61 protein-coding genes and 1 tRNA gene (2 of these 62 only partly in view) are annotated in these 53392 nt (G+C 65.4%); 29 read left to right on the top strand and 33 right to left on the bottom strand.

Features of this window, described 5'->3' with window-relative positions:
* Positions 1 to 39: the 5' portion of a 3-isopropylmalate dehydratase large subunit gene (gene leuC, locus CA833_RS02825; protein WP_207079181.1), read on the bottom strand. Its footprint begins 1395 nt before the window's first position; only the first 39 of its 1434 coding nucleotides appear in the window; the start codon lies at positions 37 to 39; its stop codon lies beyond the left edge, outside the window.
* Positions 40 to 151: 112 nt separating this feature from the next.
* Positions 152 to 538 (bottom strand): hypothetical protein, encoded by a 387-nt coding sequence (locus tag CA833_RS02820; protein WP_207079180.1) that lies wholly within the window; start codon positions 536 to 538, stop codon positions 152 to 154.
* Between the two features lie 606 nt (positions 539 to 1144).
* Here CA833_RS02820 and CA833_RS02815 point away from each other — a divergent pair.
* From CA833_RS02815 to CA833_RS02805, 3 genes are all read left to right on the top strand, one after another.
* A complete protein-coding gene (locus CA833_RS02815; protein ID WP_142632372.1) occupies positions 1145 to 1711 on the top strand; it encodes a sterol desaturase family protein in 567 nt (188 codons plus the stop codon).
* A 170-nt stretch (positions 1712 to 1881) separates the two neighbouring features.
* Complete coding sequence (locus CA833_RS02810; protein WP_142632373.1) at positions 1882 to 2151, top strand: hypothetical protein; 270 nt, start codon at positions 1882 to 1884, stop codon at positions 2149 to 2151.
* A gap of 53 nt (positions 2152 to 2204) precedes the next feature.
* A complete protein-coding gene (locus CA833_RS02805) occupies positions 2205 to 3641 on the top strand; it encodes a L,D-transpeptidase family protein (protein ID WP_207079179.1) in 1437 nt (478 codons plus the stop codon).
* A 30-nt stretch (positions 3642 to 3671) separates the two neighbouring features.
* On the opposite strand, the gene CA833_RS02800 is transcribed toward CA833_RS02805, so the two are convergent.
* Positions 3672 to 4031: a YbaN family protein gene (locus CA833_RS02800; protein ID WP_207079178.1), complete on the bottom strand. Its 360-nt coding sequence runs from the start codon at positions 4029 to 4031 to the stop codon at positions 3672 to 3674.
* Complete coding sequence (locus CA833_RS02795) at positions 4028 to 4450, bottom strand: SufE family protein (RefSeq protein WP_142632376.1); 423 nt, start codon at positions 4448 to 4450, stop codon at positions 4028 to 4030. Before CA833_RS02795 ends, CA833_RS02800 begins: the two co-directional genes overlap by 4 nt.
* Before the next feature lie 78 nt (positions 4451 to 4528).
* Between CA833_RS02795 and CA833_RS02790 the strand changes: the two genes are divergently transcribed.
* On the top strand, positions 4529 to 6583 hold the full coding sequence (locus CA833_RS02790) for an NAD(+) synthase (RefSeq protein WP_207079177.1): 2055 nt from the start codon (positions 4529 to 4531) through the stop codon (positions 6581 to 6583).
* Positions 6584 to 7015: 432 nt separating this feature from the next.
* Positions 7016 to 7975 carry a phosphatase PAP2 family protein gene (locus CA833_RS02785; RefSeq protein WP_207079176.1) on the top strand — a complete coding sequence of 320 codons (960 nt, stop codon included), beginning with the start codon at positions 7016 to 7018 and terminating at the stop codon, positions 7973 to 7975.
* A 52-nt stretch (positions 7976 to 8027) separates the two neighbouring features.
* On the opposite strand, the gene CA833_RS02780 is transcribed toward CA833_RS02785, so the two are convergent.
* From CA833_RS02780 to CA833_RS02750, 7 genes are all read right to left on the bottom strand, one after another.
* Positions 8028 to 8267 carry a hypothetical protein gene (locus CA833_RS02780; protein WP_142632378.1) on the bottom strand — a complete coding sequence of 80 codons (240 nt, stop codon included), beginning with the start codon at positions 8265 to 8267 and terminating at the stop codon, positions 8028 to 8030.
* Entirely contained in the window at positions 8264 to 8614 is a 351-nt protein-coding gene (locus tag CA833_RS02775) for a hypothetical protein (protein WP_207079175.1), read from the bottom strand. The genes CA833_RS02780 and CA833_RS02775 overlap by 4 nt, the downstream gene beginning before the upstream one ends.
* Before the next feature lie 20 nt (positions 8615 to 8634).
* Positions 8635 to 8925 (bottom strand): hypothetical protein, encoded by a 291-nt coding sequence (locus CA833_RS02770; protein ID WP_207079174.1) that lies wholly within the window; start codon positions 8923 to 8925, stop codon positions 8635 to 8637.
* Positions 8922 to 9221: a hypothetical protein gene (locus CA833_RS02765; protein WP_142632380.1), complete on the bottom strand. Its 300-nt coding sequence runs from the start codon at positions 9219 to 9221 to the stop codon at positions 8922 to 8924. Before CA833_RS02765 ends, CA833_RS02770 begins: the two co-directional genes overlap by 4 nt.
* 33 nt (positions 9222 to 9254) lie before the next feature.
* A complete protein-coding gene (locus CA833_RS02760; protein ID WP_207079173.1) occupies positions 9255 to 9695 on the bottom strand; it encodes a PspC domain-containing protein in 441 nt (146 codons plus the stop codon).
* A 131-nt stretch (positions 9696 to 9826) separates the two neighbouring features.
* The gene (pspA, locus tag CA833_RS02755) at positions 9827 to 10738 is read right to left on the bottom strand and encodes a phage shock protein PspA (protein WP_142632382.1); all 912 of its coding nucleotides are present in this window, start codon (positions 10736 to 10738) and stop codon (positions 9827 to 9829) included.
* Positions 10735 to 10923 (bottom strand): hypothetical protein, encoded by a 189-nt coding sequence (locus tag CA833_RS02750; RefSeq protein WP_142632383.1) that lies wholly within the window; start codon positions 10921 to 10923, stop codon positions 10735 to 10737. The genes pspA and CA833_RS02750 overlap by 4 nt, the downstream gene beginning before the upstream one ends.
* 161 nt (positions 10924 to 11084) lie before the next feature.
* Here CA833_RS02750 and pspF point away from each other — a divergent pair, with 161 nt between their 5' ends.
* The 10 genes from pspF (at position 11085) to CA833_RS02700 (ending at position 21113) form a co-directional block, all read left to right on the top strand.
* Positions 11085 to 12230, top strand: coding sequence for a phage shock protein operon transcriptional activator (gene pspF, locus CA833_RS02745; protein WP_207079172.1), 1146 nt, complete (start codon positions 11085 to 11087; stop codon positions 12228 to 12230).
* 169 nt (positions 12231 to 12399) lie between these two features.
* A complete protein-coding gene (locus CA833_RS02740) occupies positions 12400 to 12924 on the top strand; it encodes a helix-turn-helix transcriptional regulator (protein ID WP_242526236.1) in 525 nt (174 codons plus the stop codon).
* 87 nt (positions 12925 to 13011) lie between these two features.
* Positions 13012 to 13350 (top strand): hypothetical protein, encoded by a 339-nt coding sequence (locus tag CA833_RS02735; protein WP_242526235.1) that lies wholly within the window; start codon positions 13012 to 13014, stop codon positions 13348 to 13350.
* Positions 13351 to 13370: 20 nt separating this feature from the next.
* A complete protein-coding gene (locus CA833_RS02730) occupies positions 13371 to 13874 on the top strand; it encodes a hypothetical protein (protein WP_185928794.1) in 504 nt (167 codons plus the stop codon).
* Positions 13814 to 14218, top strand: a complete 405-nt coding sequence (locus CA833_RS02725; protein WP_242526234.1) for a JAB domain-containing protein — start codon at positions 13814 to 13816, stop codon at positions 14216 to 14218. The genes CA833_RS02730 and CA833_RS02725 overlap by 61 nt, the downstream gene beginning before the upstream one ends.
* 503 nt (positions 14219 to 14721) lie before the next feature.
* Positions 14722 to 15282, top strand: a complete 561-nt coding sequence (gene rimP, locus CA833_RS02720; RefSeq protein ID WP_142632385.1) for a ribosome maturation protein RimP — start codon at positions 14722 to 14724, stop codon at positions 15280 to 15282.
* A gap of 3 nt (positions 15283 to 15285) precedes the next feature.
* Positions 15286 to 16905, top strand: a complete 1620-nt coding sequence (gene nusA / locus CA833_RS02715) for a transcription termination factor NusA (protein ID WP_142632386.1) — start codon at positions 15286 to 15288, stop codon at positions 16903 to 16905.
* Complete coding sequence (locus CA833_RS02710; protein ID WP_142632387.1) at positions 16886 to 17614, top strand: DUF448 domain-containing protein; 729 nt, start codon at positions 16886 to 16888, stop codon at positions 17612 to 17614. Before nusA ends, CA833_RS02710 begins: the two co-directional genes overlap by 20 nt.
* A gap of 23 nt (positions 17615 to 17637) precedes the next feature.
* Entirely contained in the window at positions 17638 to 20427 is a 2790-nt protein-coding gene (gene infB, locus CA833_RS02705; RefSeq protein WP_207079171.1) for a translation initiation factor IF-2, read from the top strand.
* A gap of 152 nt (positions 20428 to 20579) precedes the next feature.
* The gene (locus CA833_RS02700) at positions 20580 to 21113 is read left to right on the top strand and encodes a DUF1697 domain-containing protein (RefSeq protein ID WP_207079170.1); all 534 of its coding nucleotides are present in this window, start codon (positions 20580 to 20582) and stop codon (positions 21111 to 21113) included.
* A 57-nt stretch (positions 21114 to 21170) separates the two neighbouring features.
* Here the strand turns inward: CA833_RS02700 and CA833_RS02695 are convergent, their stop codons facing one another.
* Complete coding sequence (locus CA833_RS02695; protein ID WP_207079169.1) at positions 21171 to 21524, bottom strand: RcnB family protein; 354 nt, start codon at positions 21522 to 21524, stop codon at positions 21171 to 21173.
* A gap of 122 nt (positions 21525 to 21646) precedes the next feature.
* Here CA833_RS02695 and rbfA point away from each other — a divergent pair, with 122 nt between their 5' ends.
* Entirely contained in the window at positions 21647 to 22042 is a 396-nt protein-coding gene (gene rbfA / locus CA833_RS02690) for a 30S ribosome-binding factor RbfA (protein ID WP_142632391.1), read from the top strand.
* Between the two features lie 17 nt (positions 22043 to 22059).
* Here rbfA and CA833_RS02685 read toward each other — a convergent pair whose 3' ends face one another.
* Entirely contained in the window at positions 22060 to 23736 is a 1677-nt protein-coding gene (locus CA833_RS02685) for a DUF1963 domain-containing protein (protein WP_207079168.1), read from the bottom strand.
* A gap of 187 nt (positions 23737 to 23923) precedes the next feature.
* On the opposite strand from CA833_RS02685, the gene CA833_RS02680 reads away from it, so the two are divergent.
* From CA833_RS02680 to CA833_RS02650, 7 genes are all read left to right on the top strand, one after another.
* Complete coding sequence (locus tag CA833_RS02680; RefSeq protein WP_142637409.1) at positions 23924 to 24517, top strand: thymidine kinase; 594 nt, start codon at positions 23924 to 23926, stop codon at positions 24515 to 24517.
* Positions 24518 to 24661: 144 nt separating this feature from the next.
* Entirely contained in the window at positions 24662 to 25582 is a 921-nt protein-coding gene (locus CA833_RS02675) for a hypothetical protein (protein WP_207079167.1), read from the top strand.
* 305 nt (positions 25583 to 25887) lie between these two features.
* The gene (locus tag CA833_RS02670) at positions 25888 to 26574 is read left to right on the top strand and encodes a site-2 protease family protein (RefSeq protein WP_207079166.1); all 687 of its coding nucleotides are present in this window, start codon (positions 25888 to 25890) and stop codon (positions 26572 to 26574) included.
* A 46-nt stretch (positions 26575 to 26620) separates the two neighbouring features.
* The gene (gene truB, locus CA833_RS02665) at positions 26621 to 27544 is read left to right on the top strand and encodes a tRNA pseudouridine(55) synthase TruB (protein WP_207079165.1); all 924 of its coding nucleotides are present in this window, start codon (positions 26621 to 26623) and stop codon (positions 27542 to 27544) included.
* Positions 27545 to 27550: 6 nt separating this feature from the next.
* Entirely contained in the window at positions 27551 to 27820 is a 270-nt protein-coding gene (gene rpsO, locus CA833_RS02660; protein WP_021232261.1) for a 30S ribosomal protein S15, read from the top strand.
* 231 nt (positions 27821 to 28051) lie between these two features.
* Positions 28052 to 30376, top strand: a complete 2325-nt coding sequence (gene pnp / locus CA833_RS02655) for a polyribonucleotide nucleotidyltransferase (protein WP_207079164.1) — start codon at positions 28052 to 28054, stop codon at positions 30374 to 30376.
* A gap of 331 nt (positions 30377 to 30707) precedes the next feature.
* Entirely contained in the window at positions 30708 to 32297 is a 1590-nt protein-coding gene (locus tag CA833_RS02650; RefSeq protein WP_207079163.1) for a hypothetical protein, read from the top strand.
* A gap of 18 nt (positions 32298 to 32315) precedes the next feature.
* On the opposite strand, the gene CA833_RS02645 is transcribed toward CA833_RS02650, so the two are convergent.
* The 4 genes from CA833_RS02645 to CA833_RS02630 all read right to left on the bottom strand — a co-directional run bounded on the left by CA833_RS02645 (position 32316) and on the right by CA833_RS02630 (position 36443).
* A complete protein-coding gene (locus CA833_RS02645; protein WP_207079162.1) occupies positions 32316 to 33590 on the bottom strand; it encodes a GGDEF domain-containing protein in 1275 nt (424 codons plus the stop codon).
* A 143-nt stretch (positions 33591 to 33733) separates the two neighbouring features.
* On the bottom strand, positions 33734 to 34927 hold the full coding sequence (locus CA833_RS02640; protein ID WP_207079161.1) for a diguanylate cyclase: 1194 nt from the start codon (positions 34925 to 34927) through the stop codon (positions 33734 to 33736).
* Positions 34928 to 35005: 78 nt separating this feature from the next.
* Positions 35006 to 35731, bottom strand: a complete 726-nt coding sequence (locus tag CA833_RS02635; protein ID WP_242526233.1) for a peptidylprolyl isomerase — start codon at positions 35729 to 35731, stop codon at positions 35006 to 35008.
* Positions 35732 to 35735: 4 nt separating this feature from the next.
* A complete protein-coding gene (locus CA833_RS02630; RefSeq protein WP_142632400.1) occupies positions 35736 to 36443 on the bottom strand; it encodes a GcrA family cell cycle regulator in 708 nt (235 codons plus the stop codon).
* A 100-nt stretch (positions 36444 to 36543) separates the two neighbouring features.
* Between CA833_RS02630 and CA833_RS02625 the strand changes: the two genes are divergently transcribed.
* Positions 36544 to 37422: an ABC transporter permease gene (locus tag CA833_RS02625; RefSeq protein WP_142632401.1), complete on the top strand. Its 879-nt coding sequence runs from the start codon at positions 36544 to 36546 to the stop codon at positions 37420 to 37422.
* An 82-nt stretch (positions 37423 to 37504) separates the two neighbouring features.
* Here the strand turns inward: CA833_RS02625 and hspQ are convergent, their stop codons facing one another.
* Positions 37505 to 37885 carry a heat shock protein HspQ gene (hspQ, locus tag CA833_RS02620; RefSeq protein ID WP_207079160.1) on the bottom strand — a complete coding sequence of 127 codons (381 nt, stop codon included), beginning with the start codon at positions 37883 to 37885 and terminating at the stop codon, positions 37505 to 37507.
* Positions 37886 to 38040: 155 nt separating this feature from the next.
* Between hspQ and CA833_RS02615 the strand changes: the two genes are divergently transcribed.
* The 3 genes from CA833_RS02615 (at position 38041) to CA833_RS02605 (ending at position 40405) form a co-directional block, all read left to right on the top strand.
* Positions 38041 to 38130, top strand: a tRNA-Ser gene (locus CA833_RS02615).
* A 159-nt stretch (positions 38131 to 38289) separates the two neighbouring features.
* Complete coding sequence (locus CA833_RS02610; protein ID WP_207079159.1) at positions 38290 to 39561, top strand: integrase arm-type DNA-binding domain-containing protein; 1272 nt, start codon at positions 38290 to 38292, stop codon at positions 39559 to 39561.
* A 16-nt stretch (positions 39562 to 39577) separates the two neighbouring features.
* Positions 39578 to 40405 (top strand): hypothetical protein, encoded by an 828-nt coding sequence (locus CA833_RS02605; protein WP_207079158.1) that lies wholly within the window; start codon positions 39578 to 39580, stop codon positions 40403 to 40405.
* 214 nt (positions 40406 to 40619) lie between these two features.
* Here CA833_RS02605 and CA833_RS02600 read toward each other — a convergent pair whose 3' ends face one another.
* A complete protein-coding gene (locus CA833_RS02600; RefSeq protein ID WP_207079914.1) occupies positions 40620 to 41432 on the bottom strand; it encodes a DNA adenine methylase in 813 nt (270 codons plus the stop codon).
* A 214-nt stretch (positions 41433 to 41646) separates the two neighbouring features.
* A complete protein-coding gene (locus CA833_RS02595; protein ID WP_207079157.1) occupies positions 41647 to 42846 on the bottom strand; it encodes an integrase arm-type DNA-binding domain-containing protein in 1200 nt (399 codons plus the stop codon).
* Between the two features lie 123 nt (positions 42847 to 42969).
* Between CA833_RS02595 and CA833_RS27265 the strand changes: the two genes are divergently transcribed.
* Positions 42970 to 43266, top strand: coding sequence for a type II toxin-antitoxin system RelE/ParE family toxin (locus CA833_RS27265; RefSeq protein ID WP_207079156.1), 297 nt, complete (start codon positions 42970 to 42972; stop codon positions 43264 to 43266).
* Between the two features lie 66 nt (positions 43267 to 43332).
* Positions 43333 to 43683 (top strand): HigA family addiction module antitoxin, encoded by a 351-nt coding sequence (locus CA833_RS02585; RefSeq protein ID WP_207079155.1) that lies wholly within the window; start codon positions 43333 to 43335, stop codon positions 43681 to 43683.
* A 274-nt stretch (positions 43684 to 43957) separates the two neighbouring features.
* Here CA833_RS02585 and CA833_RS02580 read toward each other — a convergent pair whose 3' ends face one another.
* The 13 genes in view from CA833_RS02580 to CA833_RS02520 are tightly spaced (at most 54 nt apart) and all read right to left on the bottom strand, a layout consistent with a single transcriptional unit that may run on beyond the window.
* Entirely contained in the window at positions 43958 to 44356 is a 399-nt protein-coding gene (locus CA833_RS02580) for a hypothetical protein (RefSeq protein ID WP_207079154.1), read from the bottom strand.
* Positions 44353 to 44709, bottom strand: coding sequence for a DUF6527 family protein (locus tag CA833_RS02575; protein WP_207079153.1), 357 nt, complete (start codon positions 44707 to 44709; stop codon positions 44353 to 44355). Before CA833_RS02575 ends, CA833_RS02580 begins: the two co-directional genes overlap by 4 nt.
* Positions 44706 to 45320 (bottom strand): glycoside hydrolase family 108 protein, encoded by a 615-nt coding sequence (locus CA833_RS02570; protein WP_207079152.1) that lies wholly within the window; start codon positions 45318 to 45320, stop codon positions 44706 to 44708. The genes CA833_RS02575 and CA833_RS02570 overlap by 4 nt, the downstream gene beginning before the upstream one ends.
* Positions 45313 to 45561 (bottom strand): hypothetical protein, encoded by a 249-nt coding sequence (locus CA833_RS02565; RefSeq protein WP_207079151.1) that lies wholly within the window; start codon positions 45559 to 45561, stop codon positions 45313 to 45315. The genes CA833_RS02570 and CA833_RS02565 overlap by 8 nt, the downstream gene beginning before the upstream one ends.
* Before the next feature lie 46 nt (positions 45562 to 45607).
* Positions 45608 to 45811: a hypothetical protein gene (locus CA833_RS02560; RefSeq protein ID WP_207079150.1), complete on the bottom strand. Its 204-nt coding sequence runs from the start codon at positions 45809 to 45811 to the stop codon at positions 45608 to 45610.
* A 46-nt stretch (positions 45812 to 45857) separates the two neighbouring features.
* Positions 45858 to 48746 carry an SGNH/GDSL hydrolase family protein gene (locus tag CA833_RS02555; protein WP_207079149.1) on the bottom strand — a complete coding sequence of 963 codons (2889 nt, stop codon included), beginning with the start codon at positions 48744 to 48746 and terminating at the stop codon, positions 45858 to 45860.
* Between the two features lie 54 nt (positions 48747 to 48800).
* The gene (locus CA833_RS02550) at positions 48801 to 49253 is read right to left on the bottom strand and encodes a hypothetical protein (RefSeq protein WP_207079148.1); all 453 of its coding nucleotides are present in this window, start codon (positions 49251 to 49253) and stop codon (positions 48801 to 48803) included.
* A gap of 2 nt (positions 49254 to 49255) precedes the next feature.
* Positions 49256 to 49816, bottom strand: a complete 561-nt coding sequence (locus CA833_RS02545) for a hypothetical protein (protein ID WP_207079147.1) — start codon at positions 49814 to 49816, stop codon at positions 49256 to 49258.
* A 12-nt stretch (positions 49817 to 49828) separates the two neighbouring features.
* Complete coding sequence (locus CA833_RS02540) at positions 49829 to 50365, bottom strand: YmfQ family protein (protein ID WP_207079146.1); 537 nt, start codon at positions 50363 to 50365, stop codon at positions 49829 to 49831.
* On the bottom strand, positions 50365 to 51501 hold the full coding sequence (locus tag CA833_RS02535) for a baseplate J/gp47 family protein (RefSeq protein WP_207079145.1): 1137 nt from the start codon (positions 51499 to 51501) through the stop codon (positions 50365 to 50367). Before CA833_RS02535 ends, CA833_RS02540 begins: the two co-directional genes overlap by 1 nt.
* A complete protein-coding gene (locus tag CA833_RS02530) occupies positions 51501 to 52010 on the bottom strand; it encodes a phage GP46 family protein (protein ID WP_207079144.1) in 510 nt (169 codons plus the stop codon). Before CA833_RS02530 ends, CA833_RS02535 begins: the two co-directional genes overlap by 1 nt.
* Complete coding sequence (locus CA833_RS02525) at positions 52007 to 52612, bottom strand: phage baseplate assembly protein V (RefSeq protein WP_207079143.1); 606 nt, start codon at positions 52610 to 52612, stop codon at positions 52007 to 52009. Before CA833_RS02525 ends, CA833_RS02530 begins: the two co-directional genes overlap by 4 nt.
* On the bottom strand, positions 52609 to 53392 hold the 3' portion of the coding sequence (locus tag CA833_RS02520) for a phage baseplate assembly protein (RefSeq protein ID WP_207079142.1). It continues 326 nt past the right edge of the window; 784 of the gene's 1110 nt are visible here — the last part of the coding sequence; its start codon lies beyond the right edge, outside the window; its stop codon occupies positions 52609 to 52611. The genes CA833_RS02525 and CA833_RS02520 overlap by 4 nt, the downstream gene beginning before the upstream one ends.

Genomic DNA, 53392 nt, shown 5'->3' with positions numbered 1-53392 from the left:
CCAGATCTTCTGGTAGAGGGTGCGCGGCTGTTTGGTCATGATGGATGCGCGATTAGGCGCGCCTGTCCCGCAATTCAAGGGGGATCGGCGCGCCTTTTCGCGCAACTTTATTTGCAGGGTGGTCAAAGGGAGCCCTTATCGGCGGGCCCCATTACCCCCTGTGGCCGTTGCGATCGCCGCGTTCGCCGCGCAGGGCGACGTGGACCTTGTCGATCCGGCGCTCGAGCGTCTGCATCTCGCGGGCATTGAGGCCGCCGCGGGCATAGGCGGTGTGGAGACGCTGGATGTCGGCGGCTTCACGGCGCAGGCTTGCGGCCTCGCGCTGGCTGATGGTGCGGCGGGTGGCGGCGCGGTCGATCCGCACCCTGAGGCCCGAGATGTCGGCGCGGATCGCCGCTTCGCGCTTGGGGGTGACATGGGCGGCCTGCTGGCGCGGCGCGTCATAGCGCGGGGCGGCCTCGGCAATGCCCGGCGCGACGGCCGAGAAGGCCAGGGTGGCGACCAGGGCGGGGGCGATCAGGCGGGCAATCTTGCGCATCGAATTTTCCTTCCATCTTCGTGTCTTGGTTCGTGAGTTCAGTTTTAGGAGTGCGAAGATGAACGGGAGGCGACCAATCGGTCACAGTCCTGTCGGCATTTGTAACTTAGTGTCGCAAGGGCGCTGCGTTATGAAACACTTGCGACCCGAGGGAGAGGGTGCCTGAAAACAGAAGGAATGCAGGCGCGGACGTGTTTCGCCACCGAGCCGACACGGCCGCCTCTGCATTCCTGATTCTCCCGACTTTCCGCCAATTCGAGAGCGCTTGCCGGGCTTGGTTGCTGTTCGTGCAACTTGAGGTGCGCAAGACGCAACCATTGCCGACCCGGAAGGGGAGTTGCATGCGCTGCGCGCAATCTTGTTGCGTTCCGTGCAACTGGCGGTTCCACCTAGTCATTTGCGGTTCGGCGCGGTCTGACGCAAAAAGAACTCGCCTTTCAGGCATCCTCTCCCAAAGACTTTCAAGGGCTGGTCCTCACGGACCGGCCTTTTTTTTTGTCCTGCGACCTGCCTTGTCCTGCGACCGGCAGGGGCTGGCCGGGCAAAGTCGCGGCGAAAGGGCAATCGGTTCCTGACAAACCGGGGGGGCGGCGCTAGGCTGGCCGCATGTCCTCCATTCCCGCCTTGCTGCTTCCGGTTCTTGTTGTCCTGGCCACGGTGGCCGCGATGGAAGGGATCGCCTGGGCCAGCCACAAGTATGTGATGCACGGCTTCGGCTGGGCCTGGCACCGCGACCATCATGAGCCGCACACGGGCGTGCTGGAGAAGAACGACCTCTATGCCCTGTTCGGTGCGGGGATCAGCATCGCCCTGTTCGTGCTGGGTTCGCCGATGATCCTGGGCGCGCGGGCCTGGGCGCCGGGGACGTGGATGGGCATCGGCGTGCTGATCTACGGCGTCATCTATAGCCTGATCCACGACGGACTGGTGCACCAGCGCTATTTCAAATGGGTGCCGCGCCGCGGCTATGCGCGGCGACTCGTGCAGGCGCACCGCTTGCACCATGCGACGCTTGGCAAGGAGGGCGGGGTGAGCTTCGGTTTCCTGGTCGCGCGCGATCCGGCGGCCTTGCGGCGGGACTTGCGCCGGCAGCGGCTGTCCGGCATCGCGGTGCTGCGCGAGGCGGTGGACAGCGACGCCGGCCGCGGATTCGAGGAGGCCGGAGAGCCCTGATCGGGCGTTTCCGTTCGTCGCTCCTAATGCACGCTTTGCCGCACATGCTTCAACCGTCCATATAGGCCACTTTGCATCGGGAGTACGTATTTTTCCGTGCCACCGGAACGCTTAGGCGTGTGATCCCCAGCCGTTCCTTTCCCGGCACGTGTCTTTGGGAGTGTTGCCCCATGAGAAAGGACATCCTGAAAGTGCTGGTGGCCGGCGGCCTGATGGCGGGAAGCCTGGCAATGGGCGGCTGCTCGTCGAGTGGGGACGCGATTCCCGCGCCTGCTCCGCCGCCGCCGGCAAGGCCGCCGCTGCCGCCGGGGGCGATCCCCGGAACGATGGCGGCCGATCGGGACGGCGACGGCATGGTCGACGGCTACTACACGTCCGACGGTGTCTACCACCCGACTTGCGTGCCGCCGCCGTCCGGCAGTCGGGGCGAGCGCGGCTGAGGGACGCCCTCGCGGGTGTTCGCCCACTGCGACGACCTTGCGACGACCTTGCGATGACCTGCCGTCCGCTTCTCCTTGGCGCCGGCGCGGCTGCGCTGGTTTTCGCCGCAACGCCGCTGCCCAGTGTATCGGCGCTGGCATCGGCGGGCGCGGCGGCGCCCGGCACGCCTGCCGGCAAGCTCTCCGGTGCGCCTCCGGACGCCGCTTCCGGCGCGCCGGGGGCCGCAGGGGAGCTTGCCCTCCAGGCGGCGATCCGGGCCGAGGCGGGCGGAAAGCTCGGCCGGTTCTACGCGGCGCGCGGGTATCGTCCGCTCTGGCTGGAGAACGGGCAGAGCGGCAGGCCTGCCGCGCTCCTGCTGGAGGAGCTTGGCGAGGCCGATCTCGATGGGCTCAGGCCCGGCCGTTACGATCCCGAGGCCCTGCGCGGCGCCTTGGCTGCCGCGCAGGGCGGCGATCCGCGCGCGCAGGCCCGCGCCGAACTGGCGCTGTCGCGCGTCTTTGTGCGTTATGTCCACGAGATGCGCGAGACGCGCGATGTCGGCATGACGTTTGTGGGGCCGGGGCTCGAACCGCCCAGGCTGGACGACGAGGCGGTGCTGCGCGCGGCGACGGCGCAGGACCTTGCCGCCCATCTGCAGACCATGGCCTGGATGAGCCCCCATTACCTGCGCCTGCGCGATCTGCTGCGCACCGCGCTGGCGCGGGGCGAGAGCGAGGAGGTGGTCGCGGTCATCCGCCTCAACATCGAGCGGGCGCGGGTGCTGCCGCCCTCCTCGGTGCGCCATATCGTCGTCGACGCGGCCAGCGCGCGCCTCTGGTACTATCAGGACGGCAGGCTGGCCGGATCGATGAAAGTGGTGGTGGGCGCGGGCCGGACGCAGACGCCGATGCTGGCGGGCTACGTCGGCTGGGCGGTGTTTAATCCCTACTGGAACGTGCCCGATTACCTCACCCGCGACAGCATCGCCCGCAAGGTGCTGGCCGGGCGCACGCTGGCCTCGATGCGCATGGAGGCCTTGTCGGACTGGGGCGACAATCCCCGGCGCATCGATCCCGCCACGATCGACTGGCGCGCGGTGGCGGCGGGCAAGCGGGACTTGCGCGTGCGCGAATTGCCGGGCCCGGCCAATGCGATGGGCAAGGTCAAGTTCGTGTTCCCGAACGGGGAGGGCATCTACCTCCACGATACCCCCAACCGCGACTTGCTGCTGAAGGAAAACCGCCACTTCTCCAACGGCTGCGTCCGGCTCGGCAATGCCGACGAACTGGGACGGTGGCTGATGGGGGCGGCCTACCGGCTTCCCGCCCCCGGCAGCGCGCCGGAGCAGCAGGTGGCCTTGCCGGTGCCGGTGCCGGTCTATCTCACCTACCTGACGGCCGGGGCCTCGGTGGAGGGTGCCAGAAAAAACGGGGCCTCCAGGGACGGGGTAGTGCTGCTGGACGATGTCTATGGCCGCGACGCCCGGCCCCGGCAGGTGGCGGCGCGCTGACTTTCGGCCCCGGCCCCGGCCTGCAACCCGCTACTCCGCCCGCGTCCAGATCCACGGGCCGACCACGGCCAATACGCCCGCCGGGATCAGTACCCATGGCCAGCCCAGAGTGAACCATGTGAACGGGAGCGAGGCGCTCATGGCCAGCAGCGCCGAGACCTTGCCCTTGCGGCTGATGGCGCGCCGGTCGCGCCATGCGCGCAAGTGATGGCCGTGGGTGGGATGACTGTAGAGCCGTTCCGCCCATTCCGGGTGGCTCTTGCCGAAGCACCAGGCGGCCAGCAGGTAGAACACCACCGTCGGCATGACCGGCAGGAAGATGCCGATCGTGCCCAGCGCCACGAAGAACAGCCCCGCCGCCATCCATGCGTGGCGGCTGACGTGCCTCATGCGGTGCCTGCACCTTGCGCATAGCGCGCCGCGGTCTCGCGGATCAGCGCGATCATGTTGGGCACGCCCTGGGTGCGGTTGGAGGAGAGCTGGTTCCTGAGGTCGAACGGTTCGAGCGCGGCGGCGATGTCGGTCGCGGCCACTTCGGCGGCGGGACGGTCCTGCACGGCGGAGATCACCAGCGAGACGATGCCCTTGGTGATCGCGGCGTTGCTGTCCGCCAGGAAGTGCAGCGTGCCGTCGTCCTGCGCCATCGGATAGACCCAGACGCTGGCCGAGCAGCCGCGCACTTTGGTGGCGTCGGTCTTCAGGGCGTCGGGCATGGGATCGAGTTCGGAACCGAGGCCGATCAGGAGGCGATAGCGTTCATCGCCTTCGGAAAACTCGTATTCTTCGCGGATGTCGTCGAGGCTGCGCATGACCTGCCATTTAAGCGCGGCGCGGGGGAGGGCAAGGGGAAGTTGCCTCTGGCTTCCGTTCCTGTCAGGGAATTGCCCATGAGTGCACATCCCTTTTTCTCCATGCACGAACACGGCTTCGTGCGCGTCGCCACTTCCACGCCCAAGGTCCGCACCGCCGATGTCGCCTTCAACCGCGACGCCGTGCTGGCAGAGGCGCAGCGCGCGCATGAGGCGCATGTGGACCTCTTGGTCTTCCCCGAACTGTGCCTCTCGTCCTACGCGATCGACGACCTGCACTTGCAGGCGGCGATGATCGAGGCGGTGGAAGCGGCCGTGGCGGAAATCGTCCACGCCAGCGCCGATCTCTCGCCCGTGCTGCTGGTCGGCGCGGCGCTGCCGCACAAGGGGAGGCTCTACAACTGCGCGCTCGCCATCGCGCATGGGCGGCTGCTGGGCGTGGTGCCCAAGTCCTACCTGCCCAACTACCGCGAGTTCTACGAGAAGCGCTGGTTTGCCAGCGGCAAGACGCTGAAGGGCCAGACCATCCGCGTGAACGGGCAGGAGGTGCCCTTCGGCGTCGATCTGGTCTTCGCCTCCGACGTGCTGCCCAACTTCCGCTTCTTCATCGAGATCTGCGAGGATATCTGGGCGGCCACCCCGCCCAGCTCGCACGGCGCGCTCGCCGGGGCGACGATCCTGTGCAACCTCTCGGCCTCCAACATCGTCATCGGCAAGTCGGACGAACGACACTTGCTCTGCCGCTCGCAGTCCGCCCGCGCCACGGCGGCCTACATCTATTCCGCCGCCGGACACGGCGAGAGCACGACCGACCTTGCCTGGGACGGGCAGGGCATCGTCTACGAACTGGGCGACCTGCTGGCGGAGAGCGAGCGCTTCTCGCTGGAGGCGGAACTGTGCATCGCCGACGTCGATGTGGACCGCATCGTCATGGACCGGATGCGCGTGCCCACGTTCAACGACGCGGCCGAAGTGGCGGGCAATCCCGACGAGACGTTCCGCACCGTGCGCTTCCGCCATGCCCCGGCGGGCGGCGACATCGGGTTGATCCGTCCGGTCTCGCGCTTCCCCTTCGTGCCCTCGCGCGCCGACAAGCTCGATGCCGACTGCTACGAGGCGTTCAACATCCAGGTGGACGGCCTGATGCGCCGGATCGAGGCCACGGGCGCGAAGTCGATGGTGATCGGCATCTCGGGCGGGCTCGATTCGACCCACGCGCTGATCGTCGCCGCCCGCGCCTGCGACCGGCTGGGCCTGCCGCGCAGCTTCATTCGCGGCTACACGATGCCCGGTTTCGCCACCAGCGACGGCACCAAGTCCAACGCCTGGACGCTGATGAACGCTGTCGGCATCACCGCCGAGGAGATCGACATCCGCCCTGCGGCGACGACGATGCTGCAGGACATCGGCCATGCCTTCTCGAACGGAGAGCCCGTCTATGACGTGACCTTCGAGAACGTGCAGGCGGGCCTGCGCACCGATTACCTGTTCCGCCTGGCCAACCAGCACGACGGCTTCGTGATCGGCACCGGCGACTTGTCCGAGCTGGCGCTTGGCTGGTGCACATACGGCGTCGGCGACCAGATGAGCCACTACACGGTCAATGCGGGCGTGCCCAAGACGCTGATCCAGTACCTGATCCGCTGGTGCGCGACGACCGGCCAGTTCGGCGCGGAAACCGAAGAAGTGCTGCTCGCCATCCTCGGCACCGAGATCTCGCCCGAACTCGTGCCGGCTGGCGCCGACGGCGCGATCCAGAGCACCGAGGCGAAGATCGGGCCTTACGAACTCAACGACTTCTTCCTCCACCACGTCATGCGCTTCGGGCAGAAGCCGTCGAAAGTGGCGTTCCTGGCGCTCCATGCCTGGCACGATACCGCCTTGGGTACCTGGCCGGCGGGTTTCCCGGAAGATCGCAAGAACGAGTATGACCTCGCCGCGATCCGTTCCTGGCTGGAGAAGTTCCTTCGGCGCTTCTTCGCCTTCAGCCAGTTCAAGCGCTCGGCGGTGCCCAACGGGCCGAAGGTGTCCTCCGGCGGCGCGCTGAGCCCGCGCGGTGACTGGCGCGCACCCTCCGACGCCAGCGCGGCGGTGTGGCTGGCCGAACTGGAAACGCGGGTGCCGCTGCGCTGAGCGGGCGCCGTTCCAGGCTTTGGGTTTGTCGTATTTTCCGATTCATCGGGTGATCCCGCCTGGCCGGAAAATGGTCTAGGAGACTGTTTGGAATTTCGCGGCGCCAGCCCGACCCCATCCGGCCGCCCATCGGCAGTATCCTGTGGGTGGTCGCGCGGGGAAGCGGGTCGGTGCCGCCCTCAAAATGCCCTTTCGGGCGTTTTTCAAACTGACTTTCAGGCGTCGGTGGACAGGCACACCTCGCAAAATTCTGCGCGATGGCGGGCTGGCGCTATTCAGTTCACCCGCGCTTAAGCCTATCGGGCGGATCGCCGGGAGCCCGGCAGCACGCCCTCATACCCTCCTGGATTCGATTCGATGATCCCGACGCCGCCGTCCTGGCGCCTGCAAGATAGTCCCGTGGCCGCTGCGCACGATGCACAGGCAGCCGCAATGGCCACTGCCCTGGCGGCATTGCGCAAGAGCGGGCCGCGTCTGCGGCGGCATTTGCTGGTCGCGCTGCTGGTCAGTCTCTGCGTGCTGTCGCTGCTGATGCGCCGCGCGGCGTTGCACATCGATCCGTGGCGCGGTGACAACCTGCCGTTCTACGCGGCGGGCCTGGCCCTCATGGCGCTGCGGTTCGGCTTGCCGCGCAGCGACTGGCGCCACGCCGTGCCGGTCGCGCGCTTCAGCGAGTATGCGGCGCTTTTCGCGCTGATCTCGCTGATGGGGGCGACGGCAAGCTATCCGGTGGCGGCGCTCACGCATGGCTATGCCGATGCGGCCTTGCAGCGCATCGACCTGGCGCTCGGGTTCGACTGGCTGGAGTGCTACCGGCGCGTCGCCGCGCATCCCGTGCTGCAACTGCTGGGCACTGCCGCCTATCGCAGCATCTATTTCACCCCGGCAGTGCTGCTGGCCCATGCGGCCTGGACCGGACGGCAGGGCCGGGCCTACGAGTTTCTCGCCGCCTTCTGGCTGGCGGCGGTGATCACGCTGGGCGTGTTCAGCCTGATGCCGGCGGTCGGCCCGTTCTCCTACCTGTGGCACGGGGAGATCCCCTATATGCCCGAGAGCGAACTGTGGCAGCAGGGGCTGATCCCGGGCTTGCGGGCGCACAGCGTGACGCAGGTCGACATCGCCCACTTGCGCGGGATCGTCTCGGCGCCGAGTTTCCACACCGCGGCGGCGGTGCTCTATATCGCGGCGGGCTGGCGGATCGCCGGGCTGCGCTGGCCGATCGTCACGCTCAACGCGGGCATGCTGCTGTCGACCCCGGTGGAGGGCACGCATTACCTGATCGACATGATCATCGGCGCGGCGGTGGCGGGGGTCTCGCTCTCGCTGGTTACCGCCTACCGGGCCATGCTGCGGCGGAGCGGCGCGCGAGAAGCGGGGCTTCTCGCGGCCTGAGAGGCGTTTGGAAATGCGCTTGCGGGCGGACTTTCCTCAATCCCGGAGCGCCTCAATCCCGGAGCGCCTCGATCTGGCGGGCGAGGTCGGAGCCGCGCTTGTCATCGGTGGCGATGCGTTCGAGCACGGCGATGCGCTTGCGCAGGTTTTCGACTTCGGCTTCGAGTTCGTGTTCGCGCTGGCCATGGTCTTCGCCGCCGAAGCCCGGCTTCTCGCCGCGCAGCTTCTGGGCCCGCAGCCAGACGCCGCTGGCGATGGCGAACATGACGACAACGGCAGTCCAGAAGCTCATTGCTTGGTAACCTCTTGACGGGCCTCAAGTCGGGCTTCCCGCAGGCCTTCGATCTGGCGGGCTACATCATAACCCTGGTCGGTGACAATCCGCTCGACGCTGGCGAGGCGGTCCTTGATCGAACCCACTTCGGCGCGCAGCTGGGCATTCTCCTGGGTGAGCAGTTGCACGCGGGCCTGGGCCTCGTTGTTGTCCCTGGGATAGACCGACTTGCCCCAGGAATTTTCCAGCGGATAGCCATTGCGCATGCGCAGCCAGTTGTTGACCACCCAGCCCAGCGTCGCCACCGCGGTCGCCGAGATGATGACGGGCGCGAGCGCTTCGATCACGACAAAATCGAGTGCCATGTTTGAAAATTCCCCTGTGGTCAGTTCGCGCGCGGTTCGTGGTCGCGCAGCGTTTCGATCTGGCGCGCGGTGTCCCAGGCGCCATCGGTGACGATGGTTTCGAGGGCGCGCAGGCGGCTCTCGATTTCGGCATTGTGGGTGGCGTATTGCGCGGCCTTTTCGGCAGCGTTCCGGGCGGTGATGCCGGCGGTCAGTTCCAGCTTGCGCTCCAGGAAGGCGAGGCGGCGCTTGTAGACCCCGGCAAGGATCGCGGCGATGGCGATCATCGCGCCCATGACGGCGGCCAGGCCCATGAAGTCCCCGAAGCTCACTGGCGGGTTTCCTTTTCCGTCGTGCCGGTATCCGCGGCGCGCTGATCGCCCATCCGTGTGTCGCGAAGGGCCTCGATCTGGAGCGCGGTGTTGTAGCCGCCATCGGTGACGATGCGTTCGAGCACGCGCACGCGCTCTTCCAGTTCGCGGGCGTTCGAGGCGTATTGCGCGGCCTTTTCGGCGGTCGCCTCGACCTGCAGTTCCGCCATCTTGCGCTGGTGGCGGGTCCAGATCGCGAAACCGCCGATGATGAACGGCGCCAGCGGAATGAGCAGCGCGATCGTGTGGTTGTCCATGGTCCTGTATCTCTCTTGCCGTCAGGGGGCGGATCAGCGCAGGCTGTCGATTTCGGCGGCGAGGCGCGAGGTGCTGCTGGTCTTGTAGTGTTCCTCCATCTCGGCGACGCGGCGGTCGATGTCCGAGATGTCCGAGCGCAGGCGGCCAGAGCGGGCGCTTTCGCGGGTCATGGCGAAACCGCCAAGGCCGAGGCCCCGATCAAGGCCGCGGCTGCGGCGCACCCGGCGCTGTTCCATGCGGCGCAGCAGGCGGTCCTCCTCCTCTTCGGAATAGAGGTACATCGGCTTGTCGTCCGCCAGCCAGGCGATCATGATGTAGGCAAAGATGGTGAAGCCCGCGAGGCCGAAACACGTCAGCAGGACTGCCGCAAGGCGCACCCACAAGGCGTCGATCCCGGTATAGTCGGCGATCCCCGCGCAGACGCCCTTGATCTTGCCGTTCGACTTGTCGAGATAGAATTGTCCGCGTGACACTGCTGGTTTCCTTCCCCTGAAACGCTGGGAGGCAAAGGGCCTCGGCTCCCGGTTACTGGCCCGGTCACACCCCTGCTTGAGGGGGCCGGGCGGCGCGCGCATGCCGGGAGGCCAGGCGCGCGCCGGCAGGATCAGAACGGATCGCCGTCCGGCTTGGCAGGAGCGCTGGCGGCAGGCGTGCCCATCGCGCGCTTCATCTCGGCCAGTTCGGCGTCGATCGTGTCGCCATCGGCGAGTGCGGCGATCTCTTCGGCGAGCGTCGGCTGGCGCTTGTCGGCCAGGCTCATCGCCTCGGCACGGCCTTCCGCATAGTCGACACGGCGTTCGAGCTGTTCGAAACGCACCAGCGCCTCGTCCACGCGCTCGCTCGACAGCAAGGTGCGCAGTTTGACGCGATTCTCGGCGCTCTGCAAGCGCGCGGCGATCGAGGACTGGCGGCTGCGGGCTTCGCGCAGGCGGCTCTGCAGCTTCTCGATGTCGGCCTCGTAGGCGCGCAGGGCATCGTCGAGCACGAGGATCTCGGCATTGAGCTGCTCGGCCATGTCGGCGGCCTTCTTGCGTTCGAGCAGGGCGGCGCGGGCAAGATCCTCGCGGTCCTTGCTGAGCGCGAGCTGGGCCTTGTCGCCCCAGTCGGCCTGGAGCCGGTCGAGCTTGCCGACGTGGCGGCGCAGTTCCTTCTGGTCGGCGATGGTCCGCGCGCTGCTGGTGCGCACCTCGACCAGCGTCTCTTCCATCTCGAGGATGATCAGGCGGATCATCTTGGCCGGGTCTTCGGCCTTGTCGAGCATGTCGTTGAAGTTGGCGGCGATGATGTCGCGGGTGCGGGAGAAGATACCCATCGTGGTTGTTCCTTTGGTGCCGAAGCCCGAATTATGGATGCCCGAAGCCTTGAAGTCCGTGGTTCCGTGGTTGCCGCGTGTCCGCGTCCGGCTCTCGAAACCGAGCTGGCTCGGATCGAAAGGGCGGGCGCGGCCGTCCCGGGCGCTGCCGGCGGCTTGCCCCGAAGTCTGGAGAATTTCGATCTCCGCGTCGAGCCTGCTCATTGCAGGTGGCTCCCCATGCACACCGGGGCCGCCGCATGGGCCTTGGTGGCGAACTGGTCGCTCATGGCCACGAGGTTGAGCGAACCCATGGCCAGGATGCTGATGAGGATCGCCCAGTCGAGCTTGCTGCGCGCCGGGGCGCGGGCGGCGTCACGGCTGGCTGCGGGAGCTTCATGGAACGGCATGGCATCGGTCCTTCGATTGGGATCAGGTGAGATTGTCCCATGCTTCGCAAGGGGTGTGCCAAATTGCGGAAATGGCGGAATTGCGTGATTTCAGTGTCTTGTCTTGGCGAGGGCGGAAATATGAATTGCCAATGAATGGGAAATTTTGCTAACATTTGGGAATGGAGCGCGAAGTCCAGTTCATTGGCCAGTCCTCTGCCTTCCTCGACGCGGTCGAGCGGGCGAGCCGTGCCGCGGCCGTGCGCCGTCCGGTGCTGGTGATCGGCGAGCGGGGGACCGGCAAGGAACTGATCGCCCAGCGCCTCCACCACCTCTCGCCGCGCTGGGGGGAGCCGCTGGTCACGCTCAACTGCGCGGCGCTGCCCGAGACGCTGATCGAGGCGGAACTGTTCGGGCACGAGGCGGGGGCCTTCACCGGCGCGGTGCGGGCGCGGGCAGGGCGCTTCGAGGAGGCCGATCGCGGCACCCTGTTCCTCGACGAACTCGGCACCCTGTCGATGGCGGCGCAGGAGCGACTGCTGCGCGCCATCGAATATGGCGAGGTCGCGCGGATCGGCGCCTCGCGGCCGGTGCAGGTCGATGTGCGCATCGTCGGTGCCACCAATGCCGACCTGCCGCGCATGGTGGAGGAAGGCACCTTCCGCGCCGACCTGCTCGACCGGCTCAGCTTCGAGGTCATCAACCTGCCGCCGCTGCGCGCGCGCGAGGGGGACGTGTTCGAACTGGCCGACTACTATGGCCGCCGCATGGCCAGCGAGCTGGAGTGGGATCGCTGGCCGGGCTTCGCGGCCGAGGCGATGGCGGCGCTGGAGGCGCATCGCTGGCCCGGCAACGTGCGTGAACTGCGCAATGTGGTGGAGCGGGCGGTCTACCGCTGGGGGCTGGAGGAGGAGCCGATCGCGCGAATCGTCTTCGACCCGTTCGATTACCCCTGGCGGGCCGAGCCGGTGCCAGTGCCGGTGCCGGGGCCGGTGCCAGGGCAGGGGGCTGTTCCAGTTCCAGTGCGCGTATCGCCGCTCGCCGATGTGTCTGTTTCGCCTGCGGCGGCATCTGCGCCGGTTTCGGCAGGTCCGCCCCGTGCCGGGCGCGACTTGCGCGGGGCGGTCGAGGCTTACGAGCGGGCGCTGCTGGTCGAGGCGCTGGAGGGGCATCGCTGGAACCAGCGGCGGGCGGCGGCGGCGCTGGGATTGAGTTACGACCAGTTGCGCCATGCGATCAAGCGGCATCGCCTTTCCGCCGATACGATTGTGGCGCCGTCTTCGGCCGCGGGACGGCGGGATTCGCTTTCGGACCCCGAATCGGTTTAAGGGGCCCGGTGAACCCGTATGGGGTTTTTCAGGGTGGACTTGGGAAAGCCGGGCATCCGGCGACTGATTTCCTGAAGATATTTTCTTTAAGGGACTGCCCGTATAGGGTGGTGTTCTGGTATAGTACCCCGGCAGGCATGGACCCTGGGATGCACCGATTGAGGGCAGTGTGGACGACGTGACCGACATTGCGGAAGGCAAGGCCATGCTGGGCAGCCTCACCGACAAGCAGGTCGAGGTGCTGGACCTGCTGGTCATGCACCGCACCACCAAGGAAATCGCCCGTGAACTGGCGATCGCGCCCAACACCGTGGATCAGCGGATCGGCGCCGTGCGCGACAAGTGGGGGACGGTCAACCGCAAGGATACCGCGCGCCTCTATGCCCAGCTGGTCGAGCTATGTGGCAAACCCCTATGTGATTTTTCCCGTGTCGACGCCGGCCCCGCGCTGCCGGATGAAGCGGATCAGGACTTGCCGGTCGATCCGGTCTTCGTTCTCTCCGATGCCCGCCCGATGGAGCGGCATCCGGACTGGTACGGAGCCCCGACGATCGAACTGGCGGGTCTGGAGGCTTTCGATGCGAAGTTCGGCCGGGCCGGGCGCATCGTCGCGGTAATCGTGCTGGCCCTGATGATGGCGGTGACGCTGGCGGCAACGCTGTCGATCGCCGATGTCCTGGGGCGGCTGATCTAGCGGCGTCTGCCCTTACCCTCGTGCCTGGCCGCCGCCGATGCCTCCGTCACGGGAACCGGCGCCACGGCGCAGATAGGGGTTAGAGGCATGACACCGGAAATCGCAGGCATGCGCATCGCACGCACCATTCGCTCGGTCGAGAACGACATGGACGAACTGCTCGCCAAGTCGAGCGAGCTTTTTGCCGAGATCGCCCGGGCGCGTATCGTCACCGAGGAGGCGGCCCGGCTTGGTCAGCAGCCGATGGCGCGCGTTGCCCGGCTGCAGCAGAGCCTGATGGATGCCCGTCTCGAACTGGTGCGCGCGCACCGCGACCTCTCGAAGATCGCGGAAACCATGGACATTCCGATCCGCTGCCCCGATGAAGCGCGTCTCGCGGAGATGACTGCGGAAGAGATCGGCGCGGTGGTGGCAACCGCCGCCTGATCGATGGCGAAGGGGCTGGTGTGATCAATTCGGAACAATTGGTTTTTTTCCTGCTCCTGGTCGTTTCGCTGGCATTGGCGCTGTGGAAGGGTGGGGCTCCCGAACGCTGGGGCGCCGTGGTCATCCTTGCGATGGTCGGGTTCGAGGCTACCGCCGAGATCTTCCTTCCCAGCGGCTTCCGGACCGTGGACCCCCTGTCGCTCCTGACGGACCTGGTGGGGACCATCGGTTTCGGCATGCTGGCGCTTCACGCGATGAGGATCTGGCCGTTATGGGCAACTTCGCTGCAATTGCTGAGCCTCAGCGCGCATTTCGCACGGTGGGCGGACATCGGCATCCCGCCGGTGGTCTATGCCGTGATGCGCAGTACGCCGACGGGGCTGGCGCTTGCGGTGCTGCTGGCGGGGACGCTGATGCATATGCGCCGGATGCGGCGGGATGGCAGCGATCGTTCCTGGCAGACTTGGTCCCGGGATACTGCCGGATCCGTCCGCTCTCGAGCCGGTTACTCGAAACGCTGGTAGTCCGGCTTGGCCGGCTTGGCCGGGAAGTGCTGGTGGAGTTGCCGTTCGACCACGCCGGGCGGCTGATCGGCGAGGCGGTGTGCGTCGCCGGCGGCGTCGCCTCGATCGGCAGCAGCTACCGGATGCTGGTCCAGCGGGCGCTGGCCTGTGACGCGGCGGGCATCGTGCTGGCGCACAACCATCCCTCCGGCAGTCATCGGCCGAGCCGGGCCGATGTCGTCGCCACGCGCCAGATCGCCGCGGTATGCCGGGCGGTGGACCTTGATCTGTTCGACCATCTCGTGATCGGCGGGCGCAGCGTTGCCAGCATGCGCCAGGCAGGTCTGTTGGCAGGCGCGGGGTAGCGCCTGCGGGGCGCGGGGCAATCATGCCCGCGCCGGCAAGAAGAATGACGTGGTTCGGCGACACCTCCCTCCGTCGCCGGACGCAGGCCGGGTGGGCCCCACCCCCACACACGATCCCGCCCGGCCTGCATTGTCCTGTGAGGTGCGCTCGCCACCCTGGTGGCGGGTTGGCGGCACCGATCCGTCGCTCTCCTGGCGAGCCCGAACGCGACCCTCGGGTCTTTTCGCCAAGGTGGAGGAACCGGCTGACTTCCCGGCGTGTGTCCTGACGGGAGGTCGCCAAGGCGGCGGGTCGGTGCCGTTTACGGCGGTTCGTGTGCCCTTGTGCCCGCATCGCCGCGGCTGCGACTCTCGCTCTTGCGTTTTTCCGGTAATGCGCTTATCTGCGCCTCATCCCGACATTGGTGAAACAAGGTTCGGGCTGGCGCCGGAAGGGGCCGGCGCGAAACTGCGTTGCCCCGGTGGCCGGTTTCACAGCAACGAATCGATTCGGAGAATACGGCTTGGCCGACATCGCACGCCTTATTGAAGTCATCGAACCGGAGGTTACCGCCCTCGGCTTCGATCTCGTGCGCGTGCGTGTGTTCGGCAAGAGCGAAGTGGGCGACGACGAGATCGCGCTGCAGATCATGGCGGAGAACCCGGCAACGGGCCAGCTGGTGATCGAGGATTGCGTGAAGCTCTCGCACCGCATTTCCGATCGCATGGACGCGCTTGAAGAAGCCGGCGACGTGCTGATCGAGGAAGCCTACCGTCTCGAAGTCAGCTCGCCGGGCATCGACCGTCCGCTGACCCGCCCGAAGGACTATGCCAACTGGGCCGGTCACGAGGTCAAGGTGAACCTGACCGCGCCGGTCGACGGCAACCGCAAGGGACTGACCGGCGAACTCGTCGGCATCGACGGCGACCAGGTCACGGTCGACGACAAGAAGTCCGGCCGGGTCACGTTCGGGCTGGACATCATTCATTCCGCAAGGCTCGTCCTCACCGACAAGCTGATCGCCGCAACCCGCCCGCTGGACGTCAGCGGGGCCGACGAGATCGTCGAGGAACAGGAAGACTAAGCCATGGCCAGTGCGATTTCCGCCAACCGCGCCGAGCTGCTTGCAATCGCGAACTCGGTCGCGTCGGAGAAGATGATCGACAAGTCGATCGTCATCGAGGCGATGGAAGAAGCGATCCAGAAGTCGGCCCGTAACCGTTACGGCGCCGAGAACGACATTCGCGCAAAGCTCGATCCGCGCACCGGCGACTTGCGCCTGTGGCGCGTCGTCGAAGTGGTCGAGCATGTCGAGGACTACTTCAAGCAGGTTGACCTCAAGCAGGCCGAAAAGCTCCAGAAGGGCGCGCAGCTCGGCGACTTCATCGTCGATCCGCTGCCCCCGGTGGACCTCGGCCGCATCGACGCGCAGTCGGCCAAGCAGGTGATCTTCCAGAAGGTCCGCGATGCCGAGCGTGACCGCCAGTACGAGGAATTCAAGGACCGCGTCGGCGAAGTGATCACCGGCGTGATCAAGTCGGTCGAATTCGGCCACGTGATCGTCAACCTCGGCCGCGCCGAGGGCGTGATCCGCCGCGACCAGCAGATCCCCCGCGAAGCCGCCCGCGTCGGCGAGCGTGTCCGTGCGCTGGTCCTGCGTGTCGAGCGCCAGAACCGCGGTCCGCAGATCTTCCTGTCGCGCGCTCACCCGGACTTCATGAAGAAGCTTTTCGCGCAGGAAGTGCCCGAAATCTACGACGGCATCATCGAGATCAAGGCCGCGGCCCGCGATCCGGGCTCGCGCGCCAAGATCGGCGTGATCAGCAACGACCATTCGATCGACCCGGTCGGCGCCTGCGTCGGCATGAAGGGCAGCCGCGTCCAGGCCGTCGTGCAGGAACTGCAGGGCGAAAAGATCGACATCATCCCCTGGAGCGAGGACACCGCGACGTTCGTGGTCAACGGCCTCCAGCCGGCCACGGTCAGCCGCGTCGTCATCGACGAGGAAGAGAGCCGCATCGAAGTCGTCGTGCCCGATGACCAGCTGTCGCTGGCGATCGGCCGCCGCGGCCAGAACGTGCGTCTTGCCTCGCAGCTGACCGGTTCGCAGATCGACATCATGACCGAGGCGGAAGCCTCGGAGAAGCGCCAGAAGGAATTCACCGAGCGCTCGAAGATGTTCGAGGAAGAGCTGGACGTCGACGAGACGCTCTCGCAGCTGCTGGTCGCCGAAGGCTTCAGCGAGCTGGAAGAAGTCGCCTATATCGAAGTCGGCGAACTCGCCAACATCGAGGGCTTCGACGAGGAACTGGCCGAGGAACTCCAGAGCCGCGCCCACGAAGCGCTCGAGCGCCGCGAAGAGGCAAGCCGCCAGGAACGCCGTGCACTCGGCGTCGAGGACGGCCTCGCCGAACTGCCGCACCTCACCGAAGCGATGCTGGTCACGCTCGGCAAGGCCGGCATCAAGACGCTCGACGATCTGGCCGACCTCGCCACCGACGAGCTGATCGCCAAGAAGCGCACCGAGCAGCGTCGCCGCGACGGCACGGTGAACAAGCGTGCGCGTGACGAGGACAAGGGCGGCGCGCTTGGCGAGTACGGCCTGACCGAAGAACAGGGCAACGAGATCATCATGGCTGCCCGTGCCCACTGGTTCGAAGACGAACCGGCAACCGAGGAGGCCGCCGATGCGGAATCCTCGCAATGAGCGCGTAAGCTCCGACATCGATGGCACCGGTCCGGAGAGGAAATGCATTCTCTCCGGCGAGACCGGTGCGCGTGAAGACCTGATCCGTCTGGCGATTTCGCCGGACGGTCTGGTCCTCCCCGACGTCCACGCGCGTGCCCCCGGGCGCGGCGCGTGGATCGGCGTTTCACGCGAGACCCTTGAAATTGCCCTTGCGAAGGGCAAACTAAAGGGGGCGATGGCGCGCGCCTATAAGGGTGCACAACTCACCATTCCCGAAGACCTGGCGGACAGGATCGAACAGGCGCTGATTCGCGCGCTGACCGATCGGCTGGGGCTCGAACTGAAGTCGGGCAAGTTGCTCATGGGCTCGGACCGCATTGCGCAGAACGCGCGTGAGGGCCGGGTCACGTGGCTTGCCCATGCCGCCGATGCGAGCGAAGACGGCTCGCGAAAGCTCGACCAGGCCTGGAGAGTCGGGAGCGAGGCGGAAGGAAGCGGTCTCAAGGGCACACGCTTGCCACTGGACCGGGAGACGCTGTCTGTGGCATTGGGCCGCGACAACGTCGTTCACCTGGCGCTCAACGATCGCGGCTCGGCTTCCCGAGTCGCGGCGCAATTGCAGCGCCTACTGCATTTCCAGGGGCAACCCCGCGCCGATGCGGCCGGGGGCGATATGGCTAGTGGCACGGATCCGGCACAGGCTGCCGCATCCGCGACGACGAATTGAGACCGAAGGGCAAGACGAGAGATATGAGCGAGACCGACAACAAACCGACCCTGGGCCGCAAGCCGCTTGGGCTTAAGCGCTCAGTGGAAGCGGGTGAGGTCAAGCAGACCTTCAGCCACGGCCGTACCAACAAGGTGGTGGTCGAGGTGAAGAAGAAGCGCGTGATCGGCAAGCCCGGCGAGGGCGGTGCCGAGGCTGCCCCGGCTCCGCAGGCTGCACCTGCACCCGCACCGCAGGCGGCTCCCGCGCCGCAGGCCGCTGCGCCCGCGCGCCCGGCTCCGCAGCCTGCGCCCCGCAAGCCGACCTTCATCCCCGGTGAAACCCCGCAGGAACGTGTCGCCCGCCTGCAGCGCGAGGCCGAAGAAGCCCGCCTTGCCGTGCTGGAGGAAACCACCCGCCGCGAGCAGGAACAGAAGCTGCGCGCGATCGAGGAAGAGAAGCAGCGCGCCGAAGCCAATCGCCGCGCCGAGGAAGAAGCCGTCAAGGCCCGCGAAGCGGCCGAAGCCGCAGCCAGCGCCGAAGCGGCTGCTCCGGCCGAACAGCCGGTGGCCGCGCCCGAGGCTCCGGCCGCTCCGGCTGAGACGCCCGCTGCCGCGGCGCCTGCCGCCCCGGTGGCCGCGCCCGCTCCGGTCGCCAAGGCACCCGTGCAGGCCGCCGCTCCGGCTCCTGCGCCGCGCCGCTTCACCCCGGTGCAGCGCCCCGAGCCGGTGCGCCGTCCGGAAGCGCCTGCCGCCAGTGCCGGTAACAATGCGGGTGGCAACACCGGCGGCACTGCGGCTGGCAACGCCGGCGGCAATGCCACCGGTTCGAGCAGCTCCGGCAGCGCGCCCAAGGGCCCGGCCGGCGTCAAGAAGACCAGTGCTCCGCCGCCGCGCAGCACGCCCGAGCGTGACCGCAAGGGTGGCGATCGCCGCCAGTCCGGCAAGCTTACGGTCAACCGCGCGCTCAACGATGACGAGGGCGCCCGCGCCCGTTCGCTGGCGGCGCTCAAGCGCGCCCGCGAGAAGGAACGCCGTGCCCACTTCGGCGGCCAGTCGCAGCAGCGCGAGAAGCAGGTCCGCGACGTGATCGTCCCCGAGGCGATCACCGTCCAGGAACTGGCGAACCGCATGGCCGAGAAGGGCGCCGACCTCGTGAAGGCGATGTTCAAGATGGGCATGATGGTCACCGTCAACCAGACGATCGACCAGGATACCGCCGAACTGCTCGTCACCGAATTCGGCCACAACATCCAGCGCGTTTCGGACAGCGACGTCGACATCGACACCTCGGTGGACGTCGATGCACCCGAAACCCTGAAGTCGCGTCCGCCCGTCGTTGCCATCATGGGCCACGTCGACCACGGCAAGACCTCGCTGCTCGATGCCCTGCGCGGCACCGACGTGGTGAAGGGCGAAGCCGGCGGCATCACGCAGCACATGGGTGCCTACCAGATCAAGACCAAGGGCGGCGATCTCGTCACCTTCCTTGATACCCCGGGCCACGCCGCCTTCACGCAGATGCGTATGCGCGGCGCCAACGTGACCGACATCGTGATCCTGGTGGTCGCGGCCGACGACGGCATCATGCCGCAGACGATCGAGGCCATCAATCACACCAAGGCCGCCGGCGTGCCGATGATCGTGGCGATCAACAAGATCGACAAGCACGAAGCCAACGCCCAGCGCGTCCGCGAGCGTCTGCTCGAGCACGAGGTCGTCGTCGAGGCGATGTCGGGCGAGGTCCAGGACGTCGAAGTCTCGGCCAAGACCGGTGCCGGTCTCGACGAGCTGATCGAGAAGATCCTGCTCCAGGCCGAACTCATGGAGCTCAAGGCCAACCCCGACCGCGAGGCCGAGGCGACCGTGATCGAAGCCAAGCTCGACAAGGGCAAGGGCCCGCTGGCGACCGTGCTGGTCAACCGTGGTACCCTCAAGGTCGGCGACATCCTCGTCGTCGGGACCGAGAGCGGCCGCGTGCGCGCCATGCTCGACGACAAGGGCCGCCAGGTGAAGGCCGCACCGCCTTCGATGCCGGTGGAAGTGCTGGGTATCGGCGGCGTGCCGATGGCCGGTGACAAGCTGACCGTCGTCGAGAGCGAGCAGCGTGCCCGCGAGGTTTCGTCCTACCGTCAGGAACAGGCGACCGCCAAGCGCACGGCAACCGCACCCGCCAACATCGACACGATGTTCTCGGCGCTGGCCGCCAAGCAGAATGTCATCGAGTATCCGGTGGTGATCAAGGGCGACGTCCAGGGTTCGGTCGAGGCGATCAGCGCCGCGCTCAACAACCTGTCGAACGACGAGATCAAGGTTCGCATCCTGCAGTCGGGCGTCGGTGCAATCACCGAAACCGACGTGGCTCTGGCTTCGGCCTCGGGTGCACCGATCGTCGGCTTCAATGTCCGTCCGAACGCCAAGGCGCGCGAACTGATCGCGAAGACCAAGACGCCGATGATGTACTACGACATCATCTACGAACTGACCGCCGAAGTCGCCAAGCAGATGGCCGGCATCTGGGGCCCCGAGCGGATCGAAACCGTCGTCGGCCGCGCCGAGGTCAAGCAGGTCTTCCCGGCCGGCAAGCGCGACAAGGCCGCCGGTCTGCTGGTGGTCGAGGGCTACATCCGCAAGGGTCTCAGCGCGCGTCTTACCCGCAACGACGTCATCGTTTCGGCCACGACCATCTCCTCGCTGCGCCGGTTCAAGGACGACGTGGACGAAGTGCGCGCCGGGCTCGAATGCGGTGTCGTGCTGGCCGACACGAACGACATCAAGGCGGGCGACCACCTCGAAGTCTTCGAAGTCAGCCACCGCGAGCGTACCGTCGGCTGATAGACGGTGCCCGTTTCGCGCGGGCGCCGGTCGAAAGGACAGCAGCGGCCATCGTCGGGCGACAAGCCCGGCGGTGGCCGCCTTCGTTTGCCGCGCCTTCGCGGCTGTCTCGGGGCGGCGATGCTGCTGCCAATAGGACTGATGATACTGCGATGACCCGCTACTGCGCCTTTTTCGAGAGCCTGACCGTTCGCGGCGACCGCCTGTCGATGGCGGACCTCAGGTATGCCTTCGAGCGTGAGGAACTGGAGAATGCCGAGACGGTGATCTCCAGCGGCAATGTCCTGTTCGAGTACGAGGAGCGGCCGAGCGAAGGGCTGGAGGACCTGCTGGCCTATCTGATGCGCGACCGGTTCGACCTCAAGGCGTTTGTCGCGGTGCGGACCCGCGCGGAAATTCGCGCGGCAGTGGAAGAGAATCCGTTCGCCGGGGAGAGCGGTGACAGCTTCGTGCACACCGTGCTGCTGTCGGGGCAACCGACGCAAGCGCAGTTCGAGCGGTTGCAGGCCGATCATGGCACGCTGGGCGGCGAGCGTCTGGCGCTCGGCACGCGCTGCCTGTTCATCGATTATGCCTGTCCGCCGGCGGAAAGCCTGCTGACGATGGAATTTGTCGGCAATCGCCTCGGCTGCCGGGCCACCGCGCGCAATGTCCGCTCGCTGGCGCGGATCGACGCCAAGATGTGAAAAAGGGCGGCGCCTTTGCAGGTGCCGCCCTTTTCGGTTTTCAGGTCCGCTGAAGGATCAGTGGAACATGTTCATGGTCACGGCGGCAACCAGGCCGCTGGTGATGCCCACGAGCAGCAGGTCATTGCCCGAACGCACGTAGTGGTAACCCTTCGGCGGCGCCTTCACGTTGCGATACTTGCGGTAGTCGACCGTCTGGTAGTGCGATGCGCGGCTGCGGTCGAACTTCTCGCCCTTCTTGAAGCGGTGCGGGGTCTGGCTCGGCTTCTTGGCCGGGGTCGCGTGACCCTGATTCGAATGACCCTGATTCGAATGAGCTTGGTTGGGCTTGCCGGGCTGCGCCATCGCCGGGGCTGCCAGGCTGGGCACGACGATCGCGGCGGCGAGCAGGGCTGCGGTGAATTTACGCATGGGTTCGGCTCCTTGAACGGGTGGGGGGAATGTGTCTCTTGCAGGCCTTAACCACAGGAACGGCGAATGGAGCCGTAATCATTTGTTGCAAATTGTCGCATTACGCCCACATGGAGGTCGTCATGTCCCGCCAGCAGATCACGCCCGAGCAGCAGTCCGTCCGCCTTCTCAAGGTTGGCGAGCAGGTGCGCCACGTCATTTCGGAAATCCTCACCCGCCAGCAGGTCCACGACGCCACGCTGAGCGGGCATTCGGTCTCGGTCACCGAAGTGCGGATGAGCCCGGATCTCAGGATCGCGACGGTCTATGTGAAGCCGCTGCTGGGTGAGGACGAGGAAGCGGTGCTCAAGGCCCTGCGCACCAACACCGCGTTTTTCCAGCGCGAGGTTGCCCAGCGTCTCAAGCTGCGGTTCGCCGCCAAGATCCGTTTCCGGGCCGACGAGACGTTCGACGAGGCCAGCCGCATCGACGCGCTGCTGAGCGATCCGCGCGTGAAGCGCGACCTCGACGAAGAGTAATCCTCCGCGCGGAGCCGTTATTCCGGCAGGAAGGTCAGCGTCACCCGGTCCCAGCGCCGCTGGGCGATGTCCCCGGCGGAAAGGCGGAACTGGAACAGGCCCTGGTGGGCCCAGTTCCATTCCATCATGTCGTCGCATCCGAGCTGGAGCAGCAGCACCTCGCCGCCCGGCGCCTGTGCGTGCCGCGGACGCGGCGCCCCGATGCCGAAAAGCTGGTGCTGACGGCCGATGGCAAGGCGGTGCTGCTTGTTGATCCGCGCCAGCTCGGCCTCGGGCACCTGCGCGAAGGCCTGCGCATCGCCGGTCATCATCGCGCGCAGCGACAAGCTGGTGAGTTCTCCCAGCGTTTCGGGCACGTAGAAGCGGACGAGGGCGGGGCAGTCGCGCTGTACATGGGCAAGCAGTTCGCCCAGCACCGCGACTTCCTCGGCACTGAGCGCCGTCCACGGATCGCGGTCGGCGACAAAACCGTCCATCGCCGTCACCACCTGTGCCAGACTGGCCTGTTCGGCCTGGATCGCGGGCAATTGCCGTTCGCAGGCGGCAAGGGCCTCGCCAGCCTCGTCGAGGTCCTCGATGCTGGTGGTCGGATCCTGTTCGAGCCGGGCCAGCCGCGCGCCTGCGAGGGTTCCCCGCTCCCGCTCGGTGGCGACGACATGGGCTGCGCCGTGGTAGGCCATGTGCAGACAATCGGCCAGGTGCACGGCGCCGTGCCACCAGAGGTGCTCTGCGGGCTCCGTTGCGGTGAAGCCTTCGCTGCGTGGGGCCTCGTGCTCGGGCCGGTCCGCAAGGAGCGGTTCCACCGGCCAGAACGGGAAAAATGCGCGCGATAGCGGACCGGCATGGGCGGGCAGGGGGTGTCCGCCCTCGTCGAAGGCGGGGGGCAGGCCGGGAGGCGGCTCGGTGAAGAGTTCCGGCGCGCCGGGCACTTCGACGACGGCGCCGGAGCCGAGGAAAAAGGCGAGCGAACCGGACCGGGGCAAAGGGCTGTCGGGGCAGGCGGCGGCGATCGCGGCGAGGTCCAGCTGGGCCGCGAAGGGCAGCGGGCCGCGTTCGTCCGCGGGCCAGGCGGCCGTGCCGAGACGGGGCAGGCCGCCGAGCCAGCTGGTCTCGTCGAACCAGGCCTGCTCGCTGGTGGTGCGCTCGCGCGGTTTGCGGGCCAGCACGATTGCGCCGGGGATCGGCGGCAGGGAGTCGTCCGGGCCAGCATTCGGGCCAGGTTCGTCGTCAAGCTCGGGCATCAGCGGCGGTGCCGCCGGGGCGCGAGCGGCGGCGACCGGGGCGCCGGTGCCGTTCCCGGCTTCCCCATCGCTGGCGGCGCGGCGCTCAAGGCCGGGGACATGGTCCATCTCCGCCTCGACGGGTTCCGGTTCGGGGCGCCAGACGGCATCGGGGTCGGGGCGATTGCCCTTGCGGCCTCCCGGCATGCGCCGCCGTCCGCCCCTGGCAGCGGCCAGGCCGGCGCGGCGGGCGCTGGCGGCGAGCAGCAGGGCGAGGATGATCCCCAGCGCCAGCGGCGTGAGCACTGCCAGCTCGCGCCCCGAACGGACGACGAGGTTGGCGGCGGTATCGTCAAGCCTGGACAGCAGCGGGGCAAGCGCGCCGCCTTGCGGTGCAAGCGGGAACAGGGCGATATAGGCCGCAACCAGCACGGCCAGTGCCAAGACCGCAAAGACGGCGATCCATCGTCTCATGACCACCTCCACTCCCGGCCACGCGCCCGGGTCCCCAGCCGGCGATGCACGCGCGGGGGCTGCCGGTTTCCCGGCACCCGCGTGCCGCCCGGACCCATTAGATAACCTTGGTCCCGTCCATTCAAGCGGGGACAATCGCGGATCGTGCCCGTGCGCGGGGCAAACCGGCATGTTATCCCCAGCTGCGATGGCCAAGCTCTATTTCTATTATGCCAGCATGAATGCCGGGAAGTCGGCGACCTTGCTCCAGGCGAATTTCAACTACCACGAACGCGGCATGCGCACGATGCTGTGGACTGCCGCGCACGACGACCGGGGCAGCGGCGAGGGGGGCGACGATCACGCGATCGAGAGCCGTATCGGCCTGCATACGGCGGCGCATCGCTTTTCGCCCGATACCGATCTGGCGGCGCGCGTCGGGGCGGTCCACGCGGTGGAACCGCTTGCCTGCGTGCTGATCGACGAGGCGCAGTTCCTCACGCCCGAGCAGGTCTGGCAATGCGCGCGTCTGGCCGACCGGACCAACATTCCGGTGCTGTGCTACGGACTGCGCACCGATTTTCGCGGGCAGCTGTTCCCGGGATCGGCGGTCCTGCTGGGCATTGCCGACGCGCTGATCGAACTGAAGGCGGTGTGCCACTGCGGCCGCAAGGCGACGATGAACCTGCGTGTCGATGCCTCGGGCGCGGCGGTGCGGGAAGGCCAGCAGACCGAGATCGGCGGCAACGACCGCTACGTGGCGCTGTGCCGCCGGCACTTCGGGGAATCGCTGGGGTTCTGACGGCGGGCATGCCAGCCCCGCATCCCGGCCCCCATCCCGGCGGCGCGCGGGGCTGTCATTTCGCCGCAAACTATGCGAAATTCGCAGGCAACTTTTACACCGTCCCCTCGTTGGCAGTGCGACAACGGGTGCAGACGGGCCGAAATGCAGAGTGCGATAGTTCATCTGGGGTATCACAAGACAGCCACGACCTGGCTGCAGAAACAGCTGTTCCCGAACGCTGTAAGCCATGACTATGTGCCCCGGCAGACCGTTCAGGATGCCTTCCTCAAGCCTTGCGGCATGCATTTCTGCCCCGAACAGGCAAGCGAGGTGCTCTCGTTGCATGGCCGCAACCGCCCGGTTCTGCTGAGCGAGGAGAACCTCTCGGGCTATCTCCACAATGGCGGGCTGCACGGTTTCCTCGCCCCGGAAGTGGCGCGGCGGATCAAGGCGGTGCTGCCTGACGCGCATATCGTCATCTTCATCCGCAACCAGTTCGACATCTGCCGGGCGAGCTATGCGCAGTACGTCTCGGGCGGCGGCACCTGGGGCTCGCACCGTTATTTCGAGACCGCGCGCAAGGTGCGCGGCGCGCTGACCCGTCCGTGGAAGGCGCCGGCCTTCGAATTCGAGCATTTCGAATATGACCGGCTGATCGCCCATTACGATGCCCTGTTCGGGCGCGATCACGTCCACGTCTATCCCTATGAATGGCTGCGCGAGCGCGATGTGCTGATCGAGCGGATGCAGCGGGACCTCGGCCTCGCGATCGAGAGCCTGCCGCCGGAGGGCTCGCGCGCGAACCGATCGCTGGGGGCGGTGGGGCTGGCTATGGTGCGCGGGGTCAACCTGTTCTCGCGCCAGTCGGTGGTGAACAAGCACTATGTCATCGACCTGCCGGGCAGCCAGGCCTTGCGCCACGGTGCCAAGTGGCTGGCCGGCCGGGTGCCGGTGATCAACAATCGCCCCGCGCGGCTTTCGCCGCGCATGCAGGCCCGCATCGCCGCGCACTATCCCGAGAGCAACCGCCGCCTGATGGACCTGCGCGACCTGCCACTGGAAGAACTGGGCTATCCGCTTTAGGTCGTAAACCCATAAACGGCACCATCGAGGTTTGAGGCAAAATGGCTCAGCGGCAGGAGGGAAGGCGCTGGAATATGTCGATATTTCAAGACTTCCCGGCGCGGCGCTGGGCCATTTTGGGCAAACCCCGAAGGGGCGCCCAAATGGCTTCCATCTCGAACCGAAGCGGCCTTGGACGGGCATCCAGCCCGCCCGGCGGCAACTTCGGCCCGAGCTGTTCGCCATTTGGGCGCCTCGATGGTGCCGTTTATGAGTTTACGACCTAGGTCATTGCGATAGCGCGGTACGCTTCCTAGATCGACGGCATGGAAAACACCCTGCTGCAAGCCGCGGCGCTCATTGTTCCCCTCATCATCGCAATCGTCTTTCACGAGGTCGCGCATGGCTGGACCGCGCTGGCGCTGGGCGACCCGACCGCGCGGGAGCAGCGGCGGCTGTCGCTCAACCCGCTGCGTCATGTCGATCCGTTCGGTACGCTCATCCTACCGGGCTTCCTGGCGCTGACGGGCGCGCCGGTGCTGGGCTGGGCAAAGCCGGTGCCGGTCAACGCCTGGCGTCTGCGCAATCCGCGCCGGGGCATGATGGTGGTGGCCGCCGCCGGGCCGCTCAGCAATCTCGTGCTCGCTGCGGTGGGTTCGATCCTGCTCGGCCTGCTGATGCGCTTGTTCGGCGACGCGACCGGGCCGGTGCTGTCGTTCACGGTGATGAGCCTCGGCTTCTTTGTCATGATCAACGTGTTCCTGGCATTCTTCAACCTGCTGCCGATCCCGCCCTTCGACGGTTCGCACATCGTCGAGGGACTGCTGCCCGATGGTCTTGCGCGCCGCTATGCCCGGCTGCGTCCTTACGGGTTTGCGATCATCGTGCTGCTGATCGTTGTGGTGCCCTGGCTGGCGCCCGACCTCGGGCTGGTGCAGCGGGTGGTGCTGCCACCGGTGCTGTGGATGCTCGATCATTACGAGGCGCTGGCGCGCGCGGTTGCCGGGGTTTGAACCGTCGGGCGTTGACATCGCCGCCAGCCTCGCCTTGGGGAAGGGCATGAGCGAAACCCCGAAGACGCCGCATGGCTGGATCATTCTCGACAAGCCGCTGGGCCTCGGCTCGACGCAGGCGGTTGCCGCCGTGAAGCGCAACTTGCGCGAGGCGGGCTATGGCAAGAAGGTCAAGGTCGGCCATGGCGGCACGCTCGATCCGCTGGCGACCGGTATCCTGCCCGTCGCGCTGGGCGAGGCGACCAAGCTGACCGGGCGCATGCTCGATGCCAGCAAGATCTACGCGTTCACCGTGCGCTTCGGCGAGGAGACGGATACGCTGGACCTTGAGGGCAAGGTCATCGCCACCAGCGACGTGCGGCCAGCGCAGGCGGACGTGGAAGCCGTGCTGCCGCGCTTCACCGGCCCGATCGCGCAGGTGCCGCCGATCTATTCCGCGCTCAAGGTCGATGGCGAGCGCGCCTACGATCTGGCGCGCGCCGGGCAGGAAGTGGAACTGAAGTCGCGCAGCGTGACGATCTTCGAATTGAACCTCGAGCGATTCGATGCGGAGGACGGGGCGACCCTGCACGCCCATGTCTCCAAGGGCACGTACATCCGGTCCCTTGCACGCGACATCGCACAGGCCCTTGGAACTTGCGGAACAGTCTCCATGCTACGCCGCGTAAAGGCGGGCCCGTTCGACCTGTCTCACGCGATTTCGCTGGACAAATTGAACGAAATCGGCAAGGGGGCACCGCTTGAACAGATACTCTTGCCACTGGAGGTGGGGCTGGACGACATCCCGGCCATCGACCTTGGTTCGGAGCAGGCAAGAGCGGTCCGACAGGGCCGCGTTCTGACCGGACTGTCTCAGGAAGACGGGCTGCATTGGGCGCGAGAAGGGATCGTTCCCGTCGCGCTGATGGAGCTTTCGGGCGGAGAAGCCCGCGTCGTCAGGGGATTCAATCTATCGGATGTCGCGGAGTAAAGTACTATGTCGGTTACCGCTGAAAAGAAGCAGGACATCATTTCGGACAACGCACGCGTCGCTGGCGACACGGGCAGCCCGGAAGTTCAGGTCGCGATCCTCACCGAGCGCATCCGCAACCTGACCGAGCACTTCAAGGCTCACCACAAGGACAACCACTCGCGTCGCGGTCTGCTGGCCATGGTCAACAAGCGCCGCTCGCTGCTCGACTACCTGAAGAAGAAGGACGTCGCGCGGTACAACGCCCTGATCCAGAAGCTGGGTCTGCGTAAGTAAGACTTAACGGGAAGCGGCCCCTAGCGGGCCGCTTCTTGCATTAGGAGCGTTTTCCAATCGGGTGAGATCTCCCGATGACTCGGAAAACGCGGCAAGACAAAAAGTAAGGGTCCGTCCGCAATCCGGCGGAGGGCCCGGGGGCTCCAAAGCGGCCCCATACCGGACCGGGACGGCATACCCGGCAGTAAACCCCGCCGCGCAATAGGGCCGGTGGGCTGAGGAAAACCTCTTATGTTCGACGTCAAAACCGTAAGCATGGAGTGGGGCGGCAAGACGCTCACTCTCGAAACCGGCCGCGTGGCCCGTCAGGCCGACGGCGCCGTCCTTGCCACCTATGGCGAAACGGTCGTGCTCTGCGCGGTTACCGCCGCCAAGTCGGTGAAGGAAGGCCAGGACTTCTTCCCGCTGACCGTGCACTACCAGGAAAAGTTTTCGGCCGCCGGCCGCATTCCGGGTGGCTTCTTCAAGCGTGAACGCGGCGCCACCGAAAAGGAAACGCTGACCAGCCGCCTGATCGACCGTCCGGTCCGTCCGCTGTTCCCCGAAGGTTTCTACAACGAAATCAACGTCATTGCCCAGGTTCTGAGCTTTGACGGCGAGACCGAGGCCGACATCGTCGCGATGATCGCCGCTTCGGCCGCGCTCACCATCTCGGGTGTGCCCTTTATGGGCCCGATCGGCGCCTGCCGCGTCGGCTTCGTTGACGGCGAATACACGCTGAACCCGAAGCAGACCGCCGCGCTGGCCGACGGCCGCCTCGATCTCGTCGTCGCCGCCACCGGCGATGCCGTGATGATGGTGGAATCGGAAGCCAAGGAGCTGACCGAGGAAGAGATGCTGGGCGCCGTCATGTTCGCGCATGACGAATGCCGCAAGGTCGTGAACCTCGTGATCGACCTCGCCGAGCAGGCTGCCAAGGACCCCTGGGAAATCGACCTGTCGGACAACACCGCCGACATCAAGGCGAAGCTCAAGAAGGCCGTCGGCAAGGACGTCACCGCTGCCTACAAGCTGACCGACAAGTCGGCCCGCGCCAACGCCCTCAACGCCGCGCGCGCCAAGGCGAAGGAAGCGTTCTCGGACGAAACCCCGCAGACGCAGATGGTCGCCATCAAGACCATGAAGAAGCTGGAAGCGGAAATCGTTCGCACCGCCATCCTCAAGGACGGCAAGCGCATCGACGGCCGCAAGCTCGATCAGGTCCGTCCGATCGAATCGATGGTCGGCTTCCTGCCGCGCACCCACGGTTCGGCGCTGTTCACCCGCGGTGAAACGCAGGCGATCTGCACCACCACGCTGGGCACCAAGGACGCCGAGCAGATGATCGACGGCCTCGAAGGCCTGTCGTACTCGTCGTTCATGCTGCACTACAACTTCCCGCCCTACTCGGTGGGCGAAGTGGGCCGCTTCGGCGCCCCGGGCCGCCGCGAGATCGGCCACGGCAAGCTGGCATGGCGCGCGCTGCACCCGGTGCTGCCCGCCAAGGAAGACTTCCCCTACACCATCCGCATCCTCTCGGACATCACCGAGTCGAACGGCTCGTCCTCGATGGCGACGATCTGCGGCGGCTGCCTTTCGATGATGGACGCGGGCGTTCCGCTGGCCCGTCCGGTTTCTGGCATCGCCATGGGCCTGATCCTGGAAGGTGACGAGTTCGCTGTCCTTTCGGACATCCTGGGCGATGAGGATCACCTCGGCGACATGGACTTCAAGGTGGCCGGCACCGAGAACGGCATCACCACGATGCAGATGGACATCAAGATCGCCGGTATCACCAAGGAAATCATGGGCAAGGCGCTGGAGCAGGCGAAGGCCGGCCGCGCGCACATCCTGGGTGAGATGAACAAGGCCCTCGGTTCGGCCCGTACCGAACTGTCGGCCCACGCACCGCGCATCGAGACGATCCAGATCGACAAGTCGAAGATCCGTGACGTCATCGGCACCGGCGGCAAGGTGATCCGCGAGATCGTCGCCGAAACCGGCGCCAAGGTCGACATCGACGACGAAGGCGTGATCAAGATCTCGTCCTCGGACGTGAACCAGATCGAAGCCGCCAAGAAGTGGATCCTCGGCATCGTCGAGGAAGCGGAAGTCGGCAAGATCTACACCGGCAAGGTCGTCAACATCGTCGACTTCGGTGCCTTCGTGAACTTCATGGGTGGCAAGGACGGCCTCGTCCACGTTTCCGAAATGAAGAACGAGCGTGTCGAAAAGCCGACCGACGTCGTCAAGGAAGGCCAGGAAGTCAAGGTCAAGGTCCTCGAGATCGACCCGCGCGGCAAGGTTCGCCTGTCGATGCGCGTCGTCGACCAGGAAACCGGCGCCGAGCTGGAAGACACCCGTCCGGCCCGCGAACCGCGTGAACCGCGCGGCGATCGCGAAGGTGGACGTGGTGGCGACCGCGGCGGTGACCGTCGTGGGCCCCGCCGTGATGGTGGCCGTGGCGGCAACGACCGTGGTCCGCGCGGTGAAGGACGCGGTCCCCGCGGTCCGCGCGGCGGCGACAATGGTGGCGGCGACCCCGACCACATGCCGGCGTTCCTTAAGGAAGACTGATCGCAAGGCGATCAGTGGCCTTTGATGGGCACTGACGGCGAAGCGGTCGGTGCTCCGAGGTCGCTCGGACCATGAAGCGCGCCCGGACTCTTGGAGTTCGGGCGCGTTTTCATGTGCATGCACGGTGCGCTGCCGCTTGTGTGCGGGGGGCGTGACGATATGAACGACGCCTCTGTCCTTCGGGGGAAGGACGATTGGGGTGTGACGGATGAAATTGCGATTTGCGGTAGCCAGCCTGGCGGCGGCTGCCCTGTTCTGTCCTGCGAGCGTGCAAGCAGGGGGGCAAGCAGGGGGGCAAGCAGGGGGGCAAGCAGGGGGGCAGGCCGGGGTATTGACGGGCGCCGCCGCGCCTTTGCCCGGCGATGCGTTCCGGGTCTGTGACGGATACGATCCGCCCAAGGGCAAGGGCGACGGTATCACCACGGGAACGATGCTGTTCGGCCTTGCCGCGAAAGAGCGCGATATCCGCCGAGGGGTGGTGAACGCCGATTCCCGCAAGGCCATCGAGGCGTGCGACGCGGCGCTTGCCGATCCGCTGTTGCTGCCGGCGTTCACGCTCCGGCGCGCGCACCTGATGCAGGCGCGGGCGTTCCATCAGATCGGCGCGGGCGCTTTCGACGAGGCTCTGCGCGCGATCGACGCGGTCGATGCGCTGAAGGGCGAATTCGACCCGATCTACTTCGAGCGGGGGCTGGGCTTGGGCAATCGCCTGCTGCGCGCCTATGTGCTTATCGAAACCGGCCGCACGGGCGAGGCGGGCGCGCTGCTGGACGCCATCGACGCCGAGCGGGCCTATGCGGCCAGCGTGCGGCGCACGACCGAGGTTCTGCGCCACCGGATCGATCCGGATCTCGGGCATCAGCTCGCGCGGATGCGGGCGATGGCGCCGGTCGTTCCCTCGATGGCCCTGATGGCGTTCAAGTATGCGATGCTGGACGGGCGGATCGAACAGGCGGTCGAACTCGGCGCCGGGGTCAGTTTCGCAAAGCCGCAGATGCGCGGCAACTGGACGGCCCAGAATTCCGACGATTCCGCCGATCGGGAGATGCAGCTGGAGGCGATGTACGCCGGATTTTATGCCTATGCGCTGGCGGCATCCGGCAAGACCCGGGAAGCGCGCGCGCATCTTGCTGCCGTCAGGGCAGGGCTGGACGCGGCAATGGCGCCGCCACCGCCCAGCCCTGACGGTCGTCCGCTCTCGAAGTCGGCCCGCAACGCGTTCGAAATGCGGGCGGTGCTTGCCAAAAGCGGCCTTGAGCAGATGGAGGGCTGGGAGAAGATCATCGCCCTTCGCGAGGAAGCGCCGGGCTTGGACCTGCAGGGCCTGCTCGATCGGCTGAAAGCTGCGGGCCCCGAGGCGGGCGTTGTCCTGATCGATCTGGTGGGCCAGCTCGGCCAGGCAAGCCAGGCGGACAAGCGTGCGATCATCGAAGAGATCCGCGCCAGGCACAAGCGCGAGCGCGATCGGGAGTTCGCGACCGACCTTGCGCACCTCGCGCCGATGATGCCGCGCGCCGAGACCGAGGCCACGCAGGTGCGGCTCGGCGACAGCTATTTCCTGACGGGCGAAGGATTTACACTGCGCGGCGACAAGGACGATCCGGGCGACCGGACGGTGCGTTTCACGCACGGGCTCGCCACGTTGCCGACACTGGAAGAGCACGCCATGCTGGCAGCAGCCACGGCGACCAAGGCCAAGGGCTATGACGCGATGCTGGTGCAGAGCCAGCGGGGGCTGGAGCGGACCTTGCACGTCACCGGCTGGGGCAGCAGGCAGGACGTCAATTCGGGGCGCGAGGCGCAGATGCGGGTGCGCATGGTTCACAAGGCGGCGCTGCCTGCGGACATCGCCGGCGCGCAGTGGCGCTTGCTGGATGCCGACACGGTGATCGCCGATCTGGCGACGCTGCCGCGCCGCTGAACCCGGCGCTTGTCGGGATCAGCCGGTGCCGGTCAGGCGCGGCGCCGGGACTTCGTCCCGCTTGCCGCGCCGTTCGGCGACAACCACACGGTTCTTGCCGCCTTGCTTGGCGGCGTAAAGCGCGCAGTCGGCACCGGGGACGACATCCGCGGCTTTGGTCGCGGTCTCCGGCACCGAGGCGATGCCGAATGAGGCGCTGATCGCCACCCCGTGCGCCTCCGAAAGGCTCTCGATCCGTTTGCGCAGGACTTCCGCCTTGCTGGCAGCGTTCTCGAGACTGCACTTGGGAAGGATCAGGACGAGTTCCTCGCCGCCGTAGCGGGCAACGACATCGGACGGACGCAGGGCTCCGACGAGCTGTGCGGCGACGTCGCGCAGAACGGCATCGCCCTTGGCATGGCCGTACTCGTCGTTGACGCGCTTGAAGTTGTCGAGATCGACCATGACCACCGAGGTGGCGGTGCCGGTGCGCTCGGCAAGGCTGATGTAGCGTTCGAGCGCGTCTTCCATGTAGCGGCGGTTGTAGAGCCCGGTCAGCGGATCGCGCAGCGACTGGGTGCGCAGTTTCTCGCGCAGGGCGATGTTGGAAAGCGCGAGCGACATCGAATCGGCCAGGGCGCGGGCGATGCGGTGGATGTCGGTGTTGCCTTCCACGGCATCCGGCGCCGCGCTTGCCAGCATCAGCAGGCCGACCACCTGGCCGCGCGCCATCATCGGTTTTTCGATCGTGGTCCCCGAGCCGACCGCATGCATGCAGTTCAGGGTGCCGTGGGCGGGCGCATTGACGTGGGCCTTGCCGCGCTTGAGCGCCCAGCAGTTGCCGGGCAGCAGGCTGGCGGCGGGCTGGAACGAATCGGAGTGTCCCCAGGACTTGGCAAGGTCCAGGCGGTCGCGCGAATTGTTGAAGACGTAGAGGGCGCCGCCGAATTCCGGCAGCAGGCGCAAGGCCGTGGCCATCAGCACGGCACCGGCGTCGTCGTAGTCCTCGGCGGCCTGGAGCATGTCGGTCATCGCGAACAGCTCCTCGACCTGGCTGTGGGCGTTGCGCGCCTCGTCGACCAGCCGGATGTGGTCATCCAGTTCGGCGACCGCGCGGCGCTCCCTGAGCACCCCCACAAACAGCGTGAAGAGCGAACAGGCGGCGGCGACGGTGGCAAGGGCGCGGGCGGTTTCGCCCTGTGCGAACATGGCGGTGAGGGCGCAGGCGGTGCAGACGGCCTGCGCCAGGTGCAGCGTGAAACGCCGGGCCGAGGGGGGCCTTTCCGTTGGTGACAGGATACTTTCGTGCCGCACGATCGTTCACCCAGGTTCGTTTCAAGGGAGCCTAGGTAGGAGTCGCTAATAAACAGTAACTGTCGAAACGGGATTTTTGGATTACATTTTCGACACTTGCGTATGATGAAGAGTGTCTTGCAAAATACTGATGTTAACCATGTTCAAGTTGCAATGCCTTCGCCCGGATCGTCGAGGCTGGCAATGAACACGCGGTTGCGCCCGGCATCCTTGGCCCGGATCAGCGCTTCGTCGGCGGCGCGCAGGGCGGCGCGCGGGCTGTCGTAGGCGTGGACATCGGCGAGACCCGCGGAGAAGCTGACGCGGCCGAACGGCGTGTCGGTCCAGCGATTGACCAGTTTGCGGGCGGCCATGTCCTCGCGCAGGGCGTCGAGCGTGGCGAACGCTTCGTCCAGGCGTTTGCCGCGCAGCAAGGCGACGAATTCCTCGCCGCCGTGGCGGGCGACATGGCACGTGTCGCTGGAAATCCTGGCGAGTGTCTGGGCGACCGTGCGAAGCACCCGGTCACCGGCATCGTGGCCATGCATGTCGTTGATCCGCTTGAAGTGGTCGATGTCGCAGAAGGCGACGCAAAGCGGCTCGCCGGTGGCATGGCACTCGGCGTGCTGCTCCTTCAGCACGGCTTCGAAGGCGCGGCGGTTGGGCAGGCCGGTGAGGTGATCGATCTCGGCCTCGCGGCGCGCGTCGATCAGGTTCTTCTGCAAGACCTGGGTTTCGCGTTCCGAGCGAGCCAGGGCGCGTTCGATGTCGCGGGTGCGGGTGATCATGTCCTTGGCAAGCGCGGTAAGTTCGAGGATCGTGCGCTGGGCCTCCTCGTCACTGCGCGCCGCGCCGCGCCGGGCCGAGGCGCCGTGGAGGCCGACGTGATCGGCATGGGCCTCGAGCGCGGAGTTGTAGTCGCTGGTGGCGCTGCGTGCGGCGCTGGCGGTGGCGGCGAATTCGCACAGCGTGGCTTCCAGCCGGTGGATCAGAACGTGGATCTGCTCGATGCCGTCGCGGCGGCCGAGTTCGCTGATACGGTCCTCCAGCCAGTAGAGCGTCACCGGTTCGCGCTGGCCGACCCGCTCCGCCACGTCCTTGCCCAGGCAGGGGTCGGCTCCGGTGATGATGTCGTGGGCAGCCTCCAGCGTGAAGGGCGTGATCGGCAGGCGGTGGGTGAGCAGGAAGCGGGCGATGTCTTCCAGCGTCTGGCGCCGCCGCTTGTCGCGCGAGGTTTCGTGGAAGAGCGGCGCCGGGGGCTGGTCCTCGGGCGCATCGACCGGGCGAGAGCCCGCGCCGCCCAGTCCGAACCAGCGGCGCAGGCCGCTGCGGGCCATGGAGGGATCGTAGGCGGTCATCCCATGCGTCAACGGCCGTGAACGCGTAAAATTAAGTCCGGAAAATCCCGGATTCCGCTGGTCGGGACGGGAAGGGGGCTATTGTCCGGGGGCAGGAGCGCGGCGGGCGCTGAGGATCTTCACCGGCGGCTCCAGCATCTGGCCGCGCATCACGCCTTCGCCCTTGGTGGCCGAGCGCGGCGCGTCCCAGATCTTGCGGACGACATCCATGCCCGAGACGACATGGCCGAATGCGGCAAAGCCGGGGCGCAGGTCGGGATTTTCGGACGCAGGGCTGGCGTCGAGCGACAGCACGTCGCCGATCATGATCGTGAAGTCGGCGGTGGCGGTGCCGGGGGCATAACGCGCCATCGAGATCGTGCCCGAGGTGTGGTGCAGGCCGGTCACGTTGGTCGGCTCGTGCGCGACGGGGGCAAGTACCTTGATGCCCTGGAGGCCGCCCTGCAGCAGGCCCGAGGGCTCATCGCCCCAGTCAAGATGCATGGCGCGGTAGAAGGTGGTTCCGTCAAGCTTCTTCGCGTCGACGTACTTCAGGAAATTGGCGGTGGTGAGCGGCGCGTGAGTCTTGTCGAGCGCCAGCAGGATCGTGCCCTGGCTGGTGACCATCGCGACATAGACGTATTCGATCGGCGTTGCCGCCGGGGCAGGGGGCGTGGCCCCTGTGGTCTTGGTCGTGGTCGCTGTTGCGGCCGGTTGCGCCATGGCCGGAGCCACCGCGGCAAGTGTCATGGCCAGCGCGGCGGCCATGACGGGCACGGCAAGACGCCGGTGGAAGCGGGCGCCAGGCCGTGCCGTCGTGGTCATCGGATTAGCGTACCCGCGGTCCGCCGAACGGCAGCGGCGGAGGGGGACGGCGCGCACCGCGCGGCAGCTGGGCCTGATAGGCGCGGCCGCAATGTTCGACGCAATAGGGGAAACCGGGGTTCACCTTCTCGCCGCAGAAGTGGAAGTCCGGTTCGCCCGGGTGGCCCATCGGCCAGCGGCAGACGCGGTCGCTAAGGTCGAGCAGGCTGGTCTTGTCGGCGATTTCCGGGCTCGGCTTGGCCGGAACCAGGCGGCGCGGCGGGGCCGGCGGGATCGGCTGCTGCTGATCACCCGGGCCCTGGCGCAGGAAGCCGCCGGGGCCGACCGAAACGACGCGCGGGCCGGTGGGCGCCGGCGGCGGCGCATCGGCGGCCTGCGGAGCCGAGGGAGCCGGTTCAGGCGCACGCGGCGCCGGGGTCGGTGCGGGGGCTGCCGGGGCTGCGGGTGCGGCGCGCACGACGGGCGGCGCGGCCTGCGGAGCCGGAGCGGGCGCTCGCTCTTCAGCGGGCTTCACCTTTTTCGGTGCGGCAGGGCGCGCCGGCTTCTCGTTCGCCTTTACCGGCGAAGGGCGGGCCTTGAGGCCGAGGCGATGGGCCTTGCCGATCACCGCGTTGCGGCTGACGCCGCCAAGCTCGTCCGCGATCTGGCTGGCGGTGGCACCGCCTTCCCACATCTTGGTCAGCTTATCGATCCGCTCGTCCGTCCAGCTCATTCCTGTTCCATCTCGTTCGTCAGAGGCGATACGCGAGAATCGCCCCGAAATTCCTAGCCACGACTTGCGTTGGGAAGTCGCAGCCGATACTCGCCGCTCCATGGTCGATCAAACGAATTCGTCCGATCTGCAGACCCCAGAGGGCATCGTGCAGCCACGCCACTTCCCGGCAAAGGGAGAACCCCTGATACACCAGGTGAACTGGGAGGGGCTCAAGACCCTTTATATGAAGGAGGTGCGACGCTTCTTCAAGGTCCAGACCCAGACGATCTGGGCACCGGCGATCACCACGCTGCTGTTTCTGGTGATCTTCACGGTGGCGCTGGGCCGCGGCGGGCGTGAAGTGCTGGGCGTCAACTTCGCCACTTTCGTGGCGCCGGGCCTCATCGTCATGGGGATGATGCAGAACGCTTTTGCAAATTCCAGCTTCTCGTTCCTGGCAGGCAAGATCCAGGGCACCATTATCGACTACCTGATGCCGCCGCTGAGCGAAGGCGAACTGATGCTGGCGCTGGTCGGTGCGTCCGTCACTCGCGCGGTGCTGGTCGGCCTTGCGCTTTGTGCCGCCATGCTGCTGTGGCCGGGGGTCGACCTGACCGTGCATCACCCCTGGGCGGTGGTGTGGTTCGGCCTGTGCGGTTCGGTGTTCCTGGCGCTGCTGGGCCTGCTCTCGTCGATCTGGGCTGAGAAGTTCGACCACAACGCCGCCGTCACCAACTTTGTCATCGCCCCGCTCTCGCTGCTGTCGGGTACGTTCTACGTGATCGACAACCTGTCGCCCGCGTTCCAGGCGGTGAGCCGCTTCAACCCGTTCTTCTATGTGATCTCGGGCTTCCGGTTCGGTTTCCTGGGGCAGAGCGACATCGGCAATTCCAACGAGGCCGTGCTGCACAGCGCGATCGGCCTCGGTGTGGTCAATGCCCTGTTCGCCTTTGCGGTCTACCGCGTGCTGCGTTCGGGCTGGAAGCTGAAGGGCTGATTGTCCCGCCCCGAACGGGCAACAAAAAACCCCGGACGCAGGCAGCGTCCGGGGTTTTTTGTTGCCCGTTCGGGATTAGGCCCTAGTGCGCGAGGCCGTGGCGCAGGCGGTAGCGCCCGTTCTTGAAGGCCTCGAACAATTGCGGGAGCGTCGGATGGTCCACCGGGCCGCCCTCGGCATCGCCGGTCAGGTTCTGCTGGCTGACATAGGCGACGTAGCTCGATTCCTCGTTCTCGGCGAGCAGGTGGTAATAAGGCTGGTCACGCTCGGGACGAATGTCTGCGGGGATCGATTCGTACCATTCCTCGCTATTGGCGAAGACCGGATCGATGTCGAAGATGACGCCGCGAAAGTCGTGACTGCGGTGGCGGACGACGTCGCCGATCGCAAAACGCGCCTTTGTCTGGCGCGGTGCGTCGATGATTTTGCCTGCCTGTGGTGAGAAAAACGACGCCCTGTTCATGGACACAATATAGAGGTGGGGGTGGGGGCTCACAAGTTTGCCTGTGGATTGTTCCCCATTTTTTGAAAAAAGAGGGCTTGGCAAGAGCGATTGCGCCAGCTAGAGGCGCGCTTCCCGACCCGATGGAGACCTTCCATCGCTATCGCATCTCTAGCGGAGAGGTGGCAGAGTGGTCGAATGCGCTGCACTCGAAATGCAGTGTACGGGCAACCGTACCGTGGGTTCGAATCCCACCCTCTCCGCCAAGAGCCTTTCCCACAAGTTCCCAGAAGTTCCCCAACCCCTTTACAAAGCGCTGATTTCAGCGGATTTTGCGGGTGGAGTTGTTCCCAGTAATACCCAGGAGTGCGACAGCAATCCGGGGGCATTGTTGGGGCACCGGAACCGGCGAGTGGGGGCATCGGGTGCTAACCGATCAGCAGTGCAAGAATGCGAAGGCGGATGGCAAGGACCTGAAGCTTGCCGACGCACAGGGCTTGCATCTGTACGTGACGAAGTCCGGCTACAAAAGCTGGCGCCTCAAATATCGGTTCGGTGGCAAGGAACGGCGGATCGTCTTTGGGGCTTACCCGGAAATCTCGCTGAAGCTGGCTCGCGAGCTCAAGGACGATGCGCGCCGGGATCTGCGCGAGGGACGCGATCCGGGGGACGAGTACAAGCGCAGATCTGCACGTCGAACGACGGCCCCGGACGAATCGACGGCGTTCAAGGTGATGGCGCTGCGCTGGCACGAGCTCCAGAAGCCTTTGTGGAAGCCGGTGCACTTCAACGACGTGCTGCTCAGTTTGGAGCGGGAAGTGTTCCCTGTGATCGGGCACATACCGATCGGCGATATTCGTGCGCCGCAGATTCGCGAATTGCTCCAGGCCGTCCAGGCCAAGGGTGCAATCGAATCGGCGCATCGCCTTCGGCAGCGGATTTCGGCGATCTTCAGGTATGCAATCGCGCACGACCTGGCCGAGAGCGATCCGGCGTCAGCGATCAGCGATGCGCTTCAGCCCGTGGTCAAGGGAAAGCAACCGGCGCTGCTGAAGCTGAAAGCCTGCAAGGGCTTCATTCGGGCGTTCGAGCAGGAACCCGGCCATCCTCAGACGAAGCTGGCCTCGCGGCTCTTGGCACTGACGGCCGCCCGGCCGGGGACAGTGCATATGGCCGAACTGGACGAGTTCGAGGACCTGGACGGCGAATCGCCGATCTGGCGGATACCGGCGCAGAAGATGAAGCTCTCGCGGGCGAAGTCCGAGCGCGAGGAATTCGAGTTCATCATTCCGCTGTCTCGGCAGGCAGTGGAGACGGTCAAAGTCTCGGCCGAGTTCGCCGGCAATCGGAAGTTCTTGTTTCCGTCTGCCAGACATTCGCATCGGCCGCTGACCGAGAACACGTTGAATGTCGCGTACCGGCGCTTGCCGCTGTTCGCCGGCCGGCATGTTCCGCACGGGTGGCGGTCCAGCTTTTCCACGATCATGAACGAGCGTGCCGTCGATCTCGATCGGCCGGCAGACCGGGCGATCATCGATCTGATGCTCGCGCATCAGCGCGAAGGGGTAGAGGCTACCTACAACCGAGCGGCCTACATGGTTCGCCGGCGCGAGCTCGCGCAGGAGTGGGCGGATTTGCTCATGGACGGAATGCAGCCAGCCGCGGTGCTGATCGATATCAAGCGCCGCGTGCGCTGACGCAGGGCGGCCGCGCATGACGGCCGCCACCACTCCCCGGCACGACGCGTCGCCGTTTGGCCTGGTCGCCGCCCGCGTAGCCAAGACAACGCTTTGTAGGAAGGCGCGCGCCCTGCTCGAGCGGGGCGACAGTCCACGTTCCGGCGAAAGGGTCTGGCGCAACTCGTACACCGAAGGAACGATCGAGGATCGGGTTTGGAAGCCGATTCACGACGGGTCGAAGCGCGGAGGCAAGCGCTGGACCAAAGCGCTGCTCAAGGCGGCGAAGGATTTCGAGAACCGCACGCGCCGTGAGCGCCGTGAAAAGGAGCCCGGCGTGCGCAACGGCGCGCTGGGCGAAGTCGGCGTTGCCGTGCTCGAGTATCTCTATGACCTGGTCGACTACGCCACCGGGCGGCTTGAGCCTTCGATCCAACGCATCGCCGATGACATCGGCCGCTCCTACTCGGCCGTCCACGAAGGGCTATGCCGTTTGCGCAAGGAAGGCTTCATCCATTGGATGCGGCGCTCGCGTCCGGTCGACAATCCGGAGCCCGGTGGTCAGCAGGTAGAACAGATACAGAACGCCTATGCGCTGCTGATCCCGCACGGCATGAAGTCGTGGTTGGCGTCGTTGCTCAGGAAGGCGCCTACGCCGGCCTGTGAAGAGGATCGCCGTAAAAGCGACAAGGAAGCCTACGAGGCGATGCTCGCGTGCCTGACGACGGAGGAGCGCCACGTGACGACCTGGAACGGCGACAGGCTTCTGGGTGAGACGCTGCGGAGCCTCGCGGCCTCCCTCGACGCGCGTGATTTCCGCAGGGGCGAATCTTCCACCAACGGAGAGACCGTGGGATCATACTGATCCAATGACGAATTAGGGCGCATCGGCGCCCTAATGCTCCGGCTTCGCCTCGGTTTGTTCCGTCCCCCGAGGCCTCTAGGTCATATCCGTATCTACACCTAGCGCCGGCCGCACCGGCGCGTGAGGGCGGCTGCGCCGCCCAGGGGTGTCCAGGGGGCCGGGAGCGAAAGCCGTGCCATTCTGCGACCTGGCCCCGGCACCTACTGGCGCTCTGTCAAACGGGCGCGAAATTGCTGATGATCAACTCGTTCACGCGCTTTGCGCCGCCGGTCGAGGCGGTCGACAGGGACCACGTCGTCTCGATGTCCTTGATGTCGAAGGCCGAGAAGATCTCCCGCACTTCAGGCGTATCGTTGATCGAGAGAAGGAACTTGCCGCGCGCGGCGCCGAGGATCGCGGCCAGGCGTTCGAAGTCGGCACGATCGAATGCGCCGGCGCCGTAGTCGGTCTCGCAGCCAAAGTAGGGCGGATCGAGATAGAATAGGGTGCCCGGCCGATCGTAGCGCGGAATGAACTTCTCATAAGGCAACTGCTCGATCACAACGCCGGCGAGCCGCTCATGGATTTCGGCGAGGAGCGGCTCGAGCTTGTTAAGGTTGAAGCGCGCGCCATTGGCCGCGTCCACGCCGAAGGTCCGGCCCACGATTTTGCCGCCGAATGCCAAGCGTTGAAGGTACAGGAACCGCGCAGCGCGTTGGAGATCCGTCATGCGATCGGGGTCCATCCCACGCAGCCGCTCGAATTCGGCGCGGCTTGAAACACGCCACTTCAGCATGTCGATGAAATACGGGTAGTGCTCCTGCAGCACACGGAAGAAACTCGCGACATCGCCCGAGATGTCATTGATGACCTCGGCCTTCGGCCGCCTGGACCGGCGCAGGAAGATCCCGCCCATTCCGACGAACGGCTCGGCGTAGGTTTCGTGCGCAGTGCGATCGATCTGGGCGCAGATTCGGCGGGCGAGATTGCGCTTGCCACCTTGATAACCAGCTGCCGGGGAAACTGGTTTAACACTCTGTATTGACATGATTTTTGTATTGGTATCCAAGACCCCGCCCGCGAGCGGGTGCGGGGCGGCCGGTAGGCCAGCTGTGTCGTGGCGAGCCAATACTCGTCGGTGACCGGGGTGCATCCCGGAAACCCCCGCCCTCCGCCGGAGTGGCGAAAACCGGACGAGGGTGATGGAGAAGGGCGCAGAGCGCAGAGCGCAGAGCGCAGAGCGCAGAGCGCAGAGCGCTTGATTATGCGGTCAGGAGATCGCCCCACGTATCGAACAGCGCTCGGCGGCGGCCGAGCAGTTGCGCGCGGTTGTATGCGGCTTCGACCTTGTCCTTGGGTGTGTGGGCGAGCGCCCGGTCGATATCACTCGCGGCGTCCGGGCCCAGCGTTTCGTTGAGGATCGTCGAAAAGCTCGATCGCCAGCCGTGGGGCACATGCCGGCCAGAAAAGCCGGCGCGATCGTACAGGGCGCCGATCGCGCTTTCGCCGATCGGCTTGCCCCGATCGCGACCAGGGAAAACGAGCTCATCGGGACAGGAGGAAAGGGCATCATACCCGAACTCGTGCGCGGCCAGACGTAGTACAGCGATTGCCGCGCGTGAGAGGGGCACCGCATGGGCGAAACGATCATCGCCTTTTTTCGAGCGCTTGAGCTTCATACGTGCTGCCGGCACGCGCCACAGCGGCTCGGCGCCGTCCAACTGCTCCACTTCGCTCCAGCGCATGCCGCGCACCGCCTCGAGGCGAACGGCGGTGAGTGCGAGGAAACGTGAGGCGAGGCGCGTGCTGGCCCGTCCGGCCTGCCGATCGGCTGCGTTGAGCAGGTCTCGGCACTCTGTGGCTGTGGTGAGCGCCGGCTGCGGCCGGACCGGGCGCGCGGCAGTCATGGCGCGGCCGACGTGAAGCGCAGGATCTTTGTCGGTCAGGCCATTGGCGATGCCATAGCCGAAGATGGCAGATAGGCGCTGGCGCTGGCGGCGGGCCGTTTCGATCCGGCCACGTTCTTCCACCTGGCGAAGTACTTCGAGGATTTCGGGCGGCTCGATTGATGCGATCGGCCGCGCGCCGATCGCCGGAAAGATGTCGCGTAATAGGCTGGCAATGACGTCGGCCCCGTGCGCCGGCGACCAATTGTTCTCGTTATGTCGATACCAAGCGCGCGCGACCTGCTCGAAAGTGTCGAGTTTTTCCTCGGCCACAGACGGATCTACACCTAGGCGGATCTTTACCTTGGCCTCGTCTCGGCGCTGGCGGGCTTGAGCGAGCGAGATCTCGGGAAAGCGGCCGATCACCAGAAGCTTTTCCCTGCCTTGGAACCGGTACTTCAAGCGCCAAGACTTCGTTCCTTTGGGGGTGACGAAGAGGAAGAGGCTGCCGGTGTCGGCCATCTTGTAAGCGCGCGGTCGCGCGGCAGCGGCTTTCACCACACCATTGGTCAGCATGAATTTTCCTTAGGGATGCGGTCGTGCGCGAGTGGTAAAAATATATGCTGTTAGCATATTATTTAATTGACGCTGTCTGGGTTGTAAGTTATACGTTCACGGCATATACAGGAGGGCCGCCGTATGAAGATTGGATTCGCAGATAAGAGGCTAAAAGAGCTGAGTCGCACAGGGCCAGGAGAGCCAAGCAAGTACTTTCAGCCCAAGGTCGCATTGACGATCCATATGAGGCTGACGGTGCTCAGTGCGGCTAATGATCTGGCCCAAGTTGCCTCTGCCAATCCGTCATGGAGGGTTCACGCCTGGAATGGGCGGAAGAATTATTGGAGTATAGACATCACTGGGAACACTCGGCTCCTGTTTGACTACGATAAGAAGGCAAAGGAGATCGCCAACATGATTTACGATGACCCGCACTAGGACGAAGTGAGGTTGCGATCCGCATCATCGCAAACCTGCTCAGTAACTATTCGTTGGAAACGTAACATGGCCACCACATCGACCGCGGAGAAGCACGACTTCATTGAAGAAAATGAGTTCCTGACGGATTATTTTCCCGTCCATCCGGGCATCATCTTGAAGCTCGACGTATTGCCGGCACGCAAAGTCACCGGAAGGGCCCTCGCGGCTGCTATCCGTGCGACGCAGCCTAGCATTGCGAAGGTTCTCAACGGTAAGGGGCCGGTCACGCCGAACCTTGCCGCTCGTATTGAAGCAGCAATTGGCTATCCTGCAGATCTGCTTTGTAGCATGCAGGTCAATTATGACTTGGCCGAGGTTCGGCGCGAAAACGCCGAGCGGCTGAAGGATATCCCCCGCATCGCGGTTCTGGCTTAGCCTTCAGCTTCGCTGGAACTCTTCTGTATATCGTTGTGGCGGCCGTCATTAATTTGGCGGCCGTTCTTCGTATGAGGGCGGATGATCCCTCCGCCGTGCAGGACAGGAAACCGGCGGAATTACACGGGTTTTGGCTGGCTTGCTGTTGGGTGATACCCCAAATCAATACCCCCGTTATTGCGTCTTTGGCCATGCCTCGGTCGCTCGAAAATGCCTTGCCGCGCAATCTCCGTACATTGCGATCATCGTGTTTTCCCAGACGCTCCGCTCTGGATCAGTGAGCGGCGTCGGCGGCTTGGGTAGCGGCGGGCAGGGCTGCCGCAGGTTGGCCTGCAGCTCGGGCGTTGGCGGCGCCGACTGCGTTGTCGAGCACGCTGCGAGCAGCATCAGGCACGGCGCAGTCAGCAGGCACAGGGCGATCCTTGTAAATCTCGCGGAGCGTGCTTTCGCGCACGGACGATTGAGCGGCTGCAATGGGCTTCTCCTGTTCGTAGGCAGTGGCGGCGCGGTCGACCGTGGCGCGCGCCGCATCGAGCTTCTTGGCGGCCGTCTCCACGGCTGCCAGCGCCTTGCTGTCATGCCGCCAGTCGTTGACGGTCCAGCCGCCCCATGCGCAGAGCAGCGCAGTTGCGCCGGCGCCCGCAAGGCACCAGGTGATCGGGATGGGGTTCATCGCGGGAACTCCGGGATCGCCACCGTCTGCCCGGCGAGCGCATGCGTGCAGTCGCCGAGGAATTGGATCATGCCATCGGTAACGAACGAGTGGCAGACACGGCATTGGAGGTCTGGATGCTCGTCCTTGTCCTCCCAATTGCACCAGCAAGTGTAGCCTTCATGGCCCGGCACATAGTGGCCGGATCGAACGAGGATCGAAGGCGTAAAGGTCGGTTTGTCGGTGTTGCCGTTGAAGCCACAGCGCGGCCCCGGTCCATCGCCTATGGGCACGTGATGGGATTCCTTGCAGCCCGGGCACCAGAACCTGAAGCCGCCGCCCTCCATCGGGCGCAGGATAGCCGAGCCAGTCATGCGCAGCTCGCCCGGTCGACGTTGCCGACACGCCAAGCGATCCAGCCCTGGAGGAAGATACGCTGCGACGGGTTCCGGTCGACGATCCATTCGTATCGGCGCTTCTGCTGGTCATCGAGCGCATCGAGGATCTGCACGCAGAACCGCTGCTTGCCGATGGCCGCTTGGCAATTCTCGTAGGCGTTGATGGTGCGGCCGCCGACCTTGCCATCGACTGCTATTTTCGCTGCGGGGCAGACCTTGTTGATACCGGCTTGGAGGAACTTCGACGCGACGCCGGGCCCCATGTTGACGCCGGTGTCCGCCACTTCGGCCGCAACGCCCGGGTCCATCGTCAGCAGCGGCCGGAAACCGGGCTTGTCGATGTAGGTACCGACATAGATCTTGTCCCCACAGACCGTGATCTTGTCGTAGCAGTGCTTTGGGAAGTTACGCATGTCGCCGAGATAGCCATGCTCACGCGCTACCTGTTCGGTGACGCCGAGGTTCGTCGGACCGCCCCGGTCGGCCTTGTTGTTCACATAACCACCTTCGGCAGCGTAAATACCGCCGAGAATGATGGCGATTGCGCCGGCCGCGCTGGTGCCGCGCTGGATGAGAACCTTACCCATTGCACTTCCTTTCGAGCTTGGGCTGTCGGATGTGGGCGAGGATCACCGGCGCGGCCCACGTGAGCAGGCCGACACCGACGGCCCAGAGTGGCCGGTGACGTTCGGGCAGAAGGCGGCCAACGGCGGCGAGAGCCTGCGGATCGCTCAGCACGAGCGACACGAGCGCAGCCCACGCGCCGGCAAGCCACGTCGACCACCGGCGCCACCAAAGGCGCCAGTGCGAGACCAGCGTGATCTTCATTGCAGTCCTTTCGGGAGAGGTCGGGGCGGTCAGCCCCGGGGCGAGGTCAGGCCTCGCCCTCTTCTTCGTCGCGGCGTAGCAACTTCTGCACCGTGTCGGTTTCGTAGATCCGGATCGCCATCCAGATGACGGTCAATAGCATCGAGATGTGCGGCAGCACGCTGATAAGGCCCCCCAGCAATGCGGTGAATGAAAGAACATCGAGTAGGTGCTTGATGCTGTCCGGCAGGTTTTCGACGGCGTGCTTCATGCGAGATCCATTCGAAGGGGATTGAGGCGGGATTCTCGGCTGTGGGTCACGCGACACACGCGATGGCAACGGCCAGCGCCTCGGCGATTTGCTCGCGACCAACGCCGGACGTGATCGTGGTCGGAACAGGAGGATGGATGATGTCGGTATTGGTGGCGCCAACCGTGCCGGTCATGGTGCCGGTGGTGGCGTCCGTGACCATCGGCGTGTTGAAGTCACCGATCGAGTGCATCGCGTGGGTAGGCACGAACCAGATGTTGGCGTCACCGGCATCGCGGCGCGCCTTGATGGCGTCGCGGATCACGCGCAGGATCGGCGCACCCGCGCTATACCAGCCAGTGTTGCTGGTGTAGCTGTCCGGCATCACAGTGCCCCAGCACAGGATCTTGGCGCTTGGCATCGCGCGCCGGATTTCAGCGAGCAGCATCGGATAGAGCGTTGTCACGTCCGAGATCGCAGCCGCTGCCGCCAGTTCAAGCTGGTCGTTCTTGCTCAGATTGAGGACAACGATATCCGGCGTGGCCAACGAAAAGCGCGAGAGATAGTAAGCGAGATCGAATTTGTAGCTCTGGCCGCCATAGGTGATCGTGGTGGCCGCGCTGCTCGACGAGGCCGCCAGTTGCAGGAATGGATTGACTGCCAGCTTGGCGGTATTGGAGAGAGCCTGATAGGCTGCCTCCCCGCCTGCCGTAACGATGCTGGTCACGTCGGAATCCTGCCGGGTCATCAGGAAGTCCGACAGCGCCCAGCCTTCACGGCCTTCGCCCAGCGGACCGGTCCCAGCGGCGTTGCCTGACCCGTTGCCGTTCATGGTGCCGATCCAGTTCACGGCGAACCCCCACGCACTGAGCAAAATGTTCGCGAAATATGCCTGCTGACGGGTGGGGAGACTGTCTCCGATCATCAGGATATTGCGGGCCGGAGATCCCGTCACCGGAACCGCCTTTTTCTTGACGGTGATGACCTTCTGGATCACGCGGTCGCGTCGTTCTGCGGGATACCAGCGCATGTACGCGGCTGTTCCGCACCGCGCATAGTCGATCACCAACGGCGCATCCTTCACCGGGCCGAGTACGAGCGGCTGCGTAGGCAGTCCCTGGCGGCTCTCCAGCATGACCGACGGTGGATCAAATCCTTCGCGATTGGCGAACATCTGGGCGGGGTACAGAATGGTCGGGCGGTCAGACACGACGAACAAATCCTGCCCGATGATCGGGAAGATATCGGCATCTACTGCCTGAGCGGAGGGGTAGTCGTCGCGCATGATCCACCGGGCACGTTCGCCGGAGTGGTGGAACTGGAACCCGGTGACGATCGGCATCGTGCCCGCCGTCACCGTGGTGCCCATGTACAGCCACACTGCGCCGGCTACATCCGGGAAGTCGAAGGTGCCAGAGTAGATCGCGACGTTATCGCTGATCTTCTTCTCCAGCGTCAGATTGAACGTCATCAACGGGCTGGTGCTGGTCGCCGACCAGAGATAGGCGCGGGGGATGCCGAAGGAGCCGGCAACATCGGTGTAGACATATTCGCGGATAAAGATCGAGCCGCCACGCCGGGCGTCTGGAAGGTCCATGCCCACGAAGATATCGCCCGCCCCCGTCAGTCGGGTGAAGCCGCGGGTGAAGCCGAGCGCGGTTAGGTTCGCATCGGTGATCGTCGTGGCAGCGACGTTGGTCGGAGCGAAATTGCGCGGCATCGCATCGATCGAAGCCTTGCCGAACGGGCACTGATTGGAAACCGAGCCGCCCGGAACTGCCCCCGCGATCGCGTGCTGCGTCTTGACGTTGTAGCCGGATACAGTGGCGATATCGTTCGACTTGAAACCGGCGTGACTACCGGCCGCGCCATCGTAAGCCCGCTTGACGAAGGTGGTACCAGCGTCAGCCGCAAGGCCATCGTGATAGATGCGCGCAACATGGCCGATGGCTGCGGTGTCAATCTCGACATAGCGCGAACCATCGGAGACGGGATCTCGCGCTGTCCAGGTCGCGGAGCCGAAGCCGGTAGACCAGTACGCCGGGACAAGCAGCTTCCCGTCTTTTTCGAGGATGAGGCAGTTCTCCTTGAAGGTAATCGCACCTTCAAGAAGGTCGTCCGCCTCGAAAATACGAAGCCGGCTAGACGTGATGAATTTCCCGCGAGCCACTGCAAGCTGGATAAGGTTATTCCCCTTTTCCGTGTGCATATTCAAGCCAGAAGCGTAAACCTCAACTTTGATCGTGTTGTCAGTCAGGTCCAGCCAGACATACGAAACGTTGGCGGCATCGAGCGATAGCTTGCAATAATTGCCGCCCGCAATTTCCGACGCCGCAGCGTTTGCGACCGTGATATTGTACTGAGCTTCAGTCCCGCGCTTGAAGTAGATGATGCGGGGAACATAGAGCGCATTGGCGCCGCCGCCCAATAGATTGGTGTTGTCGCGGATAGCAGCGAAGAATGTGTTATCGGATGTGAAAACCGATGGACTGGCAGCAGCAGCAGCGCTGATGGCTGCTTCAGCCGCCAAGGTCTTCGCGCTCTTGCTCGTCGGGTCGTCGGGATCTGGCGCGGTATCGCTTTCCGCCCAGTCCTTAGCCTGTTTGGCACTTGCAGCAGCGTTGCTGGCCTGCGTTTCCGAAATCCAGTGCCAGGCGAGCGCCGTAGCGTCCCACTTGTAGAATCCCGAATTGGGGACGACTTCATTGGTCACGGGGTCGGTATGGTTGCCGGGGTCATTCGGAACCACCGCGTTCCGGTCGGCCGAGCCGGTAACAGCCTCGAGCGCCACCCAGGTCAATTGGATATCGGCGCCGACGTACTCCTGCATCAGATCGAGGCCGGGCTTGAGCACCTGGTCAGTGGTTGCCGACTTCTGGCTGCCATCTTGCCAGACGGGAATGATGTCGGTTCCCGCTAGGTCGACTGCCGGCGGGTAATTGGGGAGGGTGGTCATCGGTGATTCTCGCAATCAATTGCGGGGGAGAGGGGGGAGACGGAATTTCGGGCGTCAGGAAGCGGGGGGATCGGCCGACCACAACGCGTTGTTGGCGACGTCAAAGGCGCCGAGGCCCTCATCCGCGGTTTCGCCGATCTGCAGTTCGATCGCGTTGCTGGCGCTTCGCACCGCGTCGATCGCGATAAACCGCTCTTGTGCGTCTTCGCTTGGCGACCGAAGATCATTCAGTTGGCGCCACTCTGGGCTGATGATCAGGATCCGCCTGGAGGCTTCGCGCTTGACCGATGCAATGAGGCGCGCGCGGGTCGCTGCAGGAGTGTCCTCCGAAGTTACAACCTCCGGCAGGCCAGTAGTCGAGCACACGGAAATCGTTCCGCCGCTCGCTTGCCCATCGATCAGGGCATAATAATCCGCGTCGGATATCTCGACGCAGTCTTCAGGACGCGTTGGATGAACGGCATCGCTGTAGAAACCGCCCGTCGTGGCGGAATAGAAGAATGTCATGATTAGGATCCCACAGCGATGTAGCAGGTCGGGTCATTCTCATCGTCCGCGTTGAACACTGAGAAACCGGTTGCCGTGATCGTGGAGGCCACCACTGCAGGCGTGTTGTCCTGCGAACCGGTTCCCGCATTGATCACGCCGCTGACGACGACCGAAAAACACGCTGACGTGAATGCCAGGGGGAAAGTGACGGAGGTCGAACTGTTCGCTGCCGCGGTGAACCTGCCCCATGCCACCATGAATGACCGGGACCCGTCCGAAAGAACGATATGGCCGTTCTGCGTCAGACTGGCGGAAACAATTTTCACAGTAGCCGGGTCTTTGGCCTGGAACATCTGCTGGAGCGCCGCGAGCAGCTGCGCGCGATTGGCCTTGTCGAGCGCGATGCCCGCTGCGGCGACCACCGCCACCAGTTCCTCCTGGACCATGTTGGCCCAGTCGGCTGTCAGAATGGTTGGGATCTGGCCGGTGGCGGGGTCACCTCGGCCGAAGAAGCCGGGCGTGCCAGCGGCAAGCGCCGCCGGAAGCGCCGAAACGGCGCTGGCGTTGTCGATACGGAACACGGGGGGACCTCGTTACTGGAAGAGGACGTAAGTGTGGGCGGGCTTGAGCGCTTCGAACTCGCAGACGAGCACGTCGGTGCTCAGGCCGCTGGTGTTCGAAAGCACGGTCACCACCCAGACGAAGAGCCAGTCTTCGTCGTACAGCGGGGTTTCAACGGTGCTCATTTCCACCCTGAAGGGCGAAATCGCGGTGATCGAGATCTCGAAGCCAAGCGCCGCCGCATAGCCGATAAAGAACGGCCGGCTCTGGCCGCCGCCGCCAACGAAGCGGGCGAGGACCTGCGCCGCGCGCTGTTCGATCGTAGCGTCTTCGCCGGCGCATGGATCCGGAAGGCCGAGTGATTCTTCCCACTCGGTGATCAGGTCGAGATTGCTGCCAGGAAGCGATTGGTCGAGGACTTTCGTAGCGTCGGCATCGAGGCGGGCCCACTGCTGGGCAAGTGCGAGAATAAGGCGCTGCTGGCCGCTACCTGTTTCGGCCTGCCACACTCGGCCGCGCGGAAGCAGGGCGCGGATGGCGCCAGCGTAATCTTCAGCTGTGCGAGTCATCAGACGTACGTGATGTTGCCGGCAACGGGCAAAGCGCCGACGTTGGACGAAATGTTGCCGGTAGGACCAGGACTGACAGCGCCGGCCGATGCGAATACTTCGGTGATCACGAAGCCAGTCGCTCCGGAAACGGCCGCGATTTTACCCTCGATCGCGCTGAGCGGTGTGCTGTCGCCTGGGACGGCCGTCGCAAGAAGTGCAGCGGCGAAAGCGGCCGCGATTGCAGCCTTGGTCGTATCCGTTGCGTCGGAGATCCCGGCGATCGTCAGGTCGATCGTGTTGGCGGTGCATGCCCTTGCGATGACTATGGGGCCTACGGGTTGAAGATCGAACAGCGCGTTGGCGACGATCAGCTGATCGCCGGTTGCTGCTGCTGCGCGCGTTTCAGCCGAGGCAACGCCGTTGGTTCCCTGAGGGAAGCCCCCATAGTCGGCACGGGAATTGTCCATCATGAACAGGACGCCCACGGTACCGGAGCCGAACACGTTGCGCTCGCACCAGGCGCGGGTCACGCCGGAAATCCCCAGCGCCCAGTTTACATAGTCATTGGCGGAACCGCCTGACGCCGGCCGGGAGTATTCGGTGATCATGCGGGTGCGCAGGTCATCGTCGCGCTCGACATCGGAACCGCCGGCTATCGCCACGCTGACCGTACCGAGCGAATTCACGCCGGAAATGGCCGAGGCCAGCGAAAGCGTCGTGCCGAGGACCGTGTTGGACGACGATCCAGTAGCGACGGCGGTAACGGCAACGACGGCAACGCCGCCCACCAGCGCTACGTCAGCGTCTACGGTGAAGCTGGCGCCGTCCGAGCGCGTGAGCGCCGTGCCGGCAACCACAGTGCCGCCGGTGCCGTTTAGCGTGACCTTGCCCTTCGCGGCGACTGCCGGCTTGCGCGTCACACCCTTCAGGGCCGACCAGCCTTCGAGAAACTCGTCCTCGGATGTGAACGGCACTGATTGCCGCGTGATCCAGTCGAGATAGCCATAGCACCCATCGACTAGCCCGGCCTCAACGTCGCCAAGGATGGTCAGATTGTTGTAGCGGAGCAGCGCGTTCAAGCCGGGGAGACCCGCCGCGATATCAGCCGCCACCTGGCTGCGCAAGCTGGAGAGGGTGGGGCGGGAAAAAACCATCAGATCAGGTCCCAGAGATTGGCGAAGCGGAGGGCAACGTTGGTTCCATCGGGGCGGTGGATTACAACCCGCGTCCCGAGCATTCCCGGCTTGGTGAATTCAGCTTCGACGTCGATCGAGGCGGCAACGCCATCGTCGATCATCCATGCCAGGGCCGATTTGATATCGTCCTCGACCAACTGAAGCAGCGTGGGGCTTTGCTTCGAGCGTTGTCGTAGCCAGAGCTTGGAGCCGATTTCGCCTCCCCACCATCCGCGCCGATCGCCGGACTGGTCAGGAAGGGTATCGTCGTCGCTGGCGAGCGCGTCGCTGAACAGGCTGATGAGGACGGCCGTGGCCAGGTCGTGAGAAGACGGCAAGGTCGGGGCGACCACGGCGTTGATGAGGCCGCCATTCTCGTCGACGATCGGATCTCCGTTCTCGTCCGTCCAGAGCATCGGGTATTCGGGCGTGAACAGCCAGTCGCCGGATCCGGTCTGGGTATCCCAGGAGGTGACGATGTCGGTCATACGGCGTGATCGGTCTTGCCAGAGGTCGCGGTACCGGTGCTGACGCCGGTATGCCCATGATCGTTGTAGGCATCGCGTAGCGCGCCGAGCTCGATCGAGGCGCCGTCCGTCAGGCCGGTGATGGTGCCGGCGGCCGCAAAGTTGCCTTCGGTATCGATGTCGCCGGCGACGTGGAGATTTCCAGTCAGGTAGACATCGGGAACGTCGATCGTCGCCTTGGTGGCGTTCTTGACCGTGACCTCGAGGCCGGCGGCATCGATCTCCATACCTTCAGCGGACAATAGGACCTTCGCGCCTCGTACGTCGTAGATCACGGTGTCGCCCGGCTTCAGGTCGCGCGGCCGGGACGGGCGATGGCTCGTACCCATCACGAGGGAGCAGGAGCGGTCGCCACCGCGGCGGATCATTACGACTTCGCTGTCGATCGGCGGCACTGATCCGAAGCCGAATTCCGTCACGCGACGGACCTTGTCGGTCACGCGCGCAGCGAAGCCGGATCCCGCAGCGCCCTCGGTCACCTGCAGCAGCTGAAGCTCGCCGCTGTCGTCGATTGTCGTGGCGCGACCGATTCCCATCAGGTTGGCGAGGAATTGAGGGATCATTGAATTGCCGCCGCATCTGTGTCTGAGAGATTTACGGGAACGAGCGTGATCGGTTCCGGCATGAAAGCCTCCTTCGGCATGCACACCAACTCCGCTGTCGTTCCGCGCTCTTCGTCGCGGCGGAAAGTCACTTCGGAGATTACCAAGGTGAGGTTTCCCCTCGCTCCCGGGACGTTAACCGGCACCAATGTGTTGGGTGTCCAGAGAGTTCCATCGCTATCCCGCCAACTGTCGACGGTCGCCCTGACTACGAAGGCGCGACCGGCGCGCCGCTGGGCTTCCCATCTCGCGCGGGCTTTCACGAATTCAACCGGATCGGTCGCGACTGCTTCTGCAACCAGGTAGGTCAGACGATGCCTGACGACGTTCGGATCGTTCTCGGTGTGGAACATGTCCGAGCCATCGAGCTCCATCATAGCATCCATAGAAAACATGCAGCAGACATAGTCGGAATACCGTTGGTCCATCGATCGCTCGACGGTCCAGGCTTCCACGTTTTCGCCGAACACGATTCCGCTCGCTGCTTCTGCCGTGCCAACGGAAGCGAGCAGGATCTTTCCATCTTGGCTCTCGTAAGCCAGCAAGCCTGCATTGCGTGCCAGGCGCTGGATTATCTCGGCCGGGCTTTCACCGTAGTTCAGTGGCCACTGGGGCACGTCCGGGCCGGGTGAGGCGCCGTTCGCCATTTCTACCGATATGGAATAGGGCAGGGCCAACTTGGTGGCGATCGACTGCGCATTCCCCCCGATCAGCTGGTGGGAGGGCCACTCCGCGCCGCAG

It is taken from the genome of Novosphingobium sp. KA1, from assembly GCF_017309955.1.
In the GTDB taxonomy this organism is placed as follows: domain Bacteria; phylum Pseudomonadota; class Alphaproteobacteria; order Sphingomonadales; family Sphingomonadaceae; genus Novosphingobium.
The sequence above is the reverse complement of the archived record's forward strand: the minus strand, read 5'-3'. Positions and strand labels throughout refer to the sequence as shown.

What these genes read in the sequence shown, in the direction of transcription:
- CA833_RS02820 (WP_207079180.1), bottom strand. Translation starts at nt 538, where the DNA reads ATGCGCAAGATTGCCCGCCTGATCGCCCCCGCCCTGGTCGCCACCCTG.
- CA833_RS02815 (WP_142632372.1), top strand. Translation starts at nt 1,145, where the DNA reads ATGTCCTCCATTCCCGCCTTGCTGCTTCCGGTTCTTGTTGTCCTGGCC.
- CA833_RS02810 (WP_142632373.1), top strand. Translation starts at nt 1,882, where the DNA reads ATGAGAAAGGACATCCTGAAAGTGCTGGTGGCCGGCGGCCTGATGGCG.
- CA833_RS02805 (WP_207079179.1), top strand. Translation starts at nt 2,205, where the DNA reads ATGACCTGCCGTCCGCTTCTCCTTGGCGCCGGCGCGGCTGCGCTGGTT.
- CA833_RS02800 (WP_207079178.1), bottom strand. Translation starts at nt 4,031, where the DNA reads ATGAGGCACGTCAGCCGCCACGCATGGATGGCGGCGGGGCTGTTCTTC.
- CA833_RS02795 (WP_142632376.1), bottom strand. Translation starts at nt 4,450, where the DNA reads ATGCGCAGCCTCGACGACATCCGCGAAGAATACGAGTTTTCCGAAGGC.
- CA833_RS02790 (WP_207079177.1), top strand. Translation starts at nt 4,529, where the DNA reads ATGAGTGCACATCCCTTTTTCTCCATGCACGAACACGGCTTCGTGCGC.
- CA833_RS02785 (WP_207079176.1), top strand. Translation starts at nt 7,016, where the DNA reads ATGGCCACTGCCCTGGCGGCATTGCGCAAGAGCGGGCCGCGTCTGCGG.
- CA833_RS02780 (WP_142632378.1), bottom strand. Translation starts at nt 8,267, where the DNA reads ATGAGCTTCTGGACTGCCGTTGTCGTCATGTTCGCCATCGCCAGCGGC.
- CA833_RS02775 (WP_207079175.1), bottom strand. Translation starts at nt 8,614, where the DNA reads ATGGCACTCGATTTTGTCGTGATCGAAGCGCTCGCGCCCGTCATCATC.
- CA833_RS02765 (WP_142632380.1), bottom strand. Translation starts at nt 9,221, where the DNA reads ATGGACAACCACACGATCGCGCTGCTCATTCCGCTGGCGCCGTTCATC.
- pspA (WP_142632382.1), bottom strand. Translation starts at nt 10,738, where the DNA reads ATGAGCAGGCTCGACGCGGAGATCGAAATTCTCCAGACTTCGGGGCAA.
- CA833_RS02750 (WP_142632383.1), bottom strand. Translation starts at nt 10,923, where the DNA reads ATGCCGTTCCATGAAGCTCCCGCAGCCAGCCGTGACGCCGCCCGCGCC.
- pspF (WP_207079172.1), top strand. Translation starts at nt 11,085, where the DNA reads ATGGAGCGCGAAGTCCAGTTCATTGGCCAGTCCTCTGCCTTCCTCGAC.
- CA833_RS02735 (WP_242526235.1), top strand. Translation starts at nt 13,012, where the DNA reads ATGACACCGGAAATCGCAGGCATGCGCATCGCACGCACCATTCGCTCG.
- nusA (WP_142632386.1), top strand. Translation starts at nt 15,286, where the DNA reads ATGGCCAGTGCGATTTCCGCCAACCGCGCCGAGCTGCTTGCAATCGCG.
- CA833_RS02710 (WP_142632387.1), top strand. Translation starts at nt 16,886, where the DNA reads ATGCGGAATCCTCGCAATGAGCGCGTAAGCTCCGACATCGATGGCACC.
- infB (WP_207079171.1), top strand. Translation starts at nt 17,638, where the DNA reads ATGAGCGAGACCGACAACAAACCGACCCTGGGCCGCAAGCCGCTTGGG.
- CA833_RS02700 (WP_207079170.1), top strand. Translation starts at nt 20,580, where the DNA reads ATGACCCGCTACTGCGCCTTTTTCGAGAGCCTGACCGTTCGCGGCGAC.
- CA833_RS02695 (WP_207079169.1), bottom strand. Translation starts at nt 21,524, where the DNA reads ATGCGTAAATTCACCGCAGCCCTGCTCGCCGCCGCGATCGTCGTGCCC.
- rbfA (WP_142632391.1), top strand. Translation starts at nt 21,647, where the DNA reads ATGTCCCGCCAGCAGATCACGCCCGAGCAGCAGTCCGTCCGCCTTCTC.
- CA833_RS02685 (WP_207079168.1), bottom strand. Translation starts at nt 23,736, where the DNA reads ATGAGACGATGGATCGCCGTCTTTGCGGTCTTGGCACTGGCCGTGCTG.
- CA833_RS02680 (WP_142637409.1), top strand. Translation starts at nt 23,924, where the DNA reads ATGGCCAAGCTCTATTTCTATTATGCCAGCATGAATGCCGGGAAGTCG.
- CA833_RS02675 (WP_207079167.1), top strand. Translation starts at nt 24,662, where the DNA reads ATGCAGAGTGCGATAGTTCATCTGGGGTATCACAAGACAGCCACGACC.
- CA833_RS02670 (WP_207079166.1), top strand. Translation starts at nt 25,888, where the DNA reads ATGGAAAACACCCTGCTGCAAGCCGCGGCGCTCATTGTTCCCCTCATC.
- truB (WP_207079165.1), top strand. Translation starts at nt 26,621, where the DNA reads ATGAGCGAAACCCCGAAGACGCCGCATGGCTGGATCATTCTCGACAAG.
- rpsO (WP_021232261.1), top strand. Translation starts at nt 27,551, where the DNA reads ATGTCGGTTACCGCTGAAAAGAAGCAGGACATCATTTCGGACAACGCA.
- pnp (WP_207079164.1), top strand. Translation starts at nt 28,052, where the DNA reads ATGTTCGACGTCAAAACCGTAAGCATGGAGTGGGGCGGCAAGACGCTC.
- CA833_RS02640 (WP_207079161.1), bottom strand. Translation starts at nt 34,927, where the DNA reads ATGACCGCCTACGATCCCTCCATGGCCCGCAGCGGCCTGCGCCGCTGG.
- CA833_RS02635 (WP_242526233.1), bottom strand. Translation starts at nt 35,731, where the DNA reads ATGACCACGACGGCACGGCCTGGCGCCCGCTTCCACCGGCGTCTTGCC.
- CA833_RS02630 (WP_142632400.1), bottom strand. Translation starts at nt 36,443, where the DNA reads ATGAGCTGGACGGACGAGCGGATCGATAAGCTGACCAAGATGTGGGAA.
- CA833_RS02625 (WP_142632401.1), top strand. Translation starts at nt 36,544, where the DNA reads ATGGTCGATCAAACGAATTCGTCCGATCTGCAGACCCCAGAGGGCATC.
- hspQ (WP_207079160.1), bottom strand. Translation starts at nt 37,885, where the DNA reads ATGAACAGGGCGTCGTTTTTCTCACCACAGGCAGGCAAAATCATCGAC.
- CA833_RS02605 (WP_207079158.1), top strand. Translation starts at nt 39,578, where the DNA reads ATGACGGCCGCCACCACTCCCCGGCACGACGCGTCGCCGTTTGGCCTG.
- CA833_RS02600 (WP_207079914.1), bottom strand. Translation starts at nt 41,432, where the DNA reads ATGTCAATACAGAGTGTTAAACCAGTTTCCCCGGCAGCTGGTTATCAA.
- CA833_RS02595 (WP_207079157.1), bottom strand. Translation starts at nt 42,846, where the DNA reads ATGCTGACCAATGGTGTGGTGAAAGCCGCTGCCGCGCGACCGCGCGCT.
- CA833_RS27265 (WP_207079156.1), top strand. Translation starts at nt 42,970, where the DNA reads ATGAAGATTGGATTCGCAGATAAGAGGCTAAAAGAGCTGAGTCGCACA.
- CA833_RS02585 (WP_207079155.1), top strand. Translation starts at nt 43,333, where the DNA reads ATGGCCACCACATCGACCGCGGAGAAGCACGACTTCATTGAAGAAAAT.
- CA833_RS02580 (WP_207079154.1), bottom strand. Translation starts at nt 44,356, where the DNA reads ATGAACCCCATCCCGATCACCTGGTGCCTTGCGGGCGCCGGCGCAACT.
- CA833_RS02575 (WP_207079153.1), bottom strand. Translation starts at nt 44,709, where the DNA reads ATGACTGGCTCGGCTATCCTGCGCCCGATGGAGGGCGGCGGCTTCAGG.
- CA833_RS02570 (WP_207079152.1), bottom strand. Translation starts at nt 45,320, where the DNA reads ATGGGTAAGGTTCTCATCCAGCGCGGCACCAGCGCGGCCGGCGCAATC.
- CA833_RS02565 (WP_207079151.1), bottom strand. Translation starts at nt 45,561, where the DNA reads ATGAAGATCACGCTGGTCTCGCACTGGCGCCTTTGGTGGCGCCGGTGG.
- CA833_RS02560 (WP_207079150.1), bottom strand. Translation starts at nt 45,811, where the DNA reads ATGAAGCACGCCGTCGAAAACCTGCCGGACAGCATCAAGCACCTACTC.
- CA833_RS02555 (WP_207079149.1), bottom strand. Translation starts at nt 48,746, where the DNA reads ATGACCACCCTCCCCAATTACCCGCCGGCAGTCGACCTAGCGGGAACC.
- CA833_RS02550 (WP_207079148.1), bottom strand. Translation starts at nt 49,253, where the DNA reads ATGACATTCTTCTATTCCGCCACGACGGGCGGTTTCTACAGCGATGCC.
- CA833_RS02540 (WP_207079146.1), bottom strand. Translation starts at nt 50,365, where the DNA reads ATGACTCGCACAGCTGAAGATTACGCTGGCGCCATCCGCGCCCTGCTT.
- CA833_RS02535 (WP_207079145.1), bottom strand. Translation starts at nt 51,501, where the DNA reads ATGGTTTTTTCCCGCCCCACCCTCTCCAGCTTGCGCAGCCAGGTGGCG.
- CA833_RS02530 (WP_207079144.1), bottom strand. Translation starts at nt 52,010, where the DNA reads ATGACCGACATCGTCACCTCCTGGGATACCCAGACCGGATCCGGCGAC.
- CA833_RS02525 (WP_207079143.1), bottom strand. Translation starts at nt 52,612, where the DNA reads ATGATCCCTCAATTCCTCGCCAACCTGATGGGAATCGGTCGCGCCACG.